Genomic DNA, 52,490 nt, shown 5'->3' with positions numbered 1-52,490 from the left:
ACATTACCTTTTAAGATCTTAAAACGAAATTTTGGTGTCCAAACGATATGATATTTGCAACGCCAATAGACGTGTGATGAACTTCTGTAGTCGCCCATGTTATTTGAATCCTCTTACTTATGGTGAATAAGAGTTTGTCTTCTAACATGGGCGCATTTTCGGGCAAAAGCCCCTAGGGACAATCACCACCGCTAAAAGCGGTGGTTTAGGGATGACAATAAAAGAGCGGCTATAAGCCGCTTTCTTTTCCTTCAATCTTCGCTAGTAAGTTAATCGTGAGGTCTTCCCTACCTTTACCACTATGCAGCCTTCTATGGCAGTTTGGGCAAACACCAGCACAGTTTTCTGGTTTGTCTTTCCCGTTATCGATTAGTCGAATTAAATGGTGAACTTCTAAGAAGGGCTTACCTTCATCCGTTTCAAATGGGGCTGGTTCATTACAGCACTCACAGATGCCATTTGCTCGTCTGAGAACCCATGCTTTAACCGTTAGGTGTCTTAGAAATCAAATGTGGAAGTAGGTGTTTGCCATCTAAGAGATACCGAAGATGGCAGCCGATACAAACTACTGGATCTGTCCCTTCTTAAATGTTTAAACGAAGTTACCCATTTCTAACAGGGCGCTTTGTCGGTTTTTTCGGCTCCGAATGAGTGCCGCCTTTTTTCGCTGTGCGAGCTTGTCCTGTAGGCTGGCCTCGGTGGCCAGCTTTAGGTTTGTTTTCAGCTACGCTGCCTTTGTTTTCTCCAGCTCCCTCTACCTTTTTAGGCTTTTTGGGCTTTTTCGGCTTCAAAGGTCGAGTGTCTAATTTTGACTCAGGGAGTTGGTTGGTCGGCTCAAATCCCGCTAAATTTACACGGGGCAGTAAGGCTTGCGTTAAACGCTCAATCGCAAATAATTCCGGTGCTTCAATGGCACTCACCAAAGAAATCGCTTTACCGACTTCACCTGCTCGGCCTGTTCGGCCAATTCGGTGCACGTAATCTTCAGCAATTTTCGGCAATTCAAAATTCACCACTTGAGGCAGTTGCGGGATATCAATGCCACGCGCCGCAATATCTGTTGCGACCAGAATACGCACCTCTCCCGCTTTAAAATCCGCCAGTGCTCGGGTGCGTGCGCCTTGGCTCTTATTGCCGTGAATCGCGGCCGCGGTTAAACCTTGCTCGTTGAGATAGGTCGCTAAGCGGTTGGCACCATGCTTGGTACGCATAAATACCAGCACTTGTTGCCAATTCCCCTCTTTGACCAATTTCACCAGCATGTCCGGTTTCTTTTTCACATCAGCAGGATAAATGCACTGCTCAACGGTTCTTGCCGTTGAGTTGGCTGGGCTGACTGAAATTTCGACGGGGTTATTCACCAAGCCTTTGGCAAGCTCACGGATTTCGGTCGAGAAGGTAGCTGAAAACAGTAGGTTTTGGCGCTTTTCAGGCAATAATTTCAGTATCTTATGAATGTCACGAATAAAGCCCATGTCGAGCATGCGATCTGCTTCGTCAAGTACCAAAATTTCCAACTGATCAAATTTGACCGCATTTTGGTTATACAGATCCATTAAGCGGCCTGGGGTTGCCACTAAGATATCCGCACCTTTACACATTCGCTGCATTTGTGGGTTAATTTTCACACCACCAAACACAACCGCGCTCTTGAGCGGTAGATGGCGGCCATAGAGCATGACATTGTCTTGGATTTGTGCGGCCAGTTCACGCGTTGGGGTAAGGATTAAAGCACGAACTTGATTGGCGCGAACTTTTGGCCCTTTTGCCAGCAATTCTAAAATAGGTAGCGTAAAGCCAGCCGTTTTTCCTGTGCCAGTTTGAGCTGCGGCCATCACGTCTTTGCCTGCTAAAACCGCAGGAATAGCCTGTAACTGAATCGGTGAAGGCGTGTTGTATCCTTTCTCTTCAATAGCTTTAAGGATTGGCGCAGACAGACCGAGCGAGGTAAAACCCATATATCATTCTCAACAGTAATCAAATAACGCGGGAAGTCCGCGCAAAGCCCGCCATTCTGAGGCCTTTATTGATTAGTAGCAACCGCTATCTACAATGCCAAGTCATTTGGGGAGAGAGAGCATGAAGATTGGTCGTCAATAAAAAGAGCCACATGCAGTGGCTCTTTGGCTATTGGTGACAAGCTTTGTTTAGCCGATGATGATTTTGCTGAGCACAAATCCTACACAGCAGGCTGAGATCACGGAAATCAGACCGACAGCCATAAAGGAGTGGTTGAAATACCACTTACCGATCTTGGTGGTCCCTGTGTTATCGAAGTTGACGGTGGCGATATCCGATGGGTAGTTCGGAATAAAGAAGTAACCGTACAGCGCTGGCATCAGGCCAATCAGCAATGCCGGTTCTAAACCTAGCCCTAAACCAACAGGGAGCATCATCCGCGCGACTGCGGCTTGTGAGTTCACCACCACAGACACAATGAACAGCGCCAGAGCAAACGTCCAAGGGTAGTTGGTCACCATCTCCACGATGCCAGATTTAAATTGCGGCATGGCGTATTGGAAGTAGGTGTCAGACATCCACGCGATACCGAAGATGGCAATCGCAGCAACCATGCCAGATTTGAACACCACACCGTTAGGTACAGAGCGTGGGTCTGTTTTGGTGGCGAGCAAAATGATACCGCCGAAACAGAGCATGATCATCTGAATCACCATGTCCATGCCTATTGGCTTAGTGCCTTCTTGAATGGTGCGGATCTCCGGCCACATTGCAATCACCACGATCACTAAAATCGAGGAGATGAACAGCAGCACGGAGTTACGTGCTGACGCTGGCAAGGTTTCATCGAGTGAGGTGGCGGTGGTGTTGAGGATTTTCTCGCGCCAGACGGGGTCTTGCAGTCTTGCTTGGTACTCAGGGTCGTTATCCAGCTCTTTACCGCGTCTCAAACTGTACAGCGACATTAAAAGCGTACCAAACAGGGTAGCGGGAATCGTCACCATCAAAATAGAGAGCAAGGTAATGTTGTGGTTGATATTGGCGAGTTCGGCTAGGTAGTAGACCACGGCAGCCGAAATCGGCGAGGCGGTAATGGCGATTTGCGACGCAACGGATGCTGCTGCCATCGGGCGCTCAGGACGAATGCCATTTTTCAGGGCAACGTCACCAATGATTGGCATGATCGAGTAAACCGCATGGCCTGTACCCAGCATAAACGTCATGGTGTAAGTGACAAAAGGGGCAATTAACGTGACACGTTTTGGGTTTTTGCGCAGCATGCGCTCCGCCACTTGCAGCATGTATTTTAAGCCGCCAGCGGCTTCAAGAATCGAGGCACAGGTGACGACCGCAAGGATGATTAACATCACGGTGATCGGTGGTGAGGTCGGTGGCATCTTGAAGACGAAAACTTCGATAACCAAACCAATCCCCGAAACGACCCCAAGCCCGATACCGCCGTATCGTGAGCCGATATACAACATCAGCAGTAGAAAAAGAAATTCTACATATAGCATCCCATGTTCCCTATATTGAAATGAAGTTATATGTATTGTCGGATTTCATTTGCAAAAATTATGAAGCAGAGTTCACAGAATTCTAGCTGGAATAAATGAGATCTCGTTATTCAGGTGGGAGTCACACTATCGGGCTGAAAAGTAAAGATTTTTAGTGATTTTTTGTAACGAGTTTGTTGCGTCAGACAAGGCGATATTTTGACTATCAAGCCAAGCGAAAGGCTTGGCTTGATGTAGGTCAATAAGGCGTCTAGTCGTAAATGGTCGGAATAGGCTGGCGCTTGTGCTGAGTTGCGTGATAAATCGCCACTAAACGCTGGCTAACTTCGGCAGGTACGGCTTTACCTTCCAAGAAATCATCAATCTGTTCATAGGTCAGGTTTAAGGCGGCTTCATCGGCTTTTTGCGGTGCTAACTCTTCAAGGTCAGCGGTAGGGGTTTTGTAAACCAACTGTTCAGGTGCGCCTAACGTTTTTGCGAGCAAGCGTACTTGGCGTTTGTTGAGGCCAAACAGTGGGGCGAGGTCACACGCGCCATCTCCAAACTTGGTATAAAAACCGGTGATGTTTTCTGCAGAATGATCGGTACCTAGCACTAAACCGCCGACATAGCCGGCAATTTCATACTGCGCGACCATACGCGCACGCGCTTTCACGTTGCCTTTGATGAAATCAACCTTAGCCGGATCGCTTGGGATAAGTCCGGTATTCGCCAGTGCGTGGTGAGAGGCGGCATGCAAACCATCGACTCCGGCTTTGATGTTGACGGAAACCGAGTGAGTTGGGCGAATAAAGGAGAGGGCGAGTTGCGCTTCATCTTCATCTTTTTGCTCGCCGTAAGGTAAACGCACCGCGATAAATTGGTACTCCGTCGTATTGTGTTGCTGGTTGAGTTCTTCAACCGCAAGTTGAGCCAAGCGACCACAGGTTGTGGAATCGACGCCACCACTGATGCCCAATACGAGGGATTTGCAGCGCGCTTCAGTGAGCTTACGCTTAATAAAAGCTACGCGGCGTTCGATTTCAAACTGTGGATCGATCGAAGGCAGTACGCGCATTTCTTCACGGATCTTGTGTTCCATAGGTTCCTTTCCTGCAAGCAATGTCAATTTTTCGGTGTATGATACCGCAATCGTTGAATTAGAAAACCGAGAAAGGGCATTTCCCGATCGGCAAGGTGCACAATGAAAAAGATTGCGGTGTTTGGCAGCGCCTTTAATCCGCCGACCCTAGGTCACAAAAGTATTATTGATTCGCTTGGTCATTTTGATTTGATTTTGCTAGTACCGAGCATTGCCCACGCTTGGGGGAAAACCATGCTTGATTACGAGTTGCGCAGTCAACTGGTGGATCAATTCATCCAAGATATTGGCTCAAATAAAGTGCAGCGCTCTGATGTCGAGCAAGCCTTATATGCTCCGCCAGAGGCCGTCACTACTTATGCGGTGTTGACGCGATTGCAAGCTCTGTATCCGGAGGATGAGTTGACGTTTGTGATCGGGCCGGACAATTTGCTTCACTTTGGAAAATTCTACAAAGCGGATGAAATACTGCAGCGTTGGACAGTCATGGCATGCCCTGAAAGGTTGCCTATCCGCAGTACCGCGATTCGCGATGCTCTGCAAAATGGACAACCGATTACAGACATGACCACGTCAGGGGTTGAGCGCCTTTTGCACCAGCAGCAGCTTTACACTAGCCCAAGCTTCTAAATTTTCACTGGCTGAGGATTCAGCCAGTGAATGCCCCATCGTAGCTATTTCATTCATGTTGCTGCACCTCGAACTGCTCAATCTAGGACGCGAGCTCTACTGCGCGCGTATTAACGGTGGAATGAGGCGCTGAATATGATTTTATGATGGCCCAGCCACACACATATTCACGAATTTATCATTGAAAATAGTGCCCATACCTCTCGGACTTCAAGCTATTGTGCTAAACCTAAAGAAGGTTGAAGTGGTTTAAATATGGAGATGGCATGGATCTGTTTGCAGATATGCGCCAAGAGGCCGCAGGGGAAAAAGAACGGGTAGTCATGCATAGCCAAGAGCCTTGGTGTGTGTTGTTAGTCGATGATGATGAGCAGATGCACCAAATCACACGTTTAGCATTGACGGGGTTCAAGTTTCAAAATCGTCCCCTTGAATTAATTTCGGTTCTTTCTGGCCTAGAAGCGCGAAAAGTGATGGCGGAGCGCTCGGATATCGCACTGGCGCTGGTTGATGTAGTGATGGAAACCGAACACGCGGGCTTAGACTTGGTGCGTTACATCCGCGAAGAACTCCAGAACCGTCAAGTGCGTTTAGTGCTGCGCACCGGACAAGCAGGGCAGGCTCCTGAAGATAGGGTCATCAAAGAGTATGAGATTGATGATTACAAAGAAAAAACAGAGTTGACGACTCAAAAACTGCGCACCTTGCTCTATTCTATGCTGCGTGCTTACCGAGATTTGTGCTTGATTGAAGATCAGAAGCTCGGTTTAAGTCATGTGATTGAAGCCTCTGCGAATGTTCAAAATACGAAAAGTCTCCAGTCTTACGCTACTGCGGTTTTGAACCAATTGACTTCATTGCTGAAATTGCACGCTTCAGCTTTTTATTGCGTGGCGACACCTTGTCCCGATAGTGAAAAATGTAACGCTTTAACCGTGGCAACAACTGCTGAACGGGTTGAGTTATACGTTGAATCTCCCTTTAAAGGTTTACCGGAAGACGTGCAGCGTCGTTGCAAAGAAGTGTTGAGTCAGCGCACGACTCGCGACTACGGCGATGCTTACGTGTTCTTTAAACAAGATGAACGAGGTGTTGATAGCGTTCTGTATGTAGGTTTTGAGCAGGAGCTTTCTGAACTGGATAGAAAATTGCTTGAGATCTACATGTACAACATCGGTCTTACCTTTGAAAACATTAACTTGATGGTGGACTTGCGTGAGACGTCGAAAGAGTTGGTATACAACTTAGCCAATGCCGTGGAAGCACGTAGCCGAGAAACCGGCGCACATGTACAACGTGTTGCCTTGTATTGTGAGCGATTAGCCCATTTATACGGTTTAGCTGAATCTGAGGCTGACATGATCAAAAATGCCTCACCTTTGCATGATGTTGGCAAAGTCGCCATTCCAGACAGTATCTTGCATAAGCCTGGTAAACTTGATGCCCAAGAATGGGCGATCATGCAAAAGCATGTGGAGTATGGGGTCGAAATCCTTAACCGTTCTAAACGGCGATTAATGCAAGTGGCGAAAGAAATTGCCGCCACTCATCATGAAAAATGGGATGGCAGTGGTTATCCGAACCGCTTACAAGGCGATGATATTCCCATTTCAGGCCGTATTACTGCGATAGCCGATGTCTTTGATGCTTTAGGCGCGAAACGTTCTTATAAAGATCCGTGGACAGATGAACAGATCCGAGAAGAGTTAATGGCGCAAAAAGGGCGTCACTTTGAGCCGAAACTGGTTGAGCTATTACTCGAACACTGGGATGAGTTTATTGCTATCCGTGCTTCGCTGCCTGACTAGGACAGCGACAAAAGTGAATACCGGCAGAAATGAATACCGATGGAGCGCTAGGCGTGGCTAGGTCGCACAGTCGGCTACTTGAGGCATCGATAGCGCTTGGGGTAATGTGATCACGTAATGCACGCCGTGCCCCGGTTCGGAAGAAAACGCCAGTTGGCCATGCAGCTTTTGCTTAACCAAATTAAACACCAGATTTAATCCTAATCCTGAGCCACCTTGACCTCGCTTAGTGGTAAAAAATGGTTCAAAGATTTTTTGATGCAGTTCTTTTGCTACGCCGCATCCATTGTCTCGATATTCAATCATGATCTGCTGATCTTTTTGATAGAAGTGGATATCAATCTCTGGCTGAGCAGTCTCTGCGAAAGCGTGATTCACACTGTTCATGACCAAGTTAGTCATAATCTGTGTCAGTACACCAGGTAAGCTGTTCATCATCACAGAATCCTCCCCATGCAGTTGCGGAGTCACCGGAATTTTTCGGGTTTCACTGTGTAAGCTGGCCATCAGCGCGTCGAGGACTTGTTTTACGTGAAATTGGCTACGGCTTTCCGAAACTTGGTCGACGGCGGTCTGCTTAAAATCTCGAACCAGTCGTGCGGCACGGTTAAGATTGGTTTCTAGCATCAGGGTGCTTTGAGTCATCCTCTCCATCAATTCTGCAAACTGTTGGCTGGTGAGGGTTTGCTGATTAAAGGCGTTGAGCAAGCTTTCTCGTGTTTCCTGAATCACAGAAGTGGCTGTCACCGCAATACCTAACGGCGTATTCACTTCGTGTGCGACGCCTGCCACTAAGCCACCGAGAGCGGCGAGCTTTTCAGATTCAATCAGTTGGGTTTGGGTTTCTTGCAAACGAGTTAAACTGAGTGCTAAATCTTGCGTTCGATTCGCGACTTGCTGCTCCAGATCTTGGTTCATGATTTCTAAACTCAATTGAGCCAGTTTGAGCGAGGTAATGTTGATTGCAGTACCACGAAATCCGAGAAATTGCTCATCGGCATAGCGAGCAATGCCTTGAAACAGTAAATAGGCTTGAGTGCCATCACTGAGTGTCAATTCCACTTCACAATTTGAGAAATCTTGCTGTTTGAGTAAGCAGTTCATGAGCGCGGTTGAGGATTGAAGCGGAGCAATACTTACTATGAGTGGTTTGGAATCTTCCTCAATCGCTAACGCAGTAGACATGGCTTCTGAGCTATAAATCAGCTCGCCATGGCAGTTGGTTTCCCATAACCAATCGGAGGCGGCTTGTGCAAAATCTTCCAACCGTTCTTGCTCCGATTTGATGGTGCGGTAAAGGGTTGTTACGTTGTTAGCAATCCGATTAGTTTCATCTCCCAGCCATTGTAACTCATCATTTTTCTCCATAATCCAAGGGTTATAAGGCAGTTGTAGTGGTTTTTTAGGGTGGCGGGGATTGTAGCGACGTAGAAATTGCGCAATCGCAAAAATCCGCTGATTCACACTGGCGTGGAAAATCAGCAAGATTAAATAGCACACAATGGCGGTTTTCAGCGCATTGACGGCTAAGGTGAGCAGAAACTGGCGAATCAGATAGTTATAAATACCTTGGGCGTCCGATTCGACATATAAGGTGCCGATATTCTCAGTCACCTGAGTATCTGGGTTGGTGTATTCCAGTGCTATTTCGCTATTTAATGCCATGCTGGTTACGGGTTCTCCGGCTGAGAAATGGTAGTCGCCAGAGGTGATCTTCATATAATCGACATTGGGTAAGTTGACCAAGCCTTCCAGCCTTTGGGTAAGCACGACTAAGTCATAATTCCACAGTGAGCTGGCGAGAAGCTCGGCGTGAATGGTTTGGATTTCATCATGCCTAGCTTGGACATTATTGAACTCACGGTTGTAGTCGATGAAGGTTTGGGTAATCGTCATGGCTAAAGTCACGGCACCACTGAGTATCACCATGATGAGAATGATGCGTCGGCCAATACGGCTGAACATCGGGTTACTGTCCATTTCTTCTGCGTCACGGTTTTTCATTATTATCTATTGTTTTAGAAGTAATTCATTTCAGTATAGATGGTCTATGCCGTACCTTCCTTCCCACTTGGCCAAGTTATAGGCAGAAACATCAGCTACACTTGCCTATACCCTTTCTGCTTGAAGTAACGGCGATGTTGGCTACGTTTTTGATCTCAGAGGCATAGTTTCTCTATGCTCAAGGGAATGAGCTCACAGTGGCATCTGCCACCCCAAGTGGTTTGGGTATTAAAGCGTGGAGGAAGCCATATGCGCTGGTGGATGGTTATAGTGTGGTTATTGAGTGGCCAAGCATGGGCTGCCAATGTGTTGGTGATTCAAAGTTATCACTCGGGTTACGCGTGGGATGCAGCCTACACAAAAGGATTGAAAGAGGGGATTAACGCCCAACATCAATTACACTTTTTTGAAATGGATACGAAACGGATTCCCGCTCGAGAATACAGCGTGGCTGCCGATCGTGCATTTCAAGCTTATCAGCAATTGAAACCTGATTTGGTGGTATTGGGCGATGACAACGCACTCTATTATTTGTTACCCAAACTGTATAACGAACCCATCTCGATTGTTTTTCTCGGCATCAACTCAAATCCCAGAGAGTTGCTGGATGAGTATTCGGGGATTGCGCAGGTAACGGGCATCTTAGAGCAACCCTTGTTTGTAAAAAATATGGCTGAAATTGGCCGCTTGTTACCGAAAGAAAAACGGCGTGTTTTGGTGTTGTTTGACTCAGGGAATACCTCAAAAATTGCCTTGGATTATATGCAAGATCAACACAAGCTGATTAAGGAGAATTTGGGGATAGAGGCGGACATCCGTTCTATTAAGAGCGAACAAGAGTGGAAACACGCGGTTGAGTACGCGAATCAAGAAGGCTTTGGAGCCATAGTGGTGGGTTTGTATCAAACCCTTGTCAATATTGATGGGTTACATGCTGCTCCTGAAAATATTGTGAGTTGGACGAATGAGCATTCTCAACTGCCGCTGTTTGGCTTTTGGGATTTCTCGATCGGCAAAGGAAAAGCGGCGGGTGGCGTGGTGTTATTTGGGTTAGAACAAGGAGAGATGGCTGCTGAGCTGGTGACGCGTATTTTGGATAAGCAAGAGCTTGCCAAATATATTCCGATCCAAATTAACCGCCAAGGGAGAGGTGTTTATCAGCCAGAAGAGTTTGCGCGCTGGGGGTTAACGCCGCCGAAAGATTGGACACCTATCGATGAATAAGCGCTGCACTTAGTTTATAAGTTGAAGGTGTGTTGTAGATAAAAACACCGCCCATAAAGGGCGGTGTGAGAAAGAACTTAGGCTTCAACAGGTTCTTGCTGCCAACGTTTTTGGCGTAGGTTGAAGGCACAAAACAGCACAAACCATACACTGCTGGCGGCCAAACCAGCCCAAACGGAGTGCAATAAGCCCATTGCCAAATAACCCAGTAGTGCGCCCATTGCTGCGCTGATCGCGTAAGGAAGCTGAGTCACGACATGGTCAATATGATGGCTACCTGCGCCGGTTGCTGACAAGATACTGGTGCTGGAAATCGGTGAGGCGTGATCGCCAAACACTGCGCCGGCCAATACGGCGGAGAGAGTCGGTAGCATTAGGCTGATGTCTGATGCCGCAGCGATATCACCCGCGAGTGGCAGCATAATCCCAAAGGTGCCCCAACTGGTGCCAGTGGCGAATGCCATTAAGCAAGAAAGTACAAACACCAAGGCGGGGAGCAGTTCAACCGGTAGATTGCCTTGAGTCAGAGACGCGAGATAAATGCCGGTTTGTAGATCGCGCACCACACCACCAATCGTCCAAGCAAACAGCAGAATGATGATTGCTGGCATCATCGCCATAACCCCTTTGGGTGCCGTGGATAGCCACGTTTGCGCCGAGAGTTTTAAGCGCAGTGACAGAACTATCGAGACCGCCAAGCTACACAGCGCCGCATAAACCAGTGACTGAGCCACATTGGTATTTTCGAGTGCGCCAATCAAAGAGAACGCTTCACCGTTAGCGGCTAAGACGGCGTTACCGGTTTGGATCATGAAAATCAAGGTGGTGATGGTCAGTACTGCGATGGGCAACACCATATCAATCATGGTACCGCGAGCGGTTTCTCCACCTTCCATATCTAAGCCCGCAGGGCGGCCTTTGCTTTCGTCCCACAATTTACCTTCACGAGCCCACGCTTCGTGTTGGCGCATGGGACCAATATCCATCGGCAGGAAAATCACCGCGAGCACCATAAGCAGGGTAAACACGGCGTACAGATTCATCGGGATCATCTGTACAAATGCTGAAATCGCACTGATTTCGGTCATTTCGTGTGCCGCTAAAATGCCGCCTATGAGAGCGATGATGTAAGCGCCCCAAGAGGAAATCGGTGTAATCACACACACAGGGGCTGCGGTAGAGTCGAGCAAATAGGCGAGTTTCGCGCGCGAGATTTGGAAGCGATCCGTCACTGGGCGGCAAATCGCACCCACAGATAGGCTATGGAAAAAATCGTCGATGAAAAAAGCAAATACCATCAAACCCGTCAGAGCTTTTGCACTGCGGCGATCTTTGCATTTGCGCTCAGCCCATACCGCGAAAGCACGCGTTGCGCCTGAGGCCGTCATTAAGCTTATCAAACCACCCAGCAGCAGCATAAACAGCAGCATATTGATGTTATCGCTGTTGGCTGCACCTTCCGCCCAAAACAGACCGCTGATCTTTCCAAACAGGTATTGTACTGTACTCAGCGGGGAAAAATGGTTAAGCATAACCGCACCAGCAACAATGCCAGCGCCTAAAGAGAGTAATACTCGGCGTGTGGTAATCGCGAGCAGCACCGCGAGTAGCGGTGGGATGACCGAGTAAACCGAGTCAGAATAAGGGGCTAAATTCATGGATCTCACATCACCTTTTCAGGTGGAGATCTACCAGCAGGATAAAAAACACATTTCAGCGAAATAACACTTCTTATCCTTCAAGGTAGCGCTCCATAGACAACACACTATGGCAGTCCGGCATTTGTTCAATGCTGGCCCAGCGAACGTTGATGACGCAACGATCACTTCGGCGCTGTACCCTTTAACCAGTCATCATCGGGGTCAACCTACGACTGGCGACTCATGAACAGCGCGCCTCTACTTAAAGGAACTTGTGCCCGTCGAAGAGCTAGGCTCAGAAACTGTGACACACGACGTATATTACTGCCTTTTCAGGTGACGACAAGATTTAATTTCCCCATTTCTGCAGTGAAATTGATCTCATCCGGTATATTCGCTAAAGGGTCAGAATTTTCTCACCTCAGATCGCAATCGGCATCTCATCTGACGGTGGCTGTTTGGTGTAAACGCGTTTAAGTCCCCACAACGCCAGTACTGACATCAGAAGCATAATAATACCGAGTGGTAGTTGATCGGATGCTGGGAACATGGCGGCAAACAGCGTAGCCAGACCTGCCCCTAAATTTTGCATTCCACCTAAAATTGCACCGCCCGTTCCCGCGTGATAAGGGAAAGGAGAAAGTGCACCTGTGGTAGCGGCTGGGAATAAAATGCCAGCCCCTAAGAAGTAAATGGTTGCGCCGCCAATCAGTGATAAGGCCGTGGTCATACCCAATAAGCCGGGCAGCATAATGACCAGTGAGCCCGTTAAGATCGCGAGTAAGCCGACATGCATCGCGGTTTTTTCACGCCAGTGGCGAGCAATCACGTTAGAGAGCCAAGCGCCCGCCAAATAGCCGGGGATGGGTAACACAAACAGCAAACTTACGGTCGTCGCAGGTAGGCCTAATACACCGCCTAATAACACGCCAGCCGCCGCTTCGAACACGGCTAAGCCTGCAAAGGTCGCGACAAGACAGATTAAGTAACCTTGGAAGCGACGATCCGACAGCACGTAATGATAACTGCGCAGCACGGGCTCTTTTTTACGCGCTGTCGCTGGCAAGGTTTCTACCATGCTCGTCATCATGGTGATCACTACGGCAATGGCAAAGAGTGACAGAAACAAATAGCTTGAACGCCAACCAAAACTTTCGGTTAAGTAGCCACCTAAGACCGGCGCGACCAACGGTGAGAAAATCAGGCACATACTGATTAAGCTGTTGACTTTATGCAGCTCAGCGCCTTCGAAACAGTCGCGAGAGAGCGTACGAGACATCGCACCGCCACAACCAATCCCAAGACCTTGTACAAAGCTACCGATCAAAAACCATGAATACTGATGGGCGAAGAGCGCAATCAAAGAACCGATAATGTAGATCGCCAATCCAGCAATAATGATCGGTTTGCGACCAATACGATCAGAAAGGGTACCGTAAACAAATTGCGACAAGCCGTAAGGGATCAGGTAGCACGCCATCACAGCTTGCAGCGCTGCTGGTGAAACCAAAAACTCTTGCGCCATGTAACCAATAGAAGGCACATACATGGTTTGTGTCGCTTGGCCGACAGCAGCCAGAATAGCGATAAAGAAGGTCAGTTTTGCGACAGAAAGTGAGGCAGACATCGTTATCTCCAGATAAAAACAATATCTTATTAAAAACATCTAATGAAAATTCTTGAAAGAGCTTAGCTCTCGGCGCGAGATGTTATTGCTGTAGGCCTTATCTAGCAAACGATTATTGCTGTTTTGCTCACGATAAATATCTATGGCTTTGATTATTTTTTCTAATGCAAATTTTGGTTTTATTGTGCCTTGAACCAAAACTCAAGGCAGACTATGATAAATGAGAATTAATATCATAAAGATGCCGTAAACATGTTGTCACTTGCTGTACCACTACTTTTCATGAGTTTGCTCGGATTTAAATTAAAACTGCCTTATGGGTTGTTGATGGGATTAATCATACTGACGCTATTGTTAGGCTGGCTTGGTAACGTCAGCTTATTGCCAGTGTTGGTGGTGCTGTTCTTTATGTCTCCGCTCTTGCTGGCAACAAAACGAGCGCCATGGCAGAGCATATTGTTCGGTGTTGGTTGCTTGTTGCCCCAACTAGTGCAATTCGTGATGTTAAATCAGCGATGACCATGAGTTGAACCCAATAGCGCATGACAATGGTCACCATTGAGTTCAATGACATGCTCTTCATCGAAGCTGACGCGGTTTTTCCCCATTTTTTTCGAATGATAGAGAGCTTGGTCTGCGCGTTTGAACCACTGCTCCGGATCATCGGTGCGAAGTGCTTCGGCTAAACCGACACTGACGGTGACTTTGGCATGGTATGGGTAGTGCGTTTGTTGAATCCGACAACCAATATGACTCATCACGAGTGTAGCGTCGGTTAACGACGTATTTTCAAACAGCAGTAAAAATTCATCGCCCCCTAATCGAAACAACAGATCTAACTCACGGCAGTGAGTATTCATTATTTCAACAACTTGGGTAATGACTTTATCTCCTGTGTCGTGTCCATAAAGGTCATTAACAGATTTGAAGTGATCGATATCGATCACGGCGATCACCGCCGATTCATTGGCGAGCTGGCGGTGGCGAAGACATTTTTTCAAAAAACCATCCAGTTGATGACGATTCAATGTGCCCGTTAATGCATGACGAGTGGAAAGATAAAAAAGCTCAGTGTGCAGCTTACGGATAGCATCTACCACCACATACATGATGGCGGCACAAGCGCTGATCGCAAGGCTAAAGCGCAAGGTGACTTCGGCGGTTTGATGGGGAATTAAAACCCATATGCTGGCTGGAATGATAATGGTGATGGTCAATAAGTTATCTTTCTGGGGGAGTAGAAAAGCAATCGCAATGAGCACGGGAAATAGCCAGTAGCTGGCGAGGGTGCCGAAAATGTGAATAGCCATCACCACGATGACTACCACCAATGCCAGTGGAAGCCTAAAACCCCATGGTGTTTTCTTTTGATAATAGATAGCCGTAATTTCAATGAGGAGCGTGCATTGGAATACGATGATCAACCCGCCAAGAAGAACGTAGTCAATCAGCAAGTTTTTAACGGCGAGTGGAAAGAAAACCAAACTAGAAATAAAACCAATAAAAAGCGACACCCGACGTTGATAGTAAGTGTTCAGTAACTCTGAACCGGTAAAAGCAGGAGAGTGAGTCGATTTTGTCATCGTCATGTTGTGTCATCTCATCATTTTTTATAAGGCTATGAAGAGATGCTCAATAAAGCAAAGAAACCGATGACTAAGCTGTGAGACTGAGGATGGATTTACGCCATCCTCAGGATACGGTGAGCATTAAAGCGGAAATTGTGCCATTTCGGTGGCCAAAATCTGCTCTGCAAGATAGTGATGAATCGCGGTGGTGGGATGAGTCACTTCCCAAAACACAAAGCGATCTGAGCCTTGCTTGGCGCACTCCGCAGAGAGTGAATGTGACAATAGGTAATCGGCGGCAGAGTTGCGTCGAATATCTAAGCAAGGGGAGTTCGCGTTGGCAAATCCATGTTGCTCTGGCTGAGTAGTGATACTGTCAAACAGGGTATAAGCATCAAACAGTACGATGCGAATACCTTGCATTTGGTAGTAACGTGCTTGCTCACGGATAAAGGCATTCATGCCGATGATTTTGCTGCGTACAGTATCAATTTGCTCTTGCGTGGCATATTGAAACTGTGGCGCGCGCGTTGCGTCCGGCAAGGTCATCAGGACAAGATTTTTTGCTCCCGCATCAATAAGACGGATCAGCGCGGAACTATAATCGGCTTTCACATCGGCCAAGGAACGGTTGTAGTTCATAAAGTCGTTCAGACCAAATTCCAAGGTAAACAAGCTGTTTTCTGGCTGATAGTTTTTAGCCAGTCGCATATAAGACAGATAAGAGCTGACCTGCTCATAAACGCCCGTTAATGCCACATACTGGTTACGCCCTGCCGCGCCACCGACCGCCCAGTTATACAGAGGTACATTCAAACCTTGTGCTAGGTATTCAGTCCAGACGAATCCATTCGAGAAATGGCCTAGGAACCATGAGTCAGGGTTGGGGAAGCGCCACTGTGAGGCATTGAAAATGTTGCCCGTATCGGAAAGGCTATCGCCAAACGCGATCACTTTGCTGATGCGGTTGGACTGAACCTCCGGATCATTGCTCCAAATAGTGTGGTTGTATGAAAAGCGATGATCGGCCGCGAAATAGGTAATATCGGCAAAATCGTGGTTGACACCAAGCGTCTCTTCACAGCGTTCTAACAGGGTTTCTGGCTGAACTGTCGTGTAAAACATGTTTTTTTGTCGAATACTCGACCACCAATAACCCTGAATAGTGTAATAGCTACCATCCGCATTCTTTGCCCACTCCCAAGTGGTGTAGGGGTCATCATGAGTGGCTGCAGGACGATACCAACAACGCACATAGGTATAGGTTTGTTTACCTTGTACTTGTTGAATTTGCGCGCGGCTAAGCACTTCTGCCTCAGGGGAAGCCCATGGTTCAGTGGCGGCATTAACCGATAAGCTAGCTAAGCCAGCGATTAGAATAGAGAGTCTTTTTTTCATCGTTTACTTCTTATCATTGAGTAATCAGAGTGAGGATCTGGTCAGATCTGTGGGTATTGTGAATGAGGTATTCATCTGGTCAATGAAAACACCCAGCGGCTTCCCTAGGTTGGAAGTAAGATCAAGTCTAGTTGATGAAAGCATCACTATCTTCTTCTTACTTGAAGCGGCTACTGTGTCGGTTAGGCGGGTTCATTTTGATTGCATAGTCAATCTATGCTTATACGGGTTCACTGACTCTTAAATTATGCTTTCTTATGTGTAAGCGTATTGAAATCTTTAGAGTTAAAATGGAGAACTTAACTTTTTTTAAATTATTCAATTAATCTTTAAATCAACTTTATAAATTAATTCAGACTAAATTAGTTCAAATTAAATTAGGCTCATTAAATAATATGAATATCAGTAATTGTTATTTTAGTAAGAATTATTTTACAGCAAATAAAAAGTCTTTAGAGGCTAAAATCTGTGATCCGCTGTGAATTTTCAATTTTACCGTATTTTACATTTAGAAACATAAGTGATATTTCAGTAAGTATGTGGTGGCAGAAAATATATACCAAAACTCCTTGGAGTTGCAGGTAGGCGGCAAGAGAGCGAATCCTCATGAGCATGGATAAACTGTGTGATTAGGATGAACGAACGTGGCCAACACCGCTGCCGCTTCGAGTAAGAAGGGGATATGCATTTCTGCTAAAAGGATACGCGGTAAGCCGTAGCAGTAAAGCCACACGCAAACTCAAGGATGACGAGGGTAACCCATGAGACACATGCAAAATGGGTATGTTCTAATTACTTGAAAATATAAGAATATTACTCAACTCAGAATTATAGAAGAGAGTTTATTAGCAACTATTAATTTGAGTGTTTGATATATTTCTTGTTTTTTCAGTAGTTTGAGTATAAGTCACTTTGTTTGGAAATCTCTCTTGTAATAACACTAAAAATAACAGAGTCAGTGAGGTTTATATGCCAAAACTCAATCGTTGCGCAATCGCGATATTCACAATATTAAGCGCAATATCCAGTCCAACCCTGTTGGCAAATATCAATGAACCAAGTGGTGAAGCGGCGGATATTATTAGTCAAGTCGCTGATAGTCATGCAATAAAATATTACAATGCTGCTGATTGGCAAGCCGAAGACAACGCATTACCGAGCTTAGCTGAGCTGCGCGATTTGGTGATTAACCAGCAAAAACGCGTTTTGGTTGATTTCAGTCAGATCAGTGATGCTGAAGGTCAAGCAGAGATGCAAGCCCAATTCAGAAAGGCTTATGGGGTGGGTTTTGCTAATCAATTTATTGTCATCACTGAACATAAAGGGGAACTGCTGTTTACACCTTTTGATCAGGCAGAAGAGGTTGACCCTCAATTACTCGAAGCGCCGCGTACCGCTCGCTTATTAGCGCGCTCTGGTTTTGCAAGTCCGGCACCGGCAAACAGCGAAACAAATACCTTGCCGCATGTGGCTTTTTACATCAGTGTCAACCGTGCGATCAGCGATGAAGAGTGTACCTTTAACAACTCTTGGTTGTGGAAAAACGAAAAGGGCAGTCGTCCGTTCTGTAAAGATGCCAATATCTCATTGATTTATCGAGTTAACCTAGAGCGTTCATTGCAATACGGCATTGTGGGTTCCGCGACACCGGATGCCAAAATTGTGCGTATCAGCCTAGATGATGACAGCACGGGAGCCGGCTGATCAACTCGGTTATCGTCAGTTTGGAGCCAGTTATACGACGTTAGATGCCTATTTCCGTGAGTGGTCAACCGATGCGATTGCCCAAGATTATCGCTTCGTGTTTAACGCATCGAACAATAAAGCGCAGATCCTGAAAACCTTTCCTGTCGATAACATTAACGAGAAATTTGAGCGCAAAGAGGTTTCAGGTTTTGAGCTTGGGGTGACTGGTGGGGTGGAAGTCAGTGGAGATGGCCCGAAAGCCAAACTAGAGGCGAGAGCAAGTTATACCCAGAGTCGCTGGTTAACCTACAACACACAAGACTATCGTATTGAGCGTAATGCGAAGAATGCGCAAGCGGTTAGCTTTACATGGAATCGTCAACAATACGCGACAGCAGAATCGCTACTCAATCGTTCGACCGATGCTTTGTGGGTGAATACCTACCCGGTAGATGTAAACCGTATTAGCCCGCTGAGCTACGCGAGTTTTGTGCCGAAAATGGATGTGATTTATAAAGCCTCAGCCACAGAGACAGGCAGTACGGATTTTATCATCGACTCTTCGGTCAATATCCGCCCAATCTATAACGGTGCTTATAAGCACTACTATGTGGTCGGTGCTCATCAGTCCTACCATGGCTTTGAAGATACCCCACGTCGTCGAATCACGAAATCGGCAAGCTTTACGGTCGATTGGGATCACCCAGTATTCACGGGTGGCCGCCCGGTCAACCTACAACTTGCCAGCTTTAACAACCGCTGTATTCAAGTCGATGCTCAAGGTCGCTTGGCGGCCAATACGTGCGATAGCCAGCAATCAGCGCAATCGTTCATCTATGATCAGCTTGGTCGTTATGTGAGTGCGAGTAACACCAAGCTCTGTCTTGATGGTGAGGCATTAGACGCATTGCAACCCTGTAACCAAAACCTGACTCAGCGTTGGGAGTGGCGTAAAGGCACAGATGAATTGACCAATGTCTACAGCGGCGAGTCCCTTGGACATGACAAACAAACCGGTGAGCTTGGTTTGTATGCGAGCAGCAACGATGCGGTAAGTTTACGTACCATCACCGCTTATACCGATGTGTTTAATGCGCAAGAAAGTTCGCCGATTCTGGGTTACACACAAGGGAAAATGAATCAGCAGCGTGTGGGACAAGATCATCGTTTGTATGTGCGAGCGGGTGCTGCCATTGATGCATTAGGGTCCGCCTCCGATTTATTGGTTGGTGGCAATGGTGGTAGCTTGAGTTCGGTGGATCTGTCCGGCGTGAAATCCATCACGGCAACCTCTGGTGATTTCCAATATGGCGGTCAGCAGTTGGTGGCGCTGACATTCACCTACCAAGATGGACGTCAGCAAACGGTAGGCTCGAAAGCGTATGTCACCAATGCTCATGAAGACCGTTTCGATTTACCGGCTGCCGCTAAGATCACTCAACTGAAAATTTGGTCTGACGATTGGTTGGTGAAAGGGGTTCAATTTGATTTGAACTAAAAAGAGACCGTCAACATAGCCATTAAACAATGGAAGCATGCCCTGAAATTTCAGGGCATTTTATGTATTTAATGTTCTTTATTTAGTCATTTATCGACTTAACAATTCAGAAACAGAATAATTTTGCCATACTACTTCAAAGGCTGAACTTATTTAGGTGTACAGAATTCCCTTTCACATTAGGGTAAAAGTACGCAATCACAATACTAAGCGCGAGACAGCGTAAGTCCAGTTTGCTGACATCCCTACAACCCATATAGGTCAGCAGACTCTTTTTTCTGAACGATAGGTACGAGACATGATCATCAATAAATTTTCCCTTAAATGGATGTTGGCTATTGCCGTCGCCATCCCTGCGATAGCACTGTTGTTTGTGGCTTTCACCAGTCTAAACACCATGTCAGTGATGCAAGCGCAGTCCAACAGCTTGTATGCCAACACGGCTGCACCAATGCGTGCCATGGCTGAAGCAACCTCACGTATTCCTCGGATGCGTGTCGGTATCGATATGATGCTACTGCAAGAAACGGCGCTCAAAGATGCGAAAGGGGTCCTCAAACGAGTCGAAGAGGCAAGAACCGAAGATATCCCAGAAATGCGTCAAGCAATGCAAGTTGCGGTTGATTCTCAGGTTAATCCGGAACTCAAAGAGCAGGCACGCAAACTTCAAGCTCGTTTTGAACAAATGGTACGTGAAGAGTTAGAGCCTATGCTGCAAGCCTTCGCCAATAACGATATGACCACGGCACAAAACATTTACCGCGATAAATACGCGCCGACCTATGGTGAAATGCGTAAACAAGCCAACCAGATCCTCGATACGCTTTTGCAGCAAGCGGAGCAGCAAAACCATGCCAGTGTGGAAAGCTTCGAAGCAGGACGCACCAAGCAAATGGTGATCATTGCAGCAGGCTTGATCATTTCATTCATCACTTCACTGGTTATCATAACGAACTTACGTAGCCGAGTGGCTTACCTGAAAGATCGTATGAGTTCTGCGGCGGCGAATCTTTCACTGCGTACTCGATTGGAGTTGGATGGTAACGATGAACTGTGTGACATCGGTAAAAGCTTCAATGCGTTCATTGATAAAGTGCATCACTCGATTGAAGAAGTGGCAGAAAACTCAAAAGAGCTGGCGACGATGGCCTCTAGTGTGTCGCAGCGCGCGCACATGACGCAATCTAACTGTGCTTCGCAGCGAGATAGAACAGTGCAAGTTGCGACGGCGATTCATGAGCTTGGTGCCACCGTATCCGAAATCGCTTCCAATGCGGCCATGGCTGCCGATGTCGCGAAGCAAGCGACGCTGCATTCTGGTGAAGGGAAAAAAGTGGTAGGCGAAGTGCAAAATCGGATCCAAACACTGGTCAATGAACTCGATAATGCCACTCAAGTTGTCTCATCACTGGCGACCCAAATTAACGGTATTAGCTCAACACTTGATACCATTCGCAGTATTTCTGAGCAAACGAACCTATTGGCGCTCAACGCTGCGATTGAAGCTGCGCGAGCGGGTGAACAAGGTCGTGGTTTTGCGGTGGTGGCGGATGAAGTTCGCACATTAGCAAGTCGTTCAGCGGCATCGACGGAAGAGATCCAGCAAGTCATTAATCGCCTTCAAACGGAGTCAACTCGCGCAGTAGAAGCAATGGAAAAAGGTCGCTCGCAAAGTGATGTGGTGGTTGAGTTTTCCGCTAAAGCGAACCAATCTCTCACAGAGATCAACAGCCAAATTGATCAGATTAATGATCAAAATATTCAAGTTGCGACCGCGACAGAGGAACAATCAACCGTGGTGGAAGACATTAATCGCAACGTTGAAGACATCAACCAACTGACGACAGAAACCTCGCATGTTGCGGATGAGTTAAGCCGAGCCAGTGCAAGCTTGCAACGTCTCTCTTCGCAACTGGATAAACTGGTGGGCAGTTTTGAACTTTAACCAATGACTACGCTAAGCAAGCATTCATGTCGCTTGCTGATGACGTTGATATTCTATTTCTCACTAAGCGGCCTTTCTAGGCCGCTTTTTTATCGCTCTTCGCCTTTTTTATGTTGCCTCAACCAAAGTTGGGGTTGTACACATTTTGTGTTAATGAAATGTTATTAATTTTATGTTTTGTTCACATTTTGACCTTTTGAGATTCGGAAATCCGCCACTTCTCTTCTAGCTTAATTAACGGTAAGAGGTCTGACTTCTACCGAGTAATGACCCTGTTTTCAGTTAATGAGACTCACGCCACTTCGTGTGGTTCCAAGACTGAAGACAAGAACGAGAAGGAATATCCCTTGAATAAAATCATTATATTAATCGCTCTCTCACTGTTTTCTTCCTCAATCTGGGCCGGAACCAGTGCTCACGCGTTATCGCAACAAGGCTATACCCAAACCCGTTATCCAATTGTCTTAGTTCATGGCCTATTTGGCTTCGACACCTTGGCGGGGATGGATTACTTTCACGGCATTCCACAATCACTGACCCGAGATGGCGCTCAAGTGTATGTGGCACAGGTTTCAGCGACCAACAGCTCCGAGCGCCGAGGTGAGCAGTTATTGGCTCAGGTGGAATCGCTACTGGCGGTAACCGGAGCGAAAAAAGTGAACTTGATTGGGCATAGTCATGGTGGCCCCACCATTCGCTATGTGGCATCAGTGCGTCCGGATTTAGTCGCCTCAGTGACCAGTATTGGCGGGGTGCATAAAGGCTCTGCCGTTGCCGACTTAGTGCGTGGTGTGATTCCATCGGGTTCCGTGAGTGAGCAGGTAGCGGTTGGGTTAACCCAAGGCTTGGTGGCTTTGATTGATCTGCTCTCTGGCGGAAAAGCGCATCCACAAGATCCCCTTGCTTCGCTGGCGGCGCTCACCACCGAAGGATCGCTGAAATTCAATCAGTATTATCCTGAAGGTGTTCCCACATCAGCGTGTGGAGAGGGGGCGTACCAAGTGAATGGGGTACGTTACTACTCATGGAGTGGCGCTGCGACCGTCACCAATATTCTTGATCCAAGCGATGTGGCGATGGGGTTGATTGGGTTGGTCTTTAATGAGCCGAATGATGGCTTGGTCGCAACCTGCAGTACTCATCTTGGCAAAGTGATCCGTGATGACTACCGGATGAACCATTTGGATGAGATCAACGGTCTGCTTGGTATTCACTCCCTGTTTGAAACCGATCCGGTAACGTTATATCGCCAGCATGCGAACCGTCTCAAACAAGCTGGATTGTAGGAGCTTGCCATGAAAAAAATCGCATGGAGTTTGGGGATTTTGGTGACCATAGGGGCACTCTGTGCGATTGTTTGGCCATCTTGGTATCCCTCTCGGCCTTTAGTGACCACGCCATCGCAGGCGGACATACAAGCAGATCAATCGAGTCCGCGCGATCTCTTGGAATATTTTCTCTCAGGCTTGGGTGAAACGTCTTTACCCGTGATTCAGCAGCAAGTGCAGCGTTATGAGCAGGAAAACCAAGGCTTGCTCATTGATAGCAGTCTGTTTGCACAATATGTGCAGTATAAAGCGGCGTTATCTGAGCTGACGCTGCCGCAAGCCAGCGGGGGGCTTTCGACCCAAGAGTGGTGGCAATTGCACCAGAGCTTGTTAGATCTGCAAGCTCGTTATTTTTCTGCTGAGCAGCAAGCGCTGTTTGCAGAGGAGAATCGGCTGCGCGAATTGGCGATCGAAAAGCGCCGAATTTATGAGCAGTATGGGCAAAGTGAAGAGGCGCAGCGAGCTTGGCAAGCGCTGTTGCTCGACCAGCCCGATTTTATTCAGCGTAGTGAGGCGACAGCGCAGCTATTGCCGCAGTTAACTCAAGCGGGGCAGGGGGATACGCAGCAACGCTATTTGGCTCGCGTTGCCTTGGTGGGTGAGCAAGGGGCGCAGCGTTTAGCGGAGCTCGATGATTCCCGTGCGACGTTTGAACAGCAGTTTCAGGACTATTATCAAGCGCGGGCCGCTATATTAGTTCGCAACGAGCTCTCGGCCAGTGAGCAGCAAACCCAAATTCAGCAGTTACGAGAGCAGCACTTTGCGCCTGAGCAGTGGCGGCGTATTGATGCGTTAGAGCGGCTGAAAGATAACGGAGAATAAGGCTTTTCGCATTGGCATGAGCCTTAAAAAAGGGGCACCCGAAGGTGCCCAAATCCATGGAAGGAGAAGGAAGAATTACAGTTTGACTTTGATGGTGATGGTGGTGACTGCGCCGCGGTCATCCATCACTTTGAGCTGCACATCATGGTGCCCATAGCTTGGGAAAATCGCAGTAAACATACGACCCCGCTTAATTTTACCATTCGGCAGTGTCCATTCGGTGTCGACAATGCGGCCATCACTGTCGGTGCTGGTTGACCACATGGTGACCCAGCGACCTAAATGGATATAGTTGGCACTGGCTTGTGGTAACGCATTCGGTGTGTCCACTTTAATGGTTTGCTGATGAGTATCGCTATCGCCTTTGTCATCCGTCACCGTTAAAGTGACAGAGTAACTGCCTGCTTTGGTATATGACCAAGTTGGAGCGGCTTCGGTACTGGTTTGACCGTTACCAAAATCCCACAAATAACTGACGATATTGCCATCGCTATCACTACTGGTGTTTTGTGACATCACAGAGAGCCCCTCGACTTTCAGTTCAAAGCGAGCCACAGGCGCGATATTTTCCGTGGTGACTTTCGACAAGCGAACAACACCGTACTCATTCTCTTTACTTTGTGAGAGCAGGTCGATCTTCAAACCAAATGGCATCACTTTGCGGCCAGAATCTGGAGCTTGAGGCGAGCTGTAATCTTGATCGTCCGAGAACGAGGCATTCGCGGTTAAGTTCATATCTTCCAGCGTATTGCCATCAGCCGTGACCAGTTTGAGCGGCGCTTGATCAAACAGTGAGAAGGTTGCATCACGCACTTGGAAACGCGTTTGTGCCACTTCCCCTGTTTTTGACCAGACCAAGGCATTTTGGTCGGCATCGACCACGCCTAGCCAGCCTTCACCCGGATGTTTGCCAACCCAGTTATCCGCGTAAGATTCGTCCACATACCACACCAGCAAGCCCGGCTCGAATGACATCAGTTGCCCGAAGCGTTTCAAATTGGCTAAGCCTTGGTCAACGTCATTATGGCTGCGCCATTGCAGCAAGTAATAGTGATTGGCTTCGTGGAAGCCACCGTTTTTGGTGAAACCTTGGAACGCAAAGCTGGATGTGCCTTCTGCGTTATCGATCAAGGTCTGATTGCCATCCACCTCAAGACGTAAGTCATCGACATACAGACCTTCCATGGCCAGACCGCCATCCGTCAAGTAATCAAATGCCAGTTCAACGGTTTGGCCTGCCCAAGCAGAGAGATCAAATTGCGCATCTACCCAGCCATCAGATTGGCCTGAGATGGCAGGTACTAAACCTGATTTAAACGGATCATCCATCGTCGTGATATTACCGGCAATCGGTTTGCCGTTAATCAGCACACGCGCGTAGTCGTAATCTTTTTCAATCTGGAACCACGCTTTAAAGCGCAACGTGGCTTGGCTGCCTGCTGGGATCGTCAATGGACGGCTCATTCGGTTTTTCAGATCATCGCCACGGTTCGAGTAGAAGGAGAACTCACCTTCTGCAGGCTTAATGCCTTCAACCCGTTTCATCGGCAGAGTCACTTTCACCATGTTCGGGCGTGAGTTATCTGTGGTTTGGAATAGCGTAACCACGCGCGGTTTGGCTTCTAACTCATTAATCGAAAGCTGCTCATGGTTAATCCAGCGTCCGCCAATCGAATTTTGTAAGAACTGCTTAGCCCATGAACTGAAAGCCGTGGGCTGTGTACCGCCAATTTTGCCCGCCCAGCTGCCAGATGACATGATTGACCAATAAGAGACGGGCTCTCCCGTACCTGTGTACTGGGTGTCATATTCATCGGGCAGACCTAAATCGTGACCATATTCGTGGGCACACACGCCGGCAGCCGCATCAATCGGTTGAATGGTGTAATCAAAGGCAGCGAATTGGCCATTGAAGCGTCCAGGAACGTTGCTTTTCGTGCCTTCAAGAACATGGTAACGGCCGAGGTTAAAACGGTGTGACCAAATCGCATCCGCGCCCAACACACCGCCACCCGCTTCTTCACCCACAGAGGCATGGAAAATCATCAAGTGATCTATCACGCCATCTGGCTCACGGAAATTACCGTTACCGTTGTAGTCATAGCGATCTTCGATATCGTAATCGGCAAGGTTAATGTTTGGATCGCGCGCAAGTTGATCCAGTGCTTCGCGAACCAGCTCCCGAGCATTCATATCATTGTTGGTACCGGGAGAGTTGCCACCGTAATAAGCCGCATTTTTTGAGGCACGATACCATCCTGCTGCTTGGCCGGAGACACTGTAGCTGTTGCCAGATTCACTCTCGTAATATTGACGCATTGAGATAAAGTTTTCACCGTTTGGACCGGTATAGCCTTTGTCCGAGAACAGCAAATCTTGGTAGTGAGAAGGCTCATAACGATCGTAGAGCATCTCAGTATGCTCTTTCGTCAGGCGGTTATCATCCCAAGGGAGATCGGGGAAATCGATCAATAGCGCGAGCACTTTGTCCGTGCGCTTTTGACCAACATCTAAAGCAAAAACACGCGCCTTGTGCGGGCCTTTTTGCTTATCGATCACTTTAAGAATTTTCGCACGCTGCTCGAGCGCTTTCTTACCAAATTGCGCATCACCTTTGAATCCGGAGCGAATTTTCTCCTCCAGATAACGTTCTAGCGCAATACGTTTATCAACGTCAGAGGCATCGGCAGGAATTTGTCCGGTGCGGACTAACATTTCAATTAATTTATCCTCATTCACCACGCCTAAATCAATGGGTGTTTGAGCGTATAATCCACTGCTGAAAAAACTGGCTATGGCGGCAGCTAATAGCGTTTTTTTGATCGTTTTCATTTTATTTCCTTAATATTTCCTTATTTAAGGTGTGAAAAGGCCAGCCGAAAATAACAATCTTCGGTTAACCAGATTGGGTGATGGCTATGGCGACTCTGGATTAATACAGCGTGGCTTTAATTCAGGGTTTTCACCTGAGGAAGAGGATTCGCTATCAGCTTTGATATCGTTATTCTTATTATTAAACCTTTGCTGTAAGTAGAGGGATAATGCTTTTTGTTGCTGCTCATAAGAAAGCCCTTCGCAGATAATGCCTTGTTCAATCAAGGCACTAACTAGCTTTTCATCATTAGGCTGAGCATTGGCAAATAATAAGGTGGAATAGCAGATTACCCATAATCCAAATAGGGTGCGCATAGTACATATCCATATGTAAAGTATTTGTAACAATTTATGGCTGGCGATAATTCATAGCAAGCCTGAATTATTCATTGTTTGGCATAGCATCACATTTGCAACACATTCAGTAAACAAATCATCAATCGAATAAATGACTAATAAGACAATTAACTATGCACAATATCGACATGGATAAATGATATCTATGTCGATATAAAACATCGTAATTGTTAGTTAGGTCTGTTAAATAAAGCAATTAGAGCACAATAAATAATCAGTGAAATTAAACATGCTATCAATATATGCGAAATCCCATCACTCGATTGACGATAAAATAAAGGGAAATAATTTGATCTTGCTTCATTGATTTTGTTTCGATTTGACGCTGTCGTGGTGTGAGCGGTTTTGGTACACTCTATCCCTTTCCTACTTGACGCCGCAGCGGTGTTGATCGGTCACAAAGAGGGGATAGGGCGACGAATCGAGAGCGGATTGAAGCCTTATACTGCAAGCGTTGGCTAGAATTCAGTTATATTTTTCACCCCGTATTGCACCCTGTAACTAAACATGCTTTATTGAAATCAGAAATACTTTTTTACAGGACGTGGTTATGTGTCGCTGGCTGGCTTATCAAGGGAGCCCCATCTATTTAGAGCAGTTGGTTTATCAACCAGAGCATTCGTTAGTTCACCAAAGTCTGGAAGCGCGTAAAGCGGTAACTCGAGTCAACGCGGATGGGTTTGGCCTAGGTTGGTACACAGAGCGCAGCACGCCGGGACGCTTCCACGAAGTGTTACCGGCTTGGGGAGATGAGAATCTACGCTCATTGGCTCACCATATTCGCTCACATCGCTTTATGGCTCACGTTCGTTCATCGACGGGCACGCAAGTATCGCGTTCAAACTGTCATCCCTTCATGTATAACCACTGGATGTTTCTGCATAACGGCCAAATTGGTGACTATTGTGCGGTGAAATATGAGCTGGAGCGCTCACTGCCTGAGCATTTATACATTCGGCGCATCGGTACGACGGACAGCGAATTGATTTTCCTATTGATGCTCAAAAATGGTTTAGAGCGAGATCCGGTGGCAGCTATTCGCCAAACCATTGCGGAAATAGAAGCCTTGATGGTCGTAAAAAGCGTCGTGTTACCGTTTAAAGCCTCTATTTGTCTCTCTGATGGTCAACAGTTTTGGCTGGTTCGTTACAGTACCGATGGTCAACCGCCGACGGTTTACCGCAAACCTTGGCAAGATGGAATCATCTTAGCCTCCGAGCCCTTGGATGCTTGTCCTAATTGGTTATTGGTAGAGCCACAAACCATTACGCATGTGCTTGGGGCTGAGTGTCAGTCATACCTTATTTAAGCTATCCCCTTCCTACTTGAAGCTGCAGCGGTGTTGGCTACGTTAGTTCTCCCCAACCACATAGTCTATCTATGTTCATGGGGATTGTGAGAGCCATCCTTGGCTCTCACCAAAGGCCAGCCGATGGCTGTGCAAATTTGTTCCAGACAAATTTGTCACTCACTTGCCGCCTACCTGCAACTCCAAGTGGTTTGGGTATGAATCAAATTCATTAAATGAATCTTGTAGACCCTTGCTATTGATAAGAATTGGCGAGGGTTTGTGCATTTCTAAATTGTTCAACGATATCTTCCCTCACACAGTTGCATTGCCAAGTTGGTTTTGATTATAGTACGCACTCTCTTAATGAGAATAAGTATCAAAATGATTCCACTTGCTTATCTCAACCACTTTCGGAAGGAACATATGAAATCTCGTATTCATTGGGCTGCATTAGGATTATTGGCTGCGTTTGCTGCACAAGCAGAGACAGTAACGATTGAACATCGCTTGGGTAAAACCACCCTTGAGCAGAAACCGCAACGTGTAGTGGTTATTGGTGTGGGGGCTCTGGACGCTATCGACAGTTTCGGTATTGAGCCGGTTGCCGTTTCCAAATTTGATGGTACTCCTGACTATCTTGCCAAATACAAGAGTGATAAGTATCCAAGTGCAGGTTCGTTGTTTGAGCCAGATTTTGAAACGATTTATACCCAAAAACCGGATCTGATTGTGATTGGGCCGCGTGCATCGAAAAGCTACGACGAGCTATCAAAAATTGCACCGACCATCGTTTTTGCTGCTGAAGCTGACCAAGGTTATTGGGAAAGCACTCAACAGCAGTGGCGTAACCTAGGCAAAGTGTTTGCGATTGAGCCTGCGGTCGAAGCCAAAATTGAGCAAGTTGACGCGCAATTTAAATCCATCATGCAATACAACCAACAACATAAAAGTGATGCGATGTTGGTCATGAGCTCTGGCGGCAACCTGACGACTTTTGGTGCCAATTCACGCTTCTCTTCGGTGTACAAAGATTTTGGATTTAGTGAAACCGTGCCAGTCAGCAAAGAGAGCAGCCATGGTGATCTGATCTCATTTGAGTACATCCGTGAACACAATCCGAAAACCTTGCTGGTGGTTGACCGAGATAAAGTGGTGACTAAAGGTGAAACCAATATTCGCCAAACCTTTGAAAATGATCTGGTTAAAGCCACCACAGCTTACAAAAACGGCCATATTGCTTATCTCGATGTGAATGCTTGGTACATCGCTATCTCTGGCGTGAAAGCGACAGAGCAGATGGTTGCCGACATGAAAGCGTCAGTTGGTATGCAGTAAATAAGCACGGAGGAGGGGGAACTCTCCTCTTGCTGACAGGCTGAGGTTTACTTTGAAAAAGTTATTGCTTGTTTTAGTTGTTATTAGTTTTTGTTCCCTGTTTGTTGGCGTGGGCAATTTATCCCTCGCAGCCTTGTTTCAAGGTGATGAGTCAGCTTGGCAGTTACTGCTGACTAGCCGAGTCCCCCGATTATTAGCGATTTTGCTCTCCGGTGCGGGTTTAAGCATCGCGGGTCTTATCATGCAGCAAGTGAGTCAAAACCGATTTGCCTCACCATCGACTTCCGGCACGATTGAGTGTGCCATGCTCGGTTACGTGCTTAGCCTAGTTCTGTTTGGCCATGGTCAAAACCTCTGGTTGATTTTCGGCGTCTCCATGTTGGGTACGCTGGTCTTTGTGTTTTTCATTCAGCGCATTCAGTTTAAAAACGTCATTTTCGTGCCGCTGATCGGCATCATTTTTGGCAATGTGATTGACTCTTTGGCGACCTTTATTGCCTACAAATATGATGCTATCCAAAATCTTTCCGGTTGGGCTGTTGCCAATTTTGCCAACCTGCTTAAAGGGGATTTTGAACTGCTCTATATCGCAATCCCAGTGGCTATTTTCAGCTATTTGTACGCCGCACGCATTTCTGCCGTGGGGATGGGAAAAGATTTTGCGACCAATCTGGGTTTGAATTATCAACAGGTCATGATCATCGGTGTGGCCTTAGTCTCCATCATGTCGGCGACCGTGGTCATGATTGTCGGTCAACTGCCTTTCTTGGGTTTGATTGTGCCTAATCTAGTCAGCCTCTATTACGGCGATAATTTGCGTAAAAATATTCCGCGCACTGCCATTTTCGGGGCGATGTTCGTGTTGTTATGTGATTTAGTGGGGCGCGTCATCATCTTCCCGTATGAAGTCCCCATCTCTATGATCATCAGTATTTTAGGTGGTTCGGTGTTTATTGCCTTGATTTTGCGAGGGCAGCGTCATGCAGGATAGAACGAAATTACTGCTGCTGATCGCGATTTCTCTGCTGTTTGCGGCGCTGTTTATTGGCGTCGGGCTCAATGCGGACAACTACCAGTATTTTTTATCGCGTCGTGTGCCGAAAGTGTTGGCTATGGTCTTTGCTGGCATTGCGATTGCGCAGTCGTCGTTGGCGTTTCAAACCATCACCCATAACCGTATTTTAACGCCGAGTATTATGGGGTTTGATGCTTTATACATGTTCACCCAAGTGTTGGTCGTGGTGCTGTTTGGGGGCATGAGCAGTATTGCGATGAACGTGTACTGGAATTTTTCACTGTCGGTGGCGGCGATGCTCAGCTTCTCGACGCTGCTGTTTACTTTTTATTTCCGAAGTGGGCATCGCAACTTGATTGTGCTGTTACTGCTTGGGGTGATTTTAGGCCAGCTTTTTTCCAGCATCGCCTCTTTCTTTGTGATGTTGATGGATCCGAACGATTTTGCTTCGGTGCAGGCTAACATGTTCGCCAGCTTTAATAACGTCAACACCAAGTTGGTGTATGTGGTGTCGCCTCTGCTGCTATTGGCTTGCGTGCTGCTGTTCCGTCAGCATCGTGTGCTCGATGTGTTCTGGTTAGATAAAGATAACGCGGTGAGTTTAGGTGTCGATGTACACAAAGTGACGCGTAATGTCTTGCTGATCAGCGCGCTGCTGATTTCGATTTCCACCGCTCTGGTCGGGCCCATTCTGTTTTTTGGGCTGCTGGTGACAAACCTGACTCGCGAATGGTTCCGCTCTTATCGTCACTCCACCTTGCTGCTTGCCACGTCGGCGATGTCGGTGTGCGCACTATTGTCAGGCCAGTGGATCATCGAAAAAGTGTTTCATTTCGGGACCACCTTGAGTGTGGTGATCAATTTTATCGGCGGGATCTATTTCCTCTCGCTGTTACTTCGCAATAAAGTGGTTTAGCAATGATTCAACTGGAAAAGCTCACCAAACATTTTGGTACCAAGCGCGTGGTACATGACGCCAGTGCTCAGTTTGATAAAGGGCAGGTGACGGCGATTATCGGCCCTAATGGCGCAGGCAAAAGTACGCTGCTTTCAATGGCGAGCCGTTTGGTCAATCGGGATGCCGGTAAAGTCTGGATTGAGCAGCGTGAGTTGGTGGAGTGGAACACCAAGGCGCTGGCCCAAAAGCTAGCGGTGTTGCGTCAATCGAATGTGCTCAATATGCGTTTTACGGTGCGAGAGTTGACGGCTTTTGGCCGTTTTCCTTACAGCCAAGGAAAATTGACCACACAAGATGAGCAGATCATCAACCAAGCGATCGAGTATCTCGATCTCGAAACCATTCAGTATCAGTATCTGGATGAACTGAGTGGTGGTCAGCGTCAACTCGCGTTTATCGCCATGGTCATGGCGCAAGATACCGATTACGTCTTCCTCGACGAGCCGTTAAACAATCTGGATATCAAGCATTCGCTGCAAATCATGTCTACGCTGCGCCGTTTAGCCCATGAGCTGAATAAGGCGGTGGTGGTGGTGATCCACGACATCAACTTTGCTTCCTGCTACGCCGATAAAATCGTCGCATTGAAAAAAGGCGAAGTCGTAGCCACAGGCTCGGTGCGTGATGTGATCCAATCTGAAGTGTTGAGCGCCATTTACGATACCCCATTTAATGTGATTGAGATGCAGGGGCAGCGCTTATGTCTCTATACTCTTCCGACGTGAGGCAGCAGTACAAGTAGGGGATAAGCTTGGCCAGAATCATGGCAATTAACCCGCCTGTTTTAATTCCACAAAAGCCTGCGGAGAGATACCAAAGGCTTTTTTAAACGCTGCGGTAAAGTTGGAAGGGTGCAGGTAGCCTGCTTCATACGCGGCCTCTGTGATGGTGACCAAACCTCGCTCTAATTGCTGACGCGCCAGTTGTAACCGTCGGTGCCGGATGTAGTGTGCAATCGTCATATTCAGGCGAGTTTTAAATTTGCGTTGTAAGTTGGAAACGCTCATCGCATGGCGTTCTGCCAGTTGCTCTAAGCAAATCTCTTCATGCAAATGCTGATCGATATAGTGCAGCAACTGATTAATCCATTGCTCAGATTGTCCCTCTTGGTGCTGAGATAACGAGGTGGCGTGTTTAGGGCATTGCAACACGGCGTCATGCACCAAGCGCCAAACCGTGGCTTCCCGAGCAATATGCGCACTGATGGTGTGGATCACACGACGGTTGAGCAGAGACTCAACGGCTTGCCAACTTTCCTCGTTCAGTGAAAGTGGAACCAGTGCTTTGTCTTGTTGCAGAAAATGTTGCAATGGGCAGGAGTGTTGCGCGAATTTTTGCAATGTATCGGGCGATAAAACGATGTTGAGTTTGCGTACTGTCATCCCTTGATGCAGACGGCGATGGAAGATGCACGGCTGCTCCAAATTGACCATTAAAGCTTGTGGATGCTGATTGGCACACAATTCAAGTTTGAGATCATCATAGGCAAAGCGTAAGGTGCCTTCCAGCAAGAGAATGATGACAAGGGCTGGCGCGCTGGTGGTCATCACATCGCAATCGGCCAATTCAAGGCTAGACCCTCCATGCAAGGTAAACCCGTTTGGACTGACGTATTCCACAAAGTGGCCTTGTGCCATCACAGGTTGATTCAAATTTTGCGCAACAATTTGCTCATCTCGCTCCTTGACCACATGACGTGACAAGGTGACCGTTTGGCGTGCGCCGTTTTTGGTTAATACCTTATGTTGATTTTGCGTGTTTTCCATAACTGATGTGCGATTTTGCATAATCAATTCAACTTCTCTATTGGTTGAGCTCAATTTAACATATATGCGAATCGTTATCATTTGTATTTTTGAGGAATTGAGTCAGTATGGATATTTGCAAGAAGTCTGCGTTATGGCTTGCGATCACTGCCGCGATGTCGGCCAACGCGGTTGCTGAGCAGAAAGCGACACCGGAGCAGGAAAATGTGGTGATCTGGGGTACGAAAGTATCGAGCAGCTCGGAATCTCTCACCACGGACGATCTATCACTCAAACAAGCCGATCACATGTCGGATTTGCTGCGTGATATTCCCGGGGTTGATGTAGGCGGAACGCACTCGGTTAACCAACGAATTAACATTCGCGGATTGGGTGAAACCAACCTGGATATTCGTTTGGATGGCGCTTCACAGCACGCCAATATGTTCCATCACATTGGTAACTTAACGCTTAACCCAGACATTTTGAAATCAGCCGATGTGCAGGTGGGTAACAACTCAGTGACCCAAAGTGGCCTCGGTGGTTCGGTTTATTTTGAAACCAAGAATGCGAAAGATCTGCTGGTGGGTGGTGAGCAGTTTGGTGCCCGTATCTTCGGCGGTTATGCCTCAAACGATAACCAGCAAGGTTCACTCACGGTTTACGGTCAATTGAGCGAAACGGTTGACGCCATGGTTTATGGTCAAGGTATCTCACGCGATAACTTTGAAGATGGTGCCGGTAAAGAAACTTTTGGCGTGAAAGGGGATACCTATAACGTTCTTGCAAAAGTCGGCTTTGAACCGGCTGTTGGTCATCGATTCCAAGTTTCCTATGATGTCTATCGTGATCAAGGGGACTATAGCCCACGCCCTGATATGGCAGGAAGTGCCAACCTAGGTTTGAGCAAAAACCGTTTGGTTCCGACGCATTATGACCGCGATACCATCACTGGCTCTTATGAACTCAAGCAAGATAAGCATCGCGGTAAAGTCACCCTCTACAGTAGCCAAACCGAAATTGATCGTGATGAAAGTGTGATGGCGGGTGTTTGGCCGGGCAACCGCCTTTCACGCAATACGGCGACAAACCGCAATGTTGGCATTAACGCGCTCTTCCAATCTGACTATGAACTGGCCGCGCACCGTAACCAAGTAAGCTATGGTATGGATTATGTCGATCAAACCAGCAAAGCGACCTATGGCAGCACCCCATTTATGGAAGAATCTGCAGTTTCTACCGCTGTGTTTGCGGAGAACAAACTGTATGTAAATGACGTTTGGTCATTGACCGCCGGTCTGCGTTTTGATGATTTCAAACGTAAAGCTATGACAGGCACGAAAGATTTTGATGAGGTGACTTGGTCACTGGGTACGGAATGGGATGTGACCAGTGATTGGACGCTGTTTGCCAACGCCCGCTCGCTATTCAAAGGCCCAGAGCTGCTGGAGACCTTTGTTCGTTACCAAGATCAAGCTCGCTTAGCGGATAACATCAAACCTGAAACGGGCTTAAACACTCAAGGTGGTGTGCGCTTTGATAAAACTTATGGCGATCACTTTGTGGGTGCCAACTTCACCCTGTTTAAAACCCAGATTGATGACCATATTCGTACTAGTAACAGTTACCTGATCAGTAACGTAGGGGATATGGAAATCAAAGGTTTTGAACTGAGCACAACTTACGCTTACCAAGCCGCGAGCGCCAAGCTCTCTTACGCGCACTCGGATGCGAATGATGTTACAAATGGTGGCCCAATGCTCAATTCCGTTGGTAACAGCGCCGATATGGGTGACAGCATCGCGCTCAGCTTAGGTTATCAAGCGGATTCGATTGATACCCTGTTTGGCTGGACTTCAATAGTGGTTCTGGATGAAGACAACGTAGTGGCTGGCGCCGCCAAGAAAGAAGGCTATGACGTGCATAACCTGTATGCTCAGTGGACGCCATATTCCGTCCCGAACCTAGTGCTGACGTTCGGCGTGGATAACGTGTTTGATGAGCTTTATGTGTCTCATGCCTCACGTGTTGGTTTAGCGAAAAGCTTTGTAGCCGATGATTACGAGCCGGGACGCAGCTATAAGTTATCCGCCGCTTACCAATTCTAATCATTCTTACTCTATTTAAGCCCGCTTTGTGCGGGCTTTTGCACTGGAGATTTTGTTATGTCGTCTCAATTTCAAGCGTTGTACCAATCCCAAGCCACGTTGCACTCTGAGCATGTGGTCAAATATTTAGTCACCTTATGTCGCCATTTTGCCCGCAAAGTCCCTGCGACTTGGGATGAAACACAAGGGCAAATCGAGTTTCCTGTGGGAGTGACCACCTTAACCGTGTGTGAGAAAAACCAAACGCTGACGTTTGTTTGTCAGGGGGACAGCGAGCAAAATGTGGCCGCACAACGCGCGGTGATCGATTCGCATATCGATATGTTTTCACGCCGAGAATCCATTGCACTGGAATGGCAAGCGACATCGCTTGCATAGTGGCCCTGCATCATCTTGCCCCTCGGCATTCATCCTATACTGCATCAGCGTTCGTCATCTTCGGCGAGCGCTGTTTTCTTTGATGAAAAATTGAAATATTTCTCGGCTAAAAAGAAATCTCTTCTTGCTTAAGATCAACAAAAAAACGTTTCTATCGCACAAAAAACTAAAACAAAGTTGAAAGATTCAAAAATTATTGAATAATGCTATCTCTATAATGACGAAGCGAAAACGCTTCCCCTTAACGTCTGAAACAGGATACAGCCCCCATGTCGAACTCGTATGTGTTGGTCATAAACTCTGGTAGCTCATCATTGAAATTTGCAGTGATTGATTCCCAAACGGGGGAAGCGCTGATCTCAGGCCTTGGCGAATGCTTCGGCATGCCTGAAGCTGTGATCAGTTGGAAATATCAGGGTGAGAAAACGGAAGAGGCGATTACCGCCGCCGATCATCATCACCAACATGCGATCAACCGCATTGTGGGCTTAATGGAAAGCTTGGGCTTCGCTCAAGACTTAGTAGCGGTAGGACACCGTATTGTGCACGGCGGTGAGAAATTCACCTCGACCGTTCGTATTGATGAAGAAGTACTGGCAGAAATCGAAAGCTTGTCCGATCTTGCTCCGCTCCACAACCCAGCCGGTGCAATAGGTATCCAAGCTGCTATGGCCGCTTTTCCAAGCTTGCCACAGTTTGCTGTGTTCGATACCGCCTTCCACCAAACCATGCCGAAAAAGGCATTCACTGGTGCTATCTCTCATGAACTGTACAAACAATACGGTATCCGCCGCTACGGTTTCCACGGCACCAGCCATTACTACGTTAGCCGTGAAGCGGCCAAAATGCTCAACAAGCCGATTGAGCAAGCGAGCTTCATCTCGGTTCACTTGGGCAACGGCGCTTCAGTTTGTGCGATCAGCAACGGTCAATCGGTCGATACTTCCATGGGCTTCACCCCATTGGCGGGCCTGATGATGGGCACACGTTCTGGCGACTTAGATCCCGGCATCATCGAATTTTTGATGAAAAAAGGCTGGAGCCAAGAGAAAGTCTTTGAAACCCTGAACAAGAAATCCGGTTTCTTGGGGGTATCCGGCCTGACTTCAGATGCTCGCGGTATTTTGGAAGCGATGGAAAACGGTCACGAAGGGGCGAAACTGGCGTTTGAAGTGTTTACTTACCGTGTCGCTAAATACATCGGCTCTTACCTTATCCCGCTAGATCATCTGGATGCGATCATCTTCACCGGTGGTATTGGTGAAAACTCACTGCCGATTCGCCGCGAAATTCTCGGCAACCTAAAACTGCTTGGTTTCGTGGAAGATGAAAAAGGCAACGAAGCAGCGCGTTTTGGTAAAGCGGGCATCATCGCAAAATCTGAGCTGCTTAACGCCGTAGCCATGGTGATCCCGACCAACGAAGAATTCGTGATTGCCCAGCAGTCGGTTGAGTTATTGTAATAGTTACGACGAAATATCGATAAAAGGCGAGTCGTTGGCTTAATTCACCTCTGGCCAGCTTTACCGTCGGCGATTCAACGGTGCAAGGCTTACGCACTGTAACCCAGCAAACAGATTTGACGGAGATTACTAAGGCATGGCCTAACTCGGATTTTAGTTACTCGGATACCTATGTGGGTAAAGAAACTGTTGTAGTTGCAGCAGGAACGTTTGAAGCTTGTAAAGTGACGCGTGAAACTAAGCTGACTAAGCCTGCTATTACAGAGACGAGTGAAAGCTGGTTGACCAACCGCGGCTTCGTAAAACGTATTCGTGATGAACAATCTTGGGATGCTTATCTCGTCATGGAAGCGAAGTCATTGCCTGCTATTAACTAGTTGCTTTTTCTCTTACGATGAGAAAAACCCAAAGTTTATAACTCATCTCAATCAATCCGAGCGCGTAGTGCGCTCGGATATTCTGTTATCCCAAAACCAATATCGGTGCTAATGGCATCACTTCGCCTGATAAGGCAGCGAGGAGTGGTGCAGTACAATGCGCAGTTGGCCTTGCTCATCTTTCTTAAAAGCCCAGCTTTTGTCTACCACGGTTTCCTGCCCTTTATCATTCACTAGGAAGACATTGCCTGTAGTGAGTGCAAGATCGCCATCAATGTAAACCGCGGCATTTTCAAAACGGTATTCCTTCCAGCCTTTTAGGGCAAAGCCCGAATCTTGCGGGTAGCTTTTATTGTTGCCAACAAAGTAAGAGAGTGCACCTTCTGTATCGGTGCGGAAGGTTTGCTTGCCACTGGCTAGGGTCGGTTTAAACAATACTGCGCCTTGTTGGTAGCCGTAGGCTTGATCTAACACTTGGTTCGCAAGCTCAGTTGCCGCTTTGATGCCTTGTTTTTGATAAGTATCGCTGATTTTAATCAGCGCTTCGCCCCATGCTTGTTGGGCTTTTAGCACATCTTCATGAGTGATGTTGTTATTCACGACAAGATCGGCAGCTTGAGTCGTGAAAGGTAATAAGCCGCACAGAATCAGGGCGGAAACGGATAGAGTACGAGTCATACGTTGCATAATCTGCCTTCCTTAAATGTTTGCAGTAGGTTCAGCGCTACTCTACGAGGTTTCGATGAATGTAAACCGAGCGCAAAGATTAACCTCAGATTAACAAGATTTACCCTTGGGTAGAGGATCACGTAATCTGCATATCTCCTTGCTACTTAACGCGGTCTTGGCGACGCTGATTCATCTTAAACACCGAGTGTGTCTATGCTGATGGAGATGGACTCATTGGTCGCCTATTTGCCACTGCGAGTAGTTGAGACTCATAGAAAGAAGACAATTTTGGGAAATGACTATGTTTCGATATCGGCTTGCGTTTGTACTCGCATTACTATTGACCTTGATTTTGGCGCAGGTCGGGGTGGCTTATTGGTCAAATCAAGTTGCGAATCAGCATCTGCTGCGTGGGCAAATCTCAAGCCAAATTCTGCAAGGTTTTATGCAGTTAAGTACCGAGAAACAGCAACTTAAAGTCTGGCTCGCCGAGTATCTTCTGATTAAAGATGGCAGTACCCTGAAAAGGGATATGCGTTTTTCCAAAATTGAAGCGCTGCTACACAAGCTCAATCTTTTGACGGAGCAAGCTCAGCAGCACAGCTTAACCGTGCAAGATTTCTCAGAAATAAACCAGCAGATCAAGGTAATCTCCCTGTTTGAAACCAACTTCGCCAGCTTAAAAAAGGCGTTGCGTTCATGGGAAATTGCCAAAATTACTGACGATGATGAACGCTGGCTATTGTTGAGCCAGTCGTTCGATCGGGTCGATGATACCGATTTACGCCAGTTGTTGACTCAAGCCATTAGCCTCCAGCAGCAGCGTACCTCGCGTTATGAAGAAGCGGCGTTGGATGCGTTATCGAATGTGAGATCGGTCATCACCAGCTTAGCGGTTTTTGGCATGGTGTCGGGGGCTCTGCTTGGCGTTTGGTTATTGCGTACCCTTTCTAAGCCGCTGGCTGAGCTGGTGAAAAGTACCACCGCCCTAGAGCAGGGCCGATTGGATCACCGCATTTCGATCAGCGGGCCTGATGAACTTAAAACGCTGGCGCGCCATTTTAACTATATGGCGCAAAGTCTTGAGCAAGCGCAGCAAAAAGAGCGGATGTCACGCCAATTAATTGAGCGAGAAGTGGCAGACCGAACCCAAGAGCTGGCGCAAGCTTTACAAACGTTGGAGAAAGCTAAACATCAACAAAAAGAGTTCTTCGCTAATGTCAGCCATGAACTGCGCTCTCCTGCCACTGCGATTTTAGGTGAGGCGCAAATTACTCTGCGCAGTCGGCACAATAGTGATGATGAGTATCGGCAAACCTTGCTGCGGATCAGTGAGTCGGCAGAGCAACTGGCATTTCGGATTGAAGATTTATTGATGTTGATCCGACACGATGAGCGCCTGTTTCATCCTGCGTTAACCGAGTTGCTCTTAGGTGAAATTTGGCAAGCGGTGGTGCGGCAAGCCAGTTTGTTGACTCACGCGCAGCAAGTTGAGTTGACGGTGAATACGCCAGCACAGGGTGAGTGGCAAACACAGCTTTGCTATACGGATTGCGATAAATTGCTGATGGTGATCCGTATCTTGGTGGATAACGCTTTACGCTATGATCCGACGCAGCAACCGATAGGATTGAATCTTGAGTTGGATGAAGAGGCATGGCGTGTGCAATTGGTAGATCAAGGCATTGGGATTGCCGAAGCGGATCTGAGTGTGATTTTTGAACGCTATTTTCGTGCAGAAAATGGCAAGCGGTATCGCCCTGATGGGCTAGGCATTGGCTTAACGCTGGCGCAAAGTATCGTAAAACAACTGGATGGTGAAATCCGCATCGAAAGTGTGCTGGAACAAGGCACGACGGTGACGTTAACTTTTCCGCGAGGAGAGGAGCAAGATGCGAATCTTATTGATTGAAGATGATGAAAGAATTGCCCGTTTTATTGAGCGAGGCTTAAAAGCGGAAGGGCACCAAATCCACCGTTTGAAAGATGGTCAATACGGATTAGAAACCGTGAAAAGCAGCGAGCCGGACTTGCTGATCTTAGATCGCATGTTGCCCCATGTGGATGGGTTAACTCTATGCCAGCAAATCCGTGCGACGGGTAATCAGGTTTTAATCCTGATGTTATCCGCTTTGGGCGAGGTGGAGGAACGCATCCAAGGATTGCGCACTGGTGCGGATGATTACCTCGCCAAGCCTTTCCATTTTGAAGAGCTGTTGGCACGCATCGAGGCACTGCAGCGGCGTAATATTCAAACCCACACCAGCAATAAGCTGCGTTTTGCTGATTTAGAGCTCTGCCTATCCACTATGCGCGTGTATCGTGCCGAGCAACCGATAGAGCTGACGGCAAAAGAGATTTCAATACTTGAGCTCTTTTTGCGTAAACCGGGGCATATTTTTAGCCGGGAGCGAATTTTGGCGAATGTGTGGGGCATTCACCAAGATCCGCTGACCAATGTAGTCGATGTCTATATGCGTCGTTTACGCAAGAAAATCGATATGCCTTTTGCCCAGCCGCTGATCCAAACCAAGCGGGGTATGGGGTATTACTTAGGTGACGCTTAACCCTATTCTTTCGACGCCAATTGGGCAAACTTGCTGTAGCTACTCACGCGGCCATTGATGTATTCAATGCCGCAGTGCACAGGGTGAGGTTGGTGGCCGACAATTTGGTATTCGACAATAAACTCGCCGCTGATCACTTTGACGAATAAAAAACCATCCATCACTTTCCACAAACCATGCAGCGCTTTGTCGCTGAACATGTCTTTCTCAATCAAGGTGCCGTTGGGTTTAAAGGTCAGCAGTGATGAAAAACCATCAGCGTTGACCTTAATCCACGCGTGTTGATGCACTTCATAACTGAGAATTTTGCGCCGTGTTTTGATCCACTCTTCAAGTTCTTGCTGTTGTGCTGGGCTCAGTTGTGGCAGGGCCTCTAATTCAAGTAGGGTGTGGTGCTTCTCGTACCAAAACAGCTGAAGGTGGAGTAATTTCATGCTAACCGGTTGGAATTTCAAACAAACAGCCGCCACTGTGCGCCAAGGTGGATATGAAGTCAACCCTGAAGGCGAGCTTGAAAAAGTGCGGTAGGTCGGGGGAAACCCACCGCACATTCCCTGCTGAGGGAATCGCCGCGTTGCGCGGCTCAGGAGCTTAAAGATGAGGGAACAAGCGAGGGAGTTCGGCGCGATCACAAGCTTGGTTTAATCGACGCTGCGCGGTGTGAATATGCTGTTGCCACTGTTCATCGTGCGCCCACATTTCAATCACTAACGGCACCACGCAATCCAGCGCTTTTAAGCGGCAGAACAGTTCATCAAAGTCGACGTCGCCTTCGCCAATCACTAAATCACGAAACTGTCCGGCGTACTGTTCGCTCACCTTGTAAGTGTCCTTGAGGTGGATCTGAGTGATGTGGGGCTTGCTTAACGAGAGTTCGGTCAGCAAGTCATAATTCCAGCCTGAGATGTTGCCAACGTCTGGATACGCCGTAAAAAAGGGCGATTGGATCTGCCGATTCAGCACTTCAAATTTACTCAGCGCATTGAGATAAGGGGTATCCATGATCTCAACGGCTAACATCACGCCAGCGCGCTCAGCTAAACGGGCGGCGTGTTGCATACCCTCAATAAAACGCTGATGAGTGGCTGAGTTGGCGGGCTCGTAATAGACGTCATACCCCGCCAATTGGATGGTGCGAATACCCAGTTTGTAGGCGAGGGTTATCGCCTTTTGCATAATTTTCAGCGCCTCATCGCGCAGCGCGGGATCGGCCGAGCCAAACGGAAACTTGCGATGAGCGCTAAGGCACATCGATTGCAGCGGCACGCCATACTCCTCACAAAGGCGGTGCAATGAATAAATGGTGGCATCATCCCAATCGAGGCGGCTGCGGCGCTCGTCACTTTCATCCACCGAGATCTCCAGAAAATCGAAGCCGAGCTCTTTGGTGCAGGCCAGTTTTTCCTCCCAACTTAAGTGATTGGGCAGCGCTTTTTCATACAAGCCAACGCGGTGGCGCAGTAAATGTTGATACATGCTGCCTCCTGTTATGGCCAGAAACGGTCGATTTGCTCACGCAGAGCCGCCGCGGTTTGTTGGCCTTCGGCGCCTGCTAATGCACGTCCGGCAATAAAGGTTTTGGTTTTGATCCCTTCAAACAGGTAAATATCTTCTGGTACGATGCCGCCGGTGATCGAAAGCTCAATGCCTAGCGCAGAGAGCTGGCGCATTTTGTCGAGATCGTCCGTTGTCCAACCAATACCGGCCAATTCCGCATCGCGTGAGCGGTGGTAAATGGCTTGAGTGATGCCTAAATCGACCCATGCTTTAGCATCTTGCATTGTCCAGTTGCCATAAATCTCGATTTGAATTTCGCCATTTAACTCATCCGCCACTTTTTTACACGCGGCAATGGTCGCGATGTGTGCGGCAGCCGACACGGTGATCCAATCCGCCCCCGCTTCAAATGCCATACGCGAGAGAATGGCTCCGCCATCGGTGGTTTTCATGTCACACACCAGAATATGATTCGGATGGTTGTGGCGCAGAGTCGACACCGCTTTCATTCCTTCCGCGAAAGCCAAAATGGTGCCAACTTCAATCACATCGACGTAACTGGCGACATTACTCGCTACGGCCACGGCATCGGTTAGGTTGGTTTGGTCGAGGGCGATTTGAATCATTGGTTTGGTCATACTGTTTATCCTTGAATATGTTCACGTATCAGTTGGGCAAGCCCAGCGTGGTTGTTATCGGTTGAGCAAAGGCTGCGCGCGTAAGATTTCACGGTGTCATCGGCATTGGCCATCGCCACGCCGTGGCCGGCATAGCGCAGCATGGAGATGTCATTGTGGTTATCGCCAATCGCCATCACATGGTTGGCGGCGTAGCCAAGCTGAGCAACGTATTGCGCAAGGCGCAGCCCTTTGCTGTTGCCTTTGGCGGCAAAATCAATGCGGTTTGACCAAGAGCGTTCGCCATTAAAGTGGGCGTTGACCCAAGGATGCTCTAGGAGTCGCTCAACCGAGCTTGGTAAACCTTCGACGACAAATTTCCATACAAACTCAGAGTCACGCGCAGTTTGGTGAAAGGAGTCAATCGCATAAATTTGCGGCGGATGAGTGAGAGAGGCCGCTTGCGCCCATTTTTCCAATGCTTGCATGTAGGCGATGGGGCTGCGCTGCGAGTACGTCATCGCATCTTTGATGTACATCACCAGCTTGAGCTGAAACTCTTGGGCCAGATCGATAAAGGTTAGTGCATCTTGTTTGTCGATCGCATTGTGCTCCAGCACCGTTTCGCTTGCGTAGTCATACACATACGTGCCGTTGCAACAGATGATGGGCGTGGTCAGACCCAGTTCATCGTAGTAAGGGCGCGCAGCGGTGTGGTGACGACCCGTGACGATAAGCACATGACAATGCTGCTGAGCTGCGCGAATCGCGTCTTTGACTTGTGGATGGATGGTGTGATCGTCACTGAGCACAGTACCATCAAGATCCAAGGCGAGCACTTTATACATAGCGATTACCTCTGGCCGTAGTAAGCGTTCGCGCCGTGTTTGCGCAGGTAGTGTTTATCGGACAATTCGGGCTGAATTTTGATGCCGCTATTGAGCGAGCGAGTGGCGAGTGCCATTGCGGAGATCTCTTCCAGCACCACGGCGTTGTGCACCGCATCTTCGGCATTTTTGCCCCAAGAGAAAGGCGCGTGTCCGGCCACAATCACACTCGGTACCGCCATCGGATCGATATGACGATGACGAAACTCTTCGACGATCACTAGGCCGGTGTTTTTTTCATACTCACCAGCAATTTCGCTGTGCGAAAGCTTACGCGTGCAGGGAATGTCGCCGTAAAAGTAATCAGCATGGGTTGTCCCGAGCGCGGGAATATCAATGCCCGCTTGAGCCCAAATCGTGGCGCTGCGCGAATGGGTGTGCACTACGCCGCCGATGTCGGGAAAGGCGCGGTAAAGTTCAATATGGGTTGCGGTATCGCTCGATGGGTTCAATTTGCCTTCCACCACTTTGCCCGTGAGGTCGACAATCACCATATCTTCGGCGCACATCGCATCGTATTCGACGCCGCTCGGTTTAATCGCCAGTACGCCGCGTTCGCGGTCAATTTCCGACACATTGCCCCAAGTAAAAGTCACTAAGCCGTATTTGGGCAATTTGAGATTGGCGTTGAATACGCGCTGTTTCAGTTCGCTGTACATACTCCCTCCTACGCGATGTGCGCTAATTCTTGTTGGGCAGAAGCTTGTTGCGAGAGGGCTTGGTCAATCACCGCATACACTTGCTGTTTATCGCGGCAGCGGCGCAGCTTATCCAGATCCACTCCGGTGGCGCTGTTTTCATCATCCAGCACTTGCGTCACTTCCATCAGTCCTTCCATATGCTCATCGGAGGAACTGCCGGCTAAGGTAATCAGCACATCCACTGGCTCATCTTCGCCTTCGAAATAGATCGGCTCTTGTAAGGTCACCAGCGCAAAAGCAGTTCTCAACACGCCGTTTTCGGGGCGCGCATGGGGCAGGGCAAGATTAGGAGCGATGCAGATGTAGGGGCCGAGCTGCTCGACACTGGCGATGATCGCCTCGTGATAGGCTGGCGTGATTGCGCCTGAGGCAATCAACATATCGGTACCAATTTTGATCGCTTCACGCCAGTTATTGGCTTTGGCTTGCAGTTGGATTGAGTTGTTTTCGATTAAGGATTGTTTGAGTCCCATGGTTCTATCTCCAGAGTAGAGCTGATCAAACCAGCTTCTTATTGTCGTAGGGGGCGGTAGGCAACCAGAGAGGTGCGGCTGCCCACCGCCTGTCGAGCTAGCGAATTTTCACAAAATGGTTATGGATAATGTCGAGCAGTTCATTGCCAAAGGAATTCGGGTTCAGCATGTTCTGCACCCCGAGCACAAACTTGCCTTCGCCCGGTTCCATCTCGGCTGAGAGGTGTTTCGAGGAGACAATGATGTCGGTGGTCGCGAGTTTGGATTTGTAATCAGACACCGCGCAAGAATCCATCACGTGTGGAATGCCTTTTTGCTCCAGATACTTGCCGATTTTCATCTTCATCATCATCGATGAACCTTGGCCGTTACCGCACACTGCCAGAATGCTCACTGGACGAGTGCCTTGCGCAGCTTGTAGAGCTTGTTCAACCGCTTCAATCACTTCCGGCTCGTCACTGACCGTGATACTACCTTGTGCATCTTCTTCGGCGCGTAACTGTTTGGAAGCAAAGAACATGTAGACCAACGCCAGGGCAACCAGTACGAAGAAGAAGAGTTTCGAGGCGGACAAACCTTGCATAATCGGTGGGAAGACCAAAGCCCAGTCGGCCATGCCCATCCAGCCGCTGAATTCGGTGCCTTGTTGGGTGAAGAGGTGAATTGCCCATGCAGAGCCGAGCACTTCGATAATGCCCATCACAAAACAGATCTTCATCACCGCTTTCCAACCGCCGAAATGGTTCGCAAAGACGCCAATCGTTGCGTTGGAGAAGAACATAGGAATGAAGCCGGGGATGATCATGATTGGCGCATTAAACGCCAGCATGGCTAAGACTGCTGCAAATTGGCCGAGTGCGCCCCACATAAAGCCAAACACCATGGCATTGGGAGAGAAGGCGTAGATCGCCGCACAGTCAATCGCGAGCACAGCATTAGGAATAACGCGCTCGGAGATGCCTTTAAACGCTTCAGACAGCTCGGCGACAAACATACGTACACCGGCCACAATCACTTGGATCGCGACGGCAAACTTAAGGCCCGTTTCGAGGATGTAGATAGTCCAGTGGGTGGAGCCCGCCATCTCTTGCAGATTATCCAGACCGAAAGAGAGCAGAATGATGCCGAAGAACACCGTCATCACAATCGCGGTGGCAGCGATGCTGTCGTGGAAAATATGCAGCCATTTAGGCAGTTGCAGGTGATCAACACTGTCTTTTTTATCCCCCAGTTTGGGAGCGATTTTGGTGGCGATCCATGAAGCGACTTGCTGTTGGTGGCCGATGGAGAAACCCGCGCCGCCAGTGACTTCTTCGGTCGGTTTGAACATGATGTTAGAAGAGATGCCCCAGTAGAGCGCCATCAATACCGCCGAATAAATGATGGTTTCCCACATGCCAGCGCCGAGCACAAAGTAGAACACCGCAATCAAACCCGCTTGCTGGAACATGATGTGTCCAGTCAGCATGATGGTACGAATGCCGGTGTAGCGGCGAAACAGCACCAACAGAATGTTGATCGCCAGTGCTAGCAGCACGGCGTACCCGACCCATGAATAGTTGTCGCCCATGGTTTCCATGGTGGCCATCATCGAGGTGTAGGGGTCAATCACTGATCCGGTTAAACCGTGGTATTGCGACAGCTTTTCAATCACAGGTTTAAAGCCAGCGACCAGTGTGCCTGCGCCCACTTGTACCAGCATAAAACCGACAATGGTTTTGATTGAACCTTTAATGATGGTTGTCGCATCGCGTCTTAGCAGCCAATAGCCGATTAAGGTGACTAGCCCTAGCAGCAAAGGGGCTTTGGTCATTACTTGGCTGTAAAAAATATAGAAAACGTCGTACAAGAACTCCATATCTCTACCCTTAGTTGTTTTGATGTAGGAAGAGTGATTTTTGGTGGTGCGTAAAATCGCTCCTTTTGCTCACGGAATAGACTTTAACAATCAAAAGTAATCATTCAATGCTCATTTGTGATTATTTTGATTTTTATCAATTTTGCCCAAAAGAAAACCACATAAATGATAGGTAGATCACCTTGGCTTTTGTTATTTGATTAAAAATCAATAACTTAAATTTAATTGTGATAAATGTATGATTTCTATGTGCAGAAAGTTTGACAAGATTTACGATGATTAATAGAATCAAAACCAATCAAGATTAATCACCAAATAATCACTAAGTCGACATTCGGTGAGTTTTTTCTCAGTTAGGTGATGGTATGAATGAAGTCCAACGACATAACGGTATTTTGTCTCTGCTTGAAGAGAATCAAGCGATTAACGTTTCGCACATTATTGAGCGCTTTAATGTCTCACCAGCCACGGCGCGGCGCGATATCGCCAAGCTTGATGAGCTAGGTAAACTGCGCAAAGTGCGTAATGGGGCAGAGCGCATTGAAAATCAAAAAAGAAAATGGTCACCGCTCAATATCAACAGCACAGAGCATTATGAAGAGAAATCGCTAATTGCCTTGAAAGCGGCTGAACTCTGCCAACCAGGCGATAGTGTGGTGATCAACTGTGGTTCGACCGCCTTTTTGCTGGGCCAGCAGTTGTGTGGCGAAAACGTACAGATAGTGACCAACTATTTTCCGTTGGCGAGCTATCTGATCAATGAAGATCACGATGATGTGATCATCATTGGCGGACAATACAATCGAGCGCAAAGCATTTTCCTCAACCCCGCGCCAGATTCTCTTGGCGGTTATGCGGGAAACTGGATGTTTACCTCTGGCAAAGGGCTAACCGAAGCGGGATTGTACAAAACCGATATGCTCACAGCGGTTGCTGAACAGCAGATGCTAGAGCAGATCGATAAGCTAGTCGTAGTGGTGGACAGCTCAAAAGTCGGGCAGCGTACCGGCATGCTGTTTTGCTCTACCAGCAAAATTGACATCGTCATCACCGGTAAAAATGCGAATGCTGAAGTGGTGAAAGCCATTGAGGCACAAGGGACGCAAGTGATTTTAGTGTAGCGTTTCACTCACTTTTACCAAATTAAAAAAACTAACCCAACTGGCCAGTGCCAATCTTCAGGATTTCGGCGCTTGGTTCCCTACATCCAAAATTTATCTTAACGTTGTGAAACAAGAGGTGTTGTTATGAGTAAAGTGAATGAAATCACTCGCGAATCCTGGATTTTGAGTACGTTCCCTGAGTGGGGAACTTGGCTAAATGAAGAGATTGAACAAACGGTTGTGGAGCCAAATACTTTTTCGATGTGGTGGCTAGGCTGTACGGGGATTTGGCTAAAGAGTGCTGGCAACACCAACCTTTCCATCGACTTTTGGTGCGGAACCGGTAAAAAAACGCAGAAAAACCGCTTGATGAATACCCAGCATCAGATGATGCGTATGGGCGGTGTGGAAGCGTTGCAACCGAACTTGCGAACCTCGATTTTCCCACTCGATCCGTTTGCGATTAAAGAGATTGATGCGGTGCTGGCTTCACACGATCACGCTGACCACATTGACGTTAACGTTGCTGCAGCGGTGCTGCAAAACTGCGGCGAGCACGTAAAATTCATTGGCCCACAAGCCTGTGTTGATTTATGGCTAGGATGGGGTGTACCGCAGGAGCGCTGCATTGTGGCAAAAGTCGGTGATGTGCTTGAAATCGGCGATGTTAAGATTCGCGTGTTGGATTCGTTCGATCGCACCGCGTTAGTGACCTTGCCCAAAGGCGTATCGTCTTACGACAAAGCGATTTTGGATGGTATGGATGAGCGAGCCGTCAACTACTTGATTGAAACCTCGGGTGGCTCTGTGTACCACTCCGGTGATTCACACTACTCAAACTACTATGCGAAACACGGTAACGATTACCAGATTGATGTGGCGTTGCTGTCGTACGGTGAGAACCCACGCGGAGTGACCGATAAAATGACCTCTTCGGATGTATTGCGCGCTGCAGAATCGCTCGATTGCCAAGTTGTCGTGCCATTCCACCACGATATCTGGGCGAACTTCCAAAATGATCCGCGTGAAATCGAAGTGCTGTGGAATATGAAAAAAGATCGCTTACAGTACCAATTTGCGCCGTTCTTCTGGCAAGTTGGCGGTAAATACACCTACCCAACTGATAAAGGACGCATGCATTACCAGCATTTCCGTGGCTTCCAAGATATCTTCAAAAATGAGCCAGAACTGCCTTATAAAGCCTTTTTGTAAGGATGAATGATCAAAAGCCACCATGCGTTGGTGGCTTTTTCTATGCTTGCACCTAATAATTTCCGCTAGGCACAATGGACAACATGAGAGGCTAGGATATTAACCACGGCCTAACATACGAGCCATAGTGGCATCTTTATCAATCAGATGATGCTTAAGCACCGCCGCGATGTGCAGCAGCACGATAGCGATAATAATGGGAGGCGCAGTTTTGTGAACGGCTGCGCCAAGCTCTTGCAACCAAACCACTTTTTCACCTGCCGCAACCAGCGTATAACCAAACACTTCCAGTGCACGCCCTCCGCCGATATTCATCGCGATCCCAGAAAGTGGCATCGCCAGTGTGGCGAGCAACAATAAACCATGAACCGCTTTCGCGACTTTTTCTTGCCAAGCTGGCATCACAGAGGCTGGCGGAATCGCCCCTTCTTTGATTCGCCAAAAGACCCGCGCGAGCGCGATCAGCAAGATCAGCACGCCAAAGGATTTATGCAGCGCCACTAGTTCCATTTTTTCTGGCCCACGCGGTAAGTCGGATAGATAGGCTCCGACGATAAATACGCCAATAAAGGCCAGACCAACTATCCAGTGCAGAGCAATCGAGGTTTTCGAATAGGTTTTTGTGTTATTCATAATCCATTTCCACAGGTTTCATAAGGTCATGGCTATTATGCGCGATTAGCTTAGATTGTGAACAGTTTGTCTGAGTAAATTTAGGTAAAGCTAGCAGTCAAGGTAACTAACGATGAGTATTGGGAGAAATAACGGAATGAAAAAGAGTGATCAGAGATCACTCTTGATGGTGTTACAGCATCCACATGCGCGCAACACGTGCTGGGATAGTTAACGTATGGTAGCGACTGCTCACGCTAAAACGGTCGTCACTTAAAGTATCTTGATAGGTCTGATACCAGTTAAATTCATGCTGATAAGTATCTATGGTGACATTTTTTGACTCACCACATTTATTAATACCTACGACACCTTCCTTACCCCGTTTGAAGAGCAGCAAACATGAGTCGCTATACATAACCGTCATAGGTTTACCTTGCATTGCGTTATGGAAGCGCAGCATATGTTGCATTGATGGTTGATTCCAAACATTCGCCCAACGACCATTATCTTTATCTTCGTGATCAGCCAGATCATCACTATAAATCAGCGGTGTTCCACCATCTTTCCCGAGTAGATAAGCGTAAGCGAGTTGCTCATCTTGCGGGTTGAGGATCTGATAACGGAATCCATCATTAGTGGGAATATCATGGGTAATCGCAAACGTGATGGCGCGGGCGTTTGGTAATGCTTGTCCATAGGCTTGTGGATCATGCAATTGACTCATCGAACCTTGATAAGAAAATGCGGCACGAATGGAGGCAAATAGAGGAAAGTCGTATGCGGCGTGTGTGGTGTTATTCAGATAAGGAGCTAGGAAGGCATCATAACTGCCATCACCTTGACCCCCACTTGTGATCACTTCGCCAAACACATGCATGCCCGAAATAATCTCTGGTGTGAAGACTTGGTCAATGTGGTATTGACTCATGTGCTTAACCGCATCAATTCGAAATCCTCTGATACCCATTTGCTTAAGCGCTTGTAAATAGGCTCGCTGTTGATTGATGACCCAAGCGTTGGCATCCAAGTCTGGTAGACCGCGATCACCTGCGCCACCGCATAGCCTCCAATACTGAACATGACCGGGGTTGCCCCAATCAGTAATACAACCTTCAGGATGGAAATCATTTTGTGAGAAGAGATTGTGCGACAAATCACCGAACAGTTTCTGTTGTTGATAGTAATAAGCTTGGTTAGTGTAGCTGGCTAGTACTTCGCTGCCCGGATAATTGAGATCACTACGCTTCCAACTTTCGTTTGCCATATGGTTAAACACCACATCCGAATATACTTCAACACCGTAATCTTGCAGCGTTTTGATCAGTGTTTGTAAGTCGGTTTTGTTGCCAAGAGGTGAGTCAATGACTCGCAGATCTTGAGGTTGGTAACGAGCCCACCATTCATTGCCGCTGGATTTCAATGCTGGTGAGATCAGCACTTTTTTATAACCTGCGGCGGCGATCTGTGCTGCATTCGCAGTGACATCTGCATATTTCCAGTTAAAAGCATGCAAAATGGCTTCTGCTTGTACGCTGCTAGTAAAACTTGCTGCCGCGAATGTGGCACAAAGAACAACATACGATGATTTCATAAGATGCCTCTCTTATTTACGGTATTTTGAAGCATCATAAAGCTCACATTGATACTGTGAATGTTAAGTGTGAAGAATCATTGATCACCTTCAAGCTGTGTAGGGCTGAAAGTCAAAAAATTGTGGCACAGTTGAAAATTTGTACAGCTTGTTGTCGGTTATTTGTATGGCTACAAATAGTGATTTATCTCTGGTTTTGGGTGTGTGCCTAGGCTGTGGTATCTTTAGCCGCCGCTTATTTTTGGATCTTGCATGAAACTCATCCCGTTATTAAAACAGCCCCGAATTCATTGACTTTGCTTATTCGTATCATTTTTTCTGAATAGGTCTACTTGAGAGCAAGTAGAAAGCGTCTGCACACCACGAATTTGAGGTGGAATATGAGTCAAAAGCATTGGTCAAAAGTCCAACTGCTGCATGAAGTAGTGAAAAATCCAAACATCATTATCAAAGGTAAACACAGCTATTACAGCGATTGCTGGGATGCCGGTTTTGAAGCGTCGGTTGTGCGCTATTTACATGGCGATGAGATTAGCCAACGTTGGGACCCGTTATGGGAAATCGATCAACTGGTGATTGGTGACTACGTTTGTATCGGGGCGGAAGTCGTGATTTTAATGGGCGGTAATCATACCCATAGAGCCGATTGGTTCTGCCTGTATCCTTTTATGGATGTGATTGAACAAGCCTACGTAGGAAAAGGGAATACCGAGATTGGTGATGGCGCATGGTTAGGGATGCGCGCCATGATCATGCCGGGTGTCAAGATTGGTGAAGGCGCGATTGTGGCGGCCAATAGTGTCGTGACCAAAGATGTGGCGCCTTACAGCATTGTGGCGGGATCGCCAGCCCAGTTGGTGAAGTACCGTTTTGACGCAAAGGTGATTGACGAGCTGCTTGCGTTGAAAGTGTACGACTGGCCGCCGGAAAAATTTACGGCGCTCAAATCGTACTTATGCGCATTGGATTTGGCGGCACTCAAGCAAGCGGTCATCCAATATGATGCCGAGCCGCATAACCCATTGAGCTAGCTTTTCATTGCTTCAGCACAAGGCTGTGACCCC

The 52,490-nt window shown here is 47.7% G+C and carries 43 protein-coding genes, 2 pseudogenes and 1 riboswitch; of the genes and pseudogenes, 22 read left to right on the top strand and 23 right to left on the bottom strand.

What is annotated here, in order from left to right:
* The 5 genes and pseudogenes from T411_RS1000000120280 to nadE form a co-directional block, all read right to left on the bottom strand.
* Positions 1-98: pseudogene (locus T411_RS1000000120280) on the bottom strand (IS200/IS605 family transposase); the annotation flags it as partial.
* Positions 99-229: 131 nt separating this feature from the next.
* Entirely contained in the window at positions 230-454 is a 225-nt protein-coding gene (locus tag T411_RS1000000120270; RefSeq protein ID WP_079993097.1) for an HNH endonuclease, read from the bottom strand.
* A gap of 148 nt (positions 455-602) precedes the next feature.
* Complete coding sequence (locus T411_RS0113045; RefSeq protein ID WP_000507087.1) at positions 603-1,958, bottom strand: DEAD/DEAH box helicase; 1,356 nt, start codon at positions 1,956-1,958, stop codon at positions 603-605.
* A 189-nt stretch (positions 1,959-2,147) separates the two neighbouring features.
* On the bottom strand, positions 2,148-3,476 hold the full coding sequence (locus tag T411_RS0113040; protein WP_000967516.1) for an anaerobic C4-dicarboxylate transporter: 1,329 nt from the start codon (positions 3,474-3,476) through the stop codon (positions 2,148-2,150).
* A gap of 250 nt (positions 3,477-3,726) precedes the next feature.
* Entirely contained in the window at positions 3,727-4,557 is an 831-nt protein-coding gene (nadE, locus tag T411_RS0113035; protein WP_000400328.1) for an NAD(+) synthase, read from the bottom strand.
* A 102-nt stretch (positions 4,558-4,659) separates the two neighbouring features.
* Here nadE and T411_RS0113030 point away from each other — a divergent pair, with 102 nt between their 5' ends.
* Together T411_RS0113030 and T411_RS0113025 are read left to right on the top strand one after the other, a co-directional pair.
* Complete coding sequence (locus tag T411_RS0113030) at positions 4,660-5,187, top strand: nicotinate-nicotinamide nucleotide adenylyltransferase (protein ID WP_000717524.1); 528 nt, start codon at positions 4,660-4,662, stop codon at positions 5,185-5,187.
* Positions 5,188-5,453: 266 nt separating this feature from the next.
* Entirely contained in the window at positions 5,454-6,995 is a 1,542-nt protein-coding gene (locus T411_RS0113025; RefSeq protein WP_000362857.1) for a DUF3369 domain-containing protein, read from the top strand.
* 57 nt (positions 6,996-7,052) lie between these two features.
* On the opposite strand, the gene T411_RS0113020 is transcribed toward T411_RS0113025, so the two are convergent.
* Positions 7,053-8,999, bottom strand: coding sequence for an ATP-binding protein (locus T411_RS0113020; RefSeq protein WP_000796029.1), 1,947 nt, complete (start codon positions 8,997-8,999; stop codon positions 7,053-7,055).
* Positions 9,000-9,248: 249 nt separating this feature from the next.
* Here T411_RS0113020 and T411_RS0113015 point away from each other — a divergent pair, with 249 nt between their 5' ends.
* A complete protein-coding gene (locus T411_RS0113015; protein ID WP_001267880.1) occupies positions 9,249-10,223 on the top strand; it encodes an ABC transporter substrate-binding protein in 975 nt (324 codons plus the stop codon).
* 77 nt (positions 10,224-10,300) lie between these two features.
* On the opposite strand, the gene T411_RS0113010 is transcribed toward T411_RS0113015, so the two are convergent.
* Together T411_RS0113010 and emrD are read right to left on the bottom strand one after the other, a co-directional pair.
* Positions 10,301-11,881, bottom strand: coding sequence for a Na+/H+ antiporter NhaC family protein (locus T411_RS0113010; RefSeq protein ID WP_001046719.1), 1,581 nt, complete (start codon positions 11,879-11,881; stop codon positions 10,301-10,303).
* A gap of 78 nt (positions 11,882-11,959) precedes the next feature.
* Positions 11,960-12,132, bottom strand: a riboswitch (Lysine riboswitch).
* 152 nt (positions 12,133-12,284) lie between these two features.
* A complete protein-coding gene (gene emrD, locus T411_RS0113005) occupies positions 12,285-13,490 on the bottom strand; it encodes a multidrug efflux MFS transporter EmrD (protein ID WP_001276502.1) in 1,206 nt (401 codons plus the stop codon).
* A gap of 252 nt (positions 13,491-13,742) precedes the next feature.
* Between emrD and T411_RS0113000 the strand changes: the two genes are divergently transcribed.
* Positions 13,743-14,009 carry a hypothetical protein gene (locus T411_RS0113000; protein ID WP_000949610.1) on the top strand — a complete coding sequence of 89 codons (267 nt, stop codon included), beginning with the start codon at positions 13,743-13,745 and terminating at the stop codon, positions 14,007-14,009.
* Here the strand turns inward: T411_RS0113000 and T411_RS0112995 are convergent.
* Together T411_RS0112995 and T411_RS0112990 are read right to left on the bottom strand one after the other, a co-directional pair.
* Positions 14,000-15,079 (bottom strand): GGDEF domain-containing protein, encoded by a 1,080-nt coding sequence (locus tag T411_RS0112995; RefSeq protein WP_000178906.1) that lies wholly within the window; start codon positions 15,077-15,079, stop codon positions 14,000-14,002. The two genes, T411_RS0113000 and T411_RS0112995, sit on opposite strands and share 10 nt — an antisense overlap.
* 120 nt (positions 15,080-15,199) lie before the next feature.
* Positions 15,200-16,456, bottom strand: coding sequence for an SGNH/GDSL hydrolase family protein (locus tag T411_RS0112990; RefSeq protein ID WP_000746867.1), 1,257 nt, complete (start codon positions 16,454-16,456; stop codon positions 15,200-15,202).
* 969 nt (positions 16,457-17,425) lie between these two features.
* On the opposite strand from T411_RS0112990, the pseudogene hlyA reads away from it, so the two are divergent.
* From hlyA to T411_RS0112970, 4 genes and pseudogenes are all read left to right on the top strand, one after another.
* A pseudogene (gene hlyA / locus T411_RS01000000119440) lies at positions 17,426-19,640 on the top strand (cytolysin VCC).
* 298 nt (positions 19,641-19,938) lie between these two features.
* On the top strand, positions 19,939-21,585 hold the full coding sequence (locus tag T411_RS0112980; protein ID WP_000586206.1) for a methyl-accepting chemotaxis protein: 1,647 nt from the start codon (positions 19,939-19,941) through the stop codon (positions 21,583-21,585).
* A 347-nt stretch (positions 21,586-21,932) separates the two neighbouring features.
* Complete coding sequence (locus T411_RS0112975) at positions 21,933-22,871, top strand: lipase family alpha/beta hydrolase (RefSeq protein WP_001033424.1); 939 nt, start codon at positions 21,933-21,935, stop codon at positions 22,869-22,871.
* Positions 22,872-22,880: 9 nt separating this feature from the next.
* A complete protein-coding gene (locus tag T411_RS0112970) occupies positions 22,881-23,735 on the top strand; it encodes a lipase secretion chaperone (protein WP_000717572.1) in 855 nt (284 codons plus the stop codon).
* Positions 23,736-23,810: 75 nt separating this feature from the next.
* On the opposite strand, the gene prtV is transcribed toward T411_RS0112970, so the two are convergent.
* Both prtV and T411_RS0112960 read right to left on the bottom strand, forming a co-directional pair.
* Positions 23,811-26,567 carry a M6 family metalloprotease PrtV gene (prtV, locus tag T411_RS0112965; RefSeq protein ID WP_000848953.1) on the bottom strand — a complete coding sequence of 919 codons (2,757 nt, stop codon included), beginning with the start codon at positions 26,565-26,567 and terminating at the stop codon, positions 23,811-23,813.
* A gap of 84 nt (positions 26,568-26,651) precedes the next feature.
* Entirely contained in the window at positions 26,652-26,924 is a 273-nt protein-coding gene (locus T411_RS0112960) for a hypothetical protein (RefSeq protein ID WP_001259471.1), read from the bottom strand.
* A gap of 592 nt (positions 26,925-27,516) precedes the next feature.
* On the opposite strand from T411_RS0112960, the gene T411_RS0112955 reads away from it, so the two are divergent.
* From T411_RS0112955 to vctC, 5 genes are all read left to right on the top strand, one after another.
* Positions 27,517-28,275 carry a class II glutamine amidotransferase gene (locus T411_RS0112955; RefSeq protein ID WP_000336883.1) on the top strand — a complete coding sequence of 253 codons (759 nt, stop codon included), beginning with the start codon at positions 27,517-27,519 and terminating at the stop codon, positions 28,273-28,275.
* A gap of 405 nt (positions 28,276-28,680) precedes the next feature.
* Positions 28,681-29,592: an iron chelate ABC transporter substrate-binding protein VctP gene (gene vctP / locus T411_RS0112950; protein ID WP_000842240.1), complete on the top strand. Its 912-nt coding sequence runs from the start codon at positions 28,681-28,683 to the stop codon at positions 29,590-29,592.
* A gap of 52 nt (positions 29,593-29,644) precedes the next feature.
* Entirely contained in the window at positions 29,645-30,583 is a 939-nt protein-coding gene (gene vctD, locus T411_RS0112945) for an iron chelate uptake ABC transporter permease subunit VctD (protein ID WP_000735136.1), read from the top strand.
* Positions 30,573-31,523 (top strand): iron chelate uptake ABC transporter permease subunit VctG, encoded by a 951-nt coding sequence (vctG, locus tag T411_RS0112940; RefSeq protein WP_001154099.1) that lies wholly within the window; start codon positions 30,573-30,575, stop codon positions 31,521-31,523. The genes vctD and vctG overlap by 11 nt, the downstream gene beginning before the upstream one ends.
* Before the next feature lie 2 nt (positions 31,524-31,525).
* Entirely contained in the window at positions 31,526-32,290 is a 765-nt protein-coding gene (gene vctC, locus T411_RS0112935) for an iron chelate ABC transporter ATP-binding protein VctC (protein ID WP_000615308.1), read from the top strand.
* Positions 32,291-32,335: 45 nt separating this feature from the next.
* On the opposite strand, the gene T411_RS0112930 is transcribed toward vctC, so the two are convergent.
* Complete coding sequence (locus tag T411_RS0112930; RefSeq protein ID WP_001181423.1) at positions 32,336-33,352, bottom strand: helix-turn-helix domain-containing protein; 1,017 nt, start codon at positions 33,350-33,352, stop codon at positions 32,336-32,338.
* An 86-nt stretch (positions 33,353-33,438) separates the two neighbouring features.
* On the opposite strand from T411_RS0112930, the gene vctA reads away from it, so the two are divergent.
* From vctA to T411_RS0112910, 4 genes are all read left to right on the top strand, one after another.
* Positions 33,439-35,418: a TonB-dependent iron chelate receptor VctA gene (gene vctA, locus T411_RS0112925; RefSeq protein WP_000350325.1), complete on the top strand. Its 1,980-nt coding sequence runs from the start codon at positions 33,439-33,441 to the stop codon at positions 35,416-35,418.
* Between the two features lie 57 nt (positions 35,419-35,475).
* Positions 35,476-35,796, top strand: a complete 321-nt coding sequence (locus T411_RS0112920) for a DUF2218 domain-containing protein (RefSeq protein WP_000098212.1) — start codon at positions 35,476-35,478, stop codon at positions 35,794-35,796.
* A 269-nt stretch (positions 35,797-36,065) separates the two neighbouring features.
* A complete protein-coding gene (locus tag T411_RS0112915; RefSeq protein ID WP_000072096.1) occupies positions 36,066-37,259 on the top strand; it encodes an acetate/propionate family kinase in 1,194 nt (397 codons plus the stop codon).
* Between the two features lie 80 nt (positions 37,260-37,339).
* A complete protein-coding gene (locus T411_RS0112910) occupies positions 37,340-37,636 on the top strand; it encodes a hypothetical protein (protein WP_001161774.1) in 297 nt (98 codons plus the stop codon).
* Between the two features lie 117 nt (positions 37,637-37,753).
* Here T411_RS0112910 and T411_RS0112905 read toward each other — a convergent pair whose 3' ends face one another.
* A complete protein-coding gene (locus T411_RS0112905) occupies positions 37,754-38,323 on the bottom strand; it encodes a phosphoribosyl-AMP cyclohydrolase (RefSeq protein ID WP_001189466.1) in 570 nt (189 codons plus the stop codon).
* Positions 38,324-38,606: 283 nt separating this feature from the next.
* Here T411_RS0112905 and T411_RS0112900 point away from each other — a divergent pair, with 283 nt between their 5' ends.
* Together T411_RS0112900 and T411_RS0112895 are read left to right on the top strand one after the other, a co-directional pair.
* Complete coding sequence (locus T411_RS0112900) at positions 38,607-40,217, top strand: HAMP domain-containing sensor histidine kinase (RefSeq protein ID WP_000490349.1); 1,611 nt, start codon at positions 38,607-38,609, stop codon at positions 40,215-40,217.
* A complete protein-coding gene (locus T411_RS0112895) occupies positions 40,198-40,872 on the top strand; it encodes a response regulator transcription factor (RefSeq protein WP_001221472.1) in 675 nt (224 codons plus the stop codon). Before T411_RS0112900 ends, T411_RS0112895 begins: the two co-directional genes overlap by 20 nt.
* Before the next feature lie 2 nt (positions 40,873-40,874).
* On the opposite strand, the gene T411_RS0112890 is transcribed toward T411_RS0112895, so the two are convergent.
* The 7 genes from T411_RS0112890 to T411_RS0112855 form a co-directional block, all read right to left on the bottom strand.
* Positions 40,875-41,306 (bottom strand): hypothetical protein, encoded by a 432-nt coding sequence (locus tag T411_RS0112890; protein ID WP_000770688.1) that lies wholly within the window; start codon positions 41,304-41,306, stop codon positions 40,875-40,877.
* 157 nt (positions 41,307-41,463) lie between these two features.
* Positions 41,464-42,348, bottom strand: coding sequence for an L-ribulose-5-phosphate 3-epimerase (locus T411_RS0112880; RefSeq protein ID WP_000284299.1), 885 nt, complete (start codon positions 42,346-42,348; stop codon positions 41,464-41,466).
* 11 nt (positions 42,349-42,359) lie between these two features.
* Positions 42,360-43,007, bottom strand: coding sequence for a 3-keto-L-gulonate-6-phosphate decarboxylase UlaD (locus T411_RS0112875; RefSeq protein WP_000165663.1), 648 nt, complete (start codon positions 43,005-43,007; stop codon positions 42,360-42,362).
* Positions 43,008-43,012: 5 nt separating this feature from the next.
* Entirely contained in the window at positions 43,013-43,834 is an 822-nt protein-coding gene (locus T411_RS0112870) for a Cof-type HAD-IIB family hydrolase (protein ID WP_000278836.1), read from the bottom strand.
* A 5-nt stretch (positions 43,835-43,839) separates the two neighbouring features.
* Positions 43,840-44,532: an L-ribulose-5-phosphate 4-epimerase gene (locus T411_RS0112865; RefSeq protein WP_000286765.1), complete on the bottom strand. Its 693-nt coding sequence runs from the start codon at positions 44,530-44,532 to the stop codon at positions 43,840-43,842.
* Between the two features lie 8 nt (positions 44,533-44,540).
* Complete coding sequence (locus T411_RS0112860; protein WP_000523578.1) at positions 44,541-45,047, bottom strand: PTS sugar transporter subunit IIA; 507 nt, start codon at positions 45,045-45,047, stop codon at positions 44,541-44,543.
* Between the two features lie 97 nt (positions 45,048-45,144).
* Positions 45,145-46,905: a PTS ascorbate-specific subunit IIBC gene (locus tag T411_RS0112855; protein ID WP_000395341.1), complete on the bottom strand. Its 1,761-nt coding sequence runs from the start codon at positions 46,903-46,905 to the stop codon at positions 45,145-45,147.
* Positions 46,906-47,270: 365 nt separating this feature from the next.
* Between T411_RS0112855 and ulaR the strand changes: the two genes are divergently transcribed.
* Both ulaR and ulaG read left to right on the top strand, forming a co-directional pair.
* A complete protein-coding gene (gene ulaR, locus T411_RS0112850; RefSeq protein WP_001006793.1) occupies positions 47,271-48,026 on the top strand; it encodes an HTH-type transcriptional regulator UlaR in 756 nt (251 codons plus the stop codon).
* A gap of 126 nt (positions 48,027-48,152) precedes the next feature.
* On the top strand, positions 48,153-49,220 hold the full coding sequence (gene ulaG, locus T411_RS0112845) for an L-ascorbate 6-phosphate lactonase (protein ID WP_000049013.1): 1,068 nt from the start codon (positions 48,153-48,155) through the stop codon (positions 49,218-49,220).
* Positions 49,221-49,319: 99 nt separating this feature from the next.
* On the opposite strand, the gene T411_RS0112840 is transcribed toward ulaG, so the two are convergent.
* Both T411_RS0112840 and T411_RS0112835 read right to left on the bottom strand, forming a co-directional pair.
* A complete protein-coding gene (locus tag T411_RS0112840; protein ID WP_001066383.1) occupies positions 49,320-49,853 on the bottom strand; it encodes a cytochrome b in 534 nt (177 codons plus the stop codon).
* A gap of 172 nt (positions 49,854-50,025) precedes the next feature.
* Positions 50,026-51,426 (bottom strand): alpha-amylase family protein, encoded by a 1,401-nt coding sequence (locus tag T411_RS0112835; RefSeq protein ID WP_000842852.1) that lies wholly within the window; start codon positions 51,424-51,426, stop codon positions 50,026-50,028.
* Between the two features lie 380 nt (positions 51,427-51,806).
* Between T411_RS0112835 and T411_RS0112830 the strand changes: the two genes are divergently transcribed.
* Positions 51,807-52,457, top strand: a complete 651-nt coding sequence (locus T411_RS0112830) for a CatB-related O-acetyltransferase (RefSeq protein ID WP_000078529.1) — start codon at positions 51,807-51,809, stop codon at positions 52,455-52,457.
* Positions 52,458-52,490 lie beyond the last annotated feature (33 nt).

The sequence above is a fragment of the Vibrio cholerae ATCC 14035 genome, assembly GCF_000621645.1.
GTDB lineage: Bacteria > Pseudomonadota > Gammaproteobacteria > Enterobacterales > Vibrionaceae > Vibrio > Vibrio cholerae.
This window is presented reverse-complemented; position numbering and strand designations above follow the sequence as displayed.

Excerpts from the sequence above, each read along its gene's own strand:
- T411_RS0112875 (WP_000165663.1), bottom strand. The coding sequence starts at position 43,007 with ATGACCAAACCAATGATTCAAATCGCCCTCGACCAAACCAACCTAACC.
- T411_RS0112830 (WP_000078529.1), top strand. The coding sequence starts at position 51,807 with ATGAGTCAAAAGCATTGGTCAAAAGTCCAACTGCTGCATGAAGTAGTG.
- T411_RS0112995 (WP_000178906.1), bottom strand. The coding sequence starts at position 15,079 with ATGACGATGACAAAATCGACTCACTCTCCTGCTTTTACCGGTTCAGAG.
- T411_RS0113010 (WP_001046719.1), bottom strand. The coding sequence starts at position 11,881 with ATGAATTTAGCCCCTTATTCTGACTCGGTTTACTCGGTCATCCCACCG.
- ulaG (WP_000049013.1), top strand. The coding sequence starts at position 48,153 with ATGAGTAAAGTGAATGAAATCACTCGCGAATCCTGGATTTTGAGTACG.
- T411_RS0112915 (WP_000072096.1), top strand. The coding sequence starts at position 36,066 with ATGTCGAACTCGTATGTGTTGGTCATAAACTCTGGTAGCTCATCATTG.
- T411_RS0112970 (WP_000717572.1), top strand. The coding sequence starts at position 22,881 with ATGAAAAAAATCGCATGGAGTTTGGGGATTTTGGTGACCATAGGGGCA.
- T411_RS0112920 (WP_000098212.1), top strand. The coding sequence starts at position 35,476 with ATGTCGTCTCAATTTCAAGCGTTGTACCAATCCCAAGCCACGTTGCAC.
- T411_RS0112855 (WP_000395341.1), bottom strand. The coding sequence starts at position 46,905 with ATGGAGTTCTTGTACGACGTTTTCTATATTTTTTACAGCCAAGTAATG.
- T411_RS0112890 (WP_000770688.1), bottom strand. The coding sequence starts at position 41,306 with ATGAAATTACTCCACCTTCAGCTGTTTTGGTACGAGAAGCACCACACC.
- T411_RS0112980 (WP_000586206.1), top strand. The coding sequence starts at position 19,939 with ATGATCATCAATAAATTTTCCCTTAAATGGATGTTGGCTATTGCCGTC.
- T411_RS0113025 (WP_000362857.1), top strand. The coding sequence starts at position 5,454 with ATGGATCTGTTTGCAGATATGCGCCAAGAGGCCGCAGGGGAAAAAGAA.
- nadE (WP_000400328.1), bottom strand. The coding sequence starts at position 4,557 with ATGGAACACAAGATCCGTGAAGAAATGCGCGTACTGCCTTCGATCGAT.
- T411_RS0112990 (WP_000746867.1), bottom strand. The coding sequence starts at position 16,456 with ATGAAAAAAAGACTCTCTATTCTAATCGCTGGCTTAGCTAGCTTATCG.
- ulaR (WP_001006793.1), top strand. The coding sequence starts at position 47,271 with ATGAATGAAGTCCAACGACATAACGGTATTTTGTCTCTGCTTGAAGAG.
- T411_RS0113040 (WP_000967516.1), bottom strand. The coding sequence starts at position 3,476 with ATGCTATATGTAGAATTTCTTTTTCTACTGCTGATGTTGTATATCGGC.
- emrD (WP_001276502.1), bottom strand. The coding sequence starts at position 13,490 with ATGTCTGCCTCACTTTCTGTCGCAAAACTGACCTTCTTTATCGCTATT.
- vctA (WP_000350325.1), top strand. The coding sequence starts at position 33,439 with ATGGATATTTGCAAGAAGTCTGCGTTATGGCTTGCGATCACTGCCGCG.
- T411_RS0112895 (WP_001221472.1), top strand. The coding sequence starts at position 40,198 with ATGCGAATCTTATTGATTGAAGATGATGAAAGAATTGCCCGTTTTATT.
- vctC (WP_000615308.1), top strand. The coding sequence starts at position 31,526 with ATGATTCAACTGGAAAAGCTCACCAAACATTTTGGTACCAAGCGCGTG.
- T411_RS0112860 (WP_000523578.1), bottom strand. The coding sequence starts at position 45,047 with ATGGGACTCAAACAATCCTTAATCGAAAACAACTCAATCCAACTGCAA.
- T411_RS0112900 (WP_000490349.1), top strand. The coding sequence starts at position 38,607 with ATGTTTCGATATCGGCTTGCGTTTGTACTCGCATTACTATTGACCTTG.
- T411_RS0113020 (WP_000796029.1), bottom strand. The coding sequence starts at position 8,999 with ATGAAAAACCGTGACGCAGAAGAAATGGACAGTAACCCGATGTTCAGC.
- T411_RS0112840 (WP_001066383.1), bottom strand. The coding sequence starts at position 49,853 with ATGAATAACACAAAAACCTATTCGAAAACCTCGATTGCTCTGCACTGG.
- T411_RS0112960 (WP_001259471.1), bottom strand. The coding sequence starts at position 26,924 with ATGCGCACCCTATTTGGATTATGGGTAATCTGCTATTCCACCTTATTA.
- T411_RS0113030 (WP_000717524.1), top strand. The coding sequence starts at position 4,660 with ATGAAAAAGATTGCGGTGTTTGGCAGCGCCTTTAATCCGCCGACCCTA.
- T411_RS0113015 (WP_001267880.1), top strand. The coding sequence starts at position 9,249 with ATGCGCTGGTGGATGGTTATAGTGTGGTTATTGAGTGGCCAAGCATGG.
- T411_RS0112930 (WP_001181423.1), bottom strand. The coding sequence starts at position 33,352 with ATGCAAAATCGCACATCAGTTATGGAAAACACGCAAAATCAACATAAG.
- vctP (WP_000842240.1), top strand. The coding sequence starts at position 28,681 with ATGAAATCTCGTATTCATTGGGCTGCATTAGGATTATTGGCTGCGTTT.
- T411_RS0112870 (WP_000278836.1), bottom strand. The coding sequence starts at position 43,834 with ATGTATAAAGTGCTCGCCTTGGATCTTGATGGTACTGTGCTCAGTGAC.
- T411_RS0112880 (WP_000284299.1), bottom strand. The coding sequence starts at position 42,348 with ATGTATCAACATTTACTGCGCCACCGCGTTGGCTTGTATGAAAAAGCG.
- T411_RS0113000 (WP_000949610.1), top strand. The coding sequence starts at position 13,743 with ATGTTGTCACTTGCTGTACCACTACTTTTCATGAGTTTGCTCGGATTT.
- prtV (WP_000848953.1), bottom strand. The coding sequence starts at position 26,567 with ATGAAAACGATCAAAAAAACGCTATTAGCTGCCGCCATAGCCAGTTTT.
- vctG (WP_001154099.1), top strand. The coding sequence starts at position 30,573 with ATGCAGGATAGAACGAAATTACTGCTGCTGATCGCGATTTCTCTGCTG.
- T411_RS0112865 (WP_000286765.1), bottom strand. The coding sequence starts at position 44,532 with ATGTACAGCGAACTGAAACAGCGCGTATTCAACGCCAATCTCAAATTG.
- T411_RS0113045 (WP_000507087.1), bottom strand. The coding sequence starts at position 1,958 with ATGGGTTTTACCTCGCTCGGTCTGTCTGCGCCAATCCTTAAAGCTATT.
- T411_RS0112955 (WP_000336883.1), top strand. The coding sequence starts at position 27,517 with ATGTGTCGCTGGCTGGCTTATCAAGGGAGCCCCATCTATTTAGAGCAG.
- T411_RS0112905 (WP_001189466.1), bottom strand. The coding sequence starts at position 38,323 with ATGCAACGTATGACTCGTACTCTATCCGTTTCCGCCCTGATTCTGTGC.
- T411_RS0112835 (WP_000842852.1), bottom strand. The coding sequence starts at position 51,426 with ATGAAATCATCGTATGTTGTTCTTTGTGCCACATTCGCGGCAGCAAGT.